Source organism: Comamonas sp. GCA5, assembly GCF_036541385.1.
GTDB classification, from domain to species: Bacteria; Pseudomonadota; Gammaproteobacteria; order Burkholderiales; family Burkholderiaceae_C; genus Comamonas; species Comamonas aquatica.
Map to the genome: position 1 here is coordinate 1 of NZ_JAZHFR010000028.1, position 43,476 is coordinate 43,476.

The 43,476-nt window shown below is 66.2% G+C and carries 35 protein-coding genes, 5 pseudogenes and 1 riboswitch; of the genes and pseudogenes, 11 read left to right on the forward strand and 29 right to left on the reverse strand.

All coding sequences use genetic code 11. The features are described from left to right. The first annotated feature begins 816 nt into the window (after positions 1–816). Positions 817–1,472 (forward strand): annotated as a pseudogene (locus tag SJH88_RS08870) (DUF924 family protein). A 708-nt stretch (positions 1,473–2,180) separates the two neighbouring features. On the opposite strand, the gene SJH88_RS08875 reads toward SJH88_RS08870, so the two are convergent. The 9 genes from SJH88_RS08875 to SJH88_RS08915 all read right to left on the reverse strand — a co-directional run bounded on the left by SJH88_RS08875 (position 2,181) and on the right by SJH88_RS08915 (position 11,543). Continuing rightward, a complete protein-coding gene (locus SJH88_RS08875; protein WP_042415518.1) occupies positions 2,181–2,447 on the reverse strand; it encodes a hypothetical protein in 267 nt (88 codons plus the stop codon). Between the two features lie 393 nt (positions 2,448–2,840). Then, positions 2,841–4,790, reverse strand: a complete 1,950-nt coding sequence (locus SJH88_RS08880) for a TonB-dependent receptor (RefSeq protein ID WP_274754250.1) — start codon at positions 4,788–4,790, stop codon at positions 2,841–2,843. Positions 4,791–4,926: 136 nt separating this feature from the next. Further along, positions 4,927–5,157: riboswitch (cobalamin riboswitch) on the reverse strand. A 203-nt stretch (positions 5,158–5,360) separates the two neighbouring features. After that, a complete protein-coding gene (locus SJH88_RS08885; protein WP_154165012.1) occupies positions 5,361–5,525 on the reverse strand; it encodes a hypothetical protein in 165 nt (54 codons plus the stop codon). A gap of 113 nt (positions 5,526–5,638) precedes the next feature. Continuing rightward, positions 5,639–6,571 (reverse strand): PgaA family protein, encoded by a 933-nt coding sequence (locus tag SJH88_RS08890; RefSeq protein WP_274754251.1) that lies wholly within the window; start codon positions 6,569–6,571, stop codon positions 5,639–5,641. After that, on the reverse strand, positions 6,568–7,818 hold the full coding sequence (locus tag SJH88_RS08895) for a glycosyltransferase family 2 protein (protein ID WP_274754252.1): 1,251 nt from the start codon (positions 7,816–7,818) through the stop codon (positions 6,568–6,570). The genes SJH88_RS08890 and SJH88_RS08895 overlap by 4 nt, the downstream gene beginning before the upstream one ends. Positions 7,819–8,282: 464 nt before the next feature. Beyond that, positions 8,283–9,275: a tRNA (adenosine(37)-N6)-dimethylallyltransferase MiaA gene (gene miaA, locus SJH88_RS08900; protein ID WP_274754253.1), complete on the reverse strand. Its 993-nt coding sequence runs from the start codon at positions 9,273–9,275 to the stop codon at positions 8,283–8,285. Between the two features lie 40 nt (positions 9,276–9,315). Next, a complete protein-coding gene (locus SJH88_RS08905) occupies positions 9,316–9,480 on the reverse strand; it encodes a hypothetical protein (RefSeq protein ID WP_331699564.1) in 165 nt (54 codons plus the stop codon). After that, complete coding sequence (locus tag SJH88_RS08910; protein ID WP_331699566.1) at positions 9,477–10,553, reverse strand: multidrug effflux MFS transporter; 1,077 nt, start codon at positions 10,551–10,553, stop codon at positions 9,477–9,479. The genes SJH88_RS08905 and SJH88_RS08910 overlap by 4 nt, the downstream gene beginning before the upstream one ends. 147 nt (positions 10,554–10,700) lie before the next feature. Then, complete coding sequence (locus tag SJH88_RS08915; protein ID WP_274754254.1) at positions 10,701–11,543, reverse strand: alpha/beta hydrolase; 843 nt, start codon at positions 11,541–11,543, stop codon at positions 10,701–10,703. Between the two features lie 94 nt (positions 11,544–11,637). Here SJH88_RS08915 and SJH88_RS08920 point away from each other — a divergent pair, with 94 nt between their 5' ends. Beyond that, entirely contained in the window at positions 11,638–12,501 is an 864-nt protein-coding gene (locus tag SJH88_RS08920) for a methylglyoxal synthase (protein ID WP_420868902.1), read from the forward strand. A 76-nt stretch (positions 12,502–12,577) separates the two neighbouring features. Here SJH88_RS08920 and SJH88_RS08925 read toward each other — a convergent pair whose 3' ends face one another. From SJH88_RS08925 to SJH88_RS08950, 6 genes are all read right to left on the reverse strand, one after another. Beyond that, complete coding sequence (locus SJH88_RS08925; protein WP_274754255.1) at positions 12,578–13,552, reverse strand: porin; 975 nt, start codon at positions 13,550–13,552, stop codon at positions 12,578–12,580. A 401-nt stretch (positions 13,553–13,953) separates the two neighbouring features. Beyond that, positions 13,954–15,555: an alkaline phosphatase D family protein gene (locus SJH88_RS08930; RefSeq protein WP_274754256.1), complete on the reverse strand. Its 1,602-nt coding sequence runs from the start codon at positions 15,553–15,555 to the stop codon at positions 13,954–13,956. 161 nt (positions 15,556–15,716) lie between these two features. Continuing rightward, entirely contained in the window at positions 15,717–17,063 is a 1,347-nt protein-coding gene (gene gdhA, locus SJH88_RS08935; protein ID WP_045267248.1) for an NADP-specific glutamate dehydrogenase, read from the reverse strand. Positions 17,064–17,523: 460 nt separating this feature from the next. After that, positions 17,524–18,363, reverse strand: coding sequence for a MurR/RpiR family transcriptional regulator (locus SJH88_RS08940; protein WP_042415326.1), 840 nt, complete (start codon positions 18,361–18,363; stop codon positions 17,524–17,526). A gap of 6 nt (positions 18,364–18,369) precedes the next feature. Further along, positions 18,370–20,340 carry a DNA mismatch repair endonuclease MutL gene (mutL, locus tag SJH88_RS08945; RefSeq protein WP_274754257.1) on the reverse strand — a complete coding sequence of 657 codons (1,971 nt, stop codon included), beginning with the start codon at positions 20,338–20,340 and terminating at the stop codon, positions 18,370–18,372. Between the two features lie 73 nt (positions 20,341–20,413). Continuing rightward, positions 20,414–20,662: a glycine zipper domain-containing protein gene (locus SJH88_RS08950; RefSeq protein WP_042415528.1), complete on the reverse strand. Its 249-nt coding sequence runs from the start codon at positions 20,660–20,662 to the stop codon at positions 20,414–20,416. Between the two features lie 275 nt (positions 20,663–20,937). Here SJH88_RS08950 and SJH88_RS08955 point away from each other — a divergent pair, with 275 nt between their 5' ends. Further along, a complete protein-coding gene (locus SJH88_RS08955) occupies positions 20,938–21,585 on the forward strand; it encodes a DedA family protein (protein ID WP_043379668.1) in 648 nt (215 codons plus the stop codon). 78 nt (positions 21,586–21,663) lie between these two features. Here the strand turns inward: SJH88_RS08955 and SJH88_RS08960 are convergent, their stop codons facing one another. From SJH88_RS08960 to tsaE, 4 genes are all read right to left on the reverse strand, one after another. Beyond that, the gene (locus SJH88_RS08960; protein WP_042415334.1) at positions 21,664–21,882 is read right to left on the reverse strand and encodes a glycine zipper domain-containing protein; all 219 of its coding nucleotides are present in this window, start codon (positions 21,880–21,882) and stop codon (positions 21,664–21,666) included. Positions 21,883–22,026: 144 nt separating this feature from the next. After that, complete coding sequence (locus SJH88_RS08965) at positions 22,027–23,451, reverse strand: PepSY-associated TM helix domain-containing protein (protein WP_274754258.1); 1,425 nt, start codon at positions 23,449–23,451, stop codon at positions 22,027–22,029. Positions 23,452–23,653: 202 nt separating this feature from the next. After that, positions 23,654–25,102, reverse strand: coding sequence for an N-acetylmuramoyl-L-alanine amidase (locus SJH88_RS08970; RefSeq protein WP_274754259.1), 1,449 nt, complete (start codon positions 25,100–25,102; stop codon positions 23,654–23,656). Beyond that, complete coding sequence (gene tsaE / locus SJH88_RS08975) at positions 25,099–25,611, reverse strand: tRNA (adenosine(37)-N6)-threonylcarbamoyltransferase complex ATPase subunit type 1 TsaE (protein WP_260675034.1); 513 nt, start codon at positions 25,609–25,611, stop codon at positions 25,099–25,101. The genes SJH88_RS08970 and tsaE overlap by 4 nt, the downstream gene beginning before the upstream one ends. A 12-nt stretch (positions 25,612–25,623) precedes the next feature. Here tsaE and queG point away from each other — a divergent pair, with 12 nt between their 5' ends. Continuing rightward, positions 25,624–26,682, forward strand: coding sequence for a tRNA epoxyqueuosine(34) reductase QueG (queG, locus tag SJH88_RS08980; RefSeq protein WP_274754260.1), 1,059 nt, complete (start codon positions 25,624–25,626; stop codon positions 26,680–26,682). Between the two features lie 92 nt (positions 26,683–26,774). On the opposite strand, the gene SJH88_RS08985 is transcribed toward queG, so the two are convergent. Then, complete coding sequence (locus SJH88_RS08985; RefSeq protein WP_274754261.1) at positions 26,775–27,413, reverse strand: arylesterase; 639 nt, start codon at positions 27,411–27,413, stop codon at positions 26,775–26,777. After that, positions 27,410–28,330 (reverse strand): annotated as a pseudogene (locus SJH88_RS08990) (AEC family transporter). Before SJH88_RS08990 ends, SJH88_RS08985 begins: the two are co-directional and overlap by 4 nt. 212 nt (positions 28,331–28,542) lie before the next feature. Between SJH88_RS08990 and SJH88_RS08995 the strand changes: the two are divergent. The 3 genes from SJH88_RS08995 (at position 28,543) to SJH88_RS09005 (ending at position 31,565) form a co-directional block, all read left to right on the forward strand. Next, positions 28,543–29,505 (forward strand): tripartite tricarboxylate transporter substrate binding protein BugE, encoded by a 963-nt coding sequence (locus tag SJH88_RS08995; protein WP_274754262.1) that lies wholly within the window; start codon positions 28,543–28,545, stop codon positions 29,503–29,505. Between the two features lie 78 nt (positions 29,506–29,583). After that, complete coding sequence (gene xerD / locus SJH88_RS09000) at positions 29,584–30,507, forward strand: site-specific tyrosine recombinase XerD (RefSeq protein ID WP_274754263.1); 924 nt, start codon at positions 29,584–29,586, stop codon at positions 30,505–30,507. Between the two features lie 77 nt (positions 30,508–30,584). After that, positions 30,585–31,565, forward strand: a complete 981-nt coding sequence (locus SJH88_RS09005; RefSeq protein ID WP_409821092.1) for a Bug family tripartite tricarboxylate transporter substrate binding protein — start codon at positions 30,585–30,587, stop codon at positions 31,563–31,565. A gap of 73 nt (positions 31,566–31,638) precedes the next feature. Here the strand turns inward: SJH88_RS09005 and SJH88_RS09010 are convergent. The 3 genes and pseudogenes from SJH88_RS09010 to SJH88_RS09020 all read right to left on the reverse strand — a co-directional run bounded on the left by SJH88_RS09010 (position 31,639) and on the right by SJH88_RS09020 (position 35,172). Then, positions 31,639–32,942 (reverse strand): annotated as a pseudogene (locus SJH88_RS09010) (EAL and HDOD domain-containing protein). Positions 32,943–33,062: 120 nt separating this feature from the next. Further along, complete coding sequence (locus SJH88_RS09015) at positions 33,063–34,322, reverse strand: EAL and HDOD domain-containing protein (protein ID WP_274754264.1); 1,260 nt, start codon at positions 34,320–34,322, stop codon at positions 33,063–33,065. Positions 34,323–34,371: 49 nt separating this feature from the next. Then, positions 34,372–35,172 carry a ferritin-like domain-containing protein gene (locus tag SJH88_RS09020; protein ID WP_274754265.1) on the reverse strand — a complete coding sequence of 267 codons (801 nt, stop codon included), beginning with the start codon at positions 35,170–35,172 and terminating at the stop codon, positions 34,372–34,374. Between the two features lie 47 nt (positions 35,173–35,219). Between SJH88_RS09020 and SJH88_RS09025 the strand changes: the two genes are divergently transcribed. After that, positions 35,220–35,744, forward strand: a complete 525-nt coding sequence (locus tag SJH88_RS09025) for a gamma carbonic anhydrase family protein (protein WP_043379425.1) — start codon at positions 35,220–35,222, stop codon at positions 35,742–35,744. Positions 35,745–35,786: 42 nt separating this feature from the next. Next, on the forward strand, positions 35,787–36,779 hold the full coding sequence (gene hslO, locus SJH88_RS09030; protein ID WP_274754266.1) for an Hsp33 family molecular chaperone HslO: 993 nt from the start codon (positions 35,787–35,789) through the stop codon (positions 36,777–36,779). Positions 36,780–36,929: 150 nt separating this feature from the next. Here hslO and SJH88_RS09035 read toward each other — a convergent pair whose 3' ends face one another. From SJH88_RS09035 to SJH88_RS09055, 5 genes are all read right to left on the reverse strand, one after another. Beyond that, positions 36,930–37,334: a hypothetical protein gene (locus tag SJH88_RS09035; protein ID WP_274754267.1), complete on the reverse strand. Its 405-nt coding sequence runs from the start codon at positions 37,332–37,334 to the stop codon at positions 36,930–36,932. 51 nt (positions 37,335–37,385) lie between these two features. Further along, positions 37,386–37,664, reverse strand: a complete 279-nt coding sequence (locus SJH88_RS09040) for a septum formation initiator family protein (RefSeq protein WP_042415375.1) — start codon at positions 37,662–37,664, stop codon at positions 37,386–37,388. A gap of 63 nt (positions 37,665–37,727) precedes the next feature. Then, a complete protein-coding gene (gene eno, locus SJH88_RS09045; RefSeq protein ID WP_274754268.1) occupies positions 37,728–39,014 on the reverse strand; it encodes a phosphopyruvate hydratase in 1,287 nt (428 codons plus the stop codon). Between the two features lie 178 nt (positions 39,015–39,192). Next, positions 39,193–40,050, reverse strand: coding sequence for a 3-deoxy-8-phosphooctulonate synthase (kdsA, locus tag SJH88_RS09050; RefSeq protein WP_042415380.1), 858 nt, complete (start codon positions 40,048–40,050; stop codon positions 39,193–39,195). A gap of 150 nt (positions 40,051–40,200) precedes the next feature. Continuing rightward, positions 40,201–41,847: a CTP synthase gene (locus SJH88_RS09055; protein ID WP_043379436.1), complete on the reverse strand. Its 1,647-nt coding sequence runs from the start codon at positions 41,845–41,847 to the stop codon at positions 40,201–40,203. A 108-nt stretch (positions 41,848–41,955) separates the two neighbouring features. Here SJH88_RS09055 and coaBC point away from each other — a divergent pair. Both coaBC and SJH88_RS09065 read left to right on the forward strand, forming a co-directional pair. Then, a pseudogene (gene coaBC / locus SJH88_RS09060) lies at positions 41,956–43,181 on the forward strand (bifunctional phosphopantothenoylcysteine decarboxylase/phosphopantothenate--cysteine ligase CoaBC). Between the two features lie 35 nt (positions 43,182–43,216). Continuing rightward, positions 43,217–43,476: pseudogene (locus SJH88_RS09065) on the forward strand (hypothetical protein); the annotation flags it as partial.

The following is a 43,476-nucleotide window of genomic DNA, read 5'->3' on the forward strand; positions in this document are numbered from 1 at the left end:
GTATGACTGGCATCGTGCACCGTAGTGCGATGACGCCACTTGCGCACCGTGTCCAGGCCAATGCCGTATTGCTGGGCCAACTCCCGGTCAGTGCTACTGGCTTGCTGCAATGCACGTCGTGTAGCAGGCGTGGTCGTTGCGTTCTTGTGTAGAGCAATCAACATAGCGGCTCCTTGGAAGACGATTGCCATGTTGCCACAACAGCCTGCAGCACTTGTCTGCTATGGAGCAACGTGCGCTTGGTTGTAAGCAGCCAATCATCCGGGACATGAAATCTAAGGCTTGGAGTCATATCGAACTGAAGAGGCCTGCTATGACAGGGTTGAATCGACCAGCTTTTCCGAAACGGCTTTCGGGCAATGAGCAGCCCGCTGAAGAAGCCTTGGTTCAATGACGGCCCTGGGCATCCGCCGTTAATGTCATTGGTGGGTTGAAGGACCGCAACCCGCCTCGAACCCGACATTGGCACCGATGGCGCTTGCATGCTGCATATGACCCAATTCATTGAGCCGGCCCATCACGTGTGTCTGCGCAATCACAACGGACTGGTTGCAACCGCTGGCGGAGTGTCTCGCAGTGCGATGCATTTTTGGCGTGAAGCACAGATCTGACAGGCGTCATGCGCTATGGTTTTGATGGGTGGGCTGCCTGCCTGCGCGTTGTGAGCGGGCGTCCCCGCTACGCACGGTTGGTCTGGCCTTGCACCGGGAGCGCAAGGCATGCACCATGGGCGCAGGCCGCATGGGCCGCATGGGCCGCATGGCCCGCATGGGCCGCACGGGCCGCATGAAATTACAGATGACAAGGAGTTTGCACATGTCCATCCCTTCCAAACCCTGGGCGCTGCCGATCGCGTCGGCGCTGGACCCTCGCCTGTCGCAGGTGCTGGAGTACTGGCTGGGGGCGGAGCTGCCCACCAACGCCAGTGCGCAGACGCGCCAGGCCCTGTGGTTCACCAAGTCGGAAGAGGTGGACGAGGAAATCCGCCACCTGTTTGGCGCGGTGCTGCAGGAGGCGCTGGCCGGCAAGCTGGACGGCGAGGGGCTGGAGTCCCCGCTGGGCTGGCTGGCGCTGCTGATCGTGCTGGACCAGTTCACGCGCAACGCCTACCGCGGCACGCCCAAGAGCTTTGCCGGTGATGCCAAGGCGCTGGCGCTGGCCTTGCAGGGGATTGACCGGGGCTGGGACCAGGATCCCAGCATCCCGGAGATGGCGCGCATTTTTGTCTATCTGCCGCTGGAGCATGCCGAGAACTTGGCGATGCAGGAGAGCAGCGTGGTGGCCTTCGAAGAGCTGCAGCGCAACGCGCCGCCGCAGTTGCGCGAGTTTTCCAGGTCACGCTGGACTATGCGCACAAGCACCGCGAGGTGATTGCGCAGTACGGACGCTTCCCGCACCGCAACCCCATCCTGGGGCGCGAGAGCACGGCGGCCGAGAAGGCCTATCTGAGCCAGCCGGGCGCGGGGTTCTGAGAGGGGGCGGTAGCACCCGCGGTGTCGGTCAACACTGCGGTGGCACCTGCACCTGCACCTGCACCTGCACCTGCACCTGCACCTGCACCTGCACCTGCACCTGCACCTGCAATCCTGGGACTGTCTGTGCGGCATGCTGGGCAGGCCAAGATTGCCGTGCGCCTGGTTTCGCATGCTTGGGGGATGGCCTGGGCATTCCCCGTCCGATGGCTTTGATGCGGTGGCTGGCCCCTGGCGGGGGCATGCAGCCCGATGCCCAAGGCCGGATGGGGAAAATCCTCTGCGCAAGTAGCCCTGGTTACAGGACCTGCACCGTTGGTGAGGTACTGACGACCATGCAGCCGCAGTCAGTGGCAGCACCCACGGCGGTGACGGTCACACCTGCGGCCAGCCACACGCGCCGATGGCTGAAAAAATCTAACGGGGTGGAATCGGCTGCCGCGCGGTGCCTGCCGCTGTCTTAACAGACATGGCGGCTGAAATGGTGACGCGAGCGCTGTCCCGCGAAAACCCAGGCGTTGCATGCGCAAATCCTGCATTCCACGCCTGCCAGTTCCGGCAGGCACCGCGATGCGGCAAGCCGGAAAGCAATCGAGCTTGGGGGCATGTGCCTGGCTGTGCGATGTGCGACGGGCGCGCCCATTTTTGCCTTTTTGGGCAGTGCAGCTTGTAGATACTGCGCTACCAGCTATCTTTTTTCGAGAAGTCTCAGTCTTTGGTGGGACGGCGGCCGGTCAGGGACCAACCGGCGTGCATGTTGTTCTTGTCGTTCTCGTATTCCCAGTTGGTGCCGCAGCGCTCGCAGACGTAGCGGGTGACGGTGACCATGCCGGTGGCGCGTTCGCGCTTGTAGTTGCTGCCCTGGGCCAGCTCGACGTGGCCGGGGGCTTTGCGCCAGTTGCGCTGGATGCCGGCGCAGGCATCGCACATTTCGATTTTTTTGAGTTCGCTCTGGCGCTGTGGATCTTGGGTCATGGTGTTCTTTTCGGCGGGCACGCAGGGCGTGCAGGGGGCATCACTGTACCTAAATCAGGCGGACGGTGTGCTGGCGGGTGGGATGGCGTGGTGGTAGGGCAGGGTACCGGCCATCGAGTGGGTCCGATTTGGTCTGCGTCTGGCACGCCTTTTGGCTGGAGAGGTCGTGCGGGGCGCAGGCCGTGCACAGTGTCTGCACCGAGGCACCGACGGTGTGGCGCTGGGTGAGGCACGCCACCTGCCGGGCGCTGAAGGCTGGCCCTTGCACCTGCCCCAAGCGGCCAGTGCGGTGCTCTGGCAGACGCTGGCCGCGTGGGACATGCGCGGCATGGGTTGGGGGGCATGTCCCACCGCTGTACCGCCCCCGGGCGTGGGCGCGGCAGGGGCACGGGGTCAGAACTGCATGCGTGCGCCCAGCTTCCAGGTGCGCTCGAACTGCACGGGGTAGATGGCGTCGTCGCGCACCCAGATGCCGTTCTTGCGGTCCAGTAGGTTGCTGACGCCCACGTACATGTCCAGGTGCTTGTCCAGCTGGTGGCGGTAGGTCAGGTCCGTGCTCTGGAAGGCTTTTTGCCGTTGGGCGTTGTTGTTGTCAAAGTCGCCCGCGGCCCAGGTGCTGCTGCGCCAAGTGTGCGACAGGTGCAGGTTGCCACGCTCCGCGACGCGCAGGTTGAGGCCCAGCACCACGCTGTGGCGCGAGACGCCCGGCAGCTCCTTGCCATCGAAAGCGCCGCCGCCGTCGTTCTCGCGGTCGATGATGGCGCGTGTCCAGGCGTAGTTGATGTGGCCGGACAGCCGCGGGGTGATCTGCACGCGGTCCTGCAGCTCCAGGCCGTACTTGTGGGATTGGTCGATGTTGGTGTTGATGCCGGAGAACGGACCGGTCTCGAAGTAGTAGATCTCGTTCCAGAGCTTGGCGTAGAAGGCCGACAGTTTCAGGCGGTGGCGTGCCGTCTGGTGGTTGGCGCCCACAGTCAGTGTGCGCGCCTTGGCGGGTTCGATGAAGCCGTTGAAGGCGGTGACGGGCGAGCCCGAGCTCCAGTCGGTGAAGAAGAAACGATCCACGTCCGGGGTGACGAAGGCATCGCTGTAGTTCGCAAACAGTGCCAGTTGCGGCGACAGGCGGTGGTTGGCCCCCAGCTCCCACGAGGTCAGACGCTGCTCAGATTGCAGGGACTGGCCGCTGAGCGGGCTGTGGCGGTAGGTGACTTCCTCGCGGCGGATGCCGGCGGAGAGGGTGAGGGCCTCCAGCATGTACTGCCCCTGCAGGAACAGGCCGCGGTTGTGCTTGGTGGTGCTGCCGGATTGCGTGCGCTGGCCATCGAAGTTCTGATAACCCGCATTCAGGATCAGCGCGTCGTGCTGGAACTGCGCTGCCACTTCGTTGGACACGTAGCGGTACTGGGCGGGCGTAGAGTTGGGGTACCGCGAGGACTTGTCCTCATCGTTGTGGCGGGCCGACAGCTTCCACTGGCGGTTCACGCGGTACTCGGCGCCTAGGCTCCAGTGGTCGCTTTGCAGCTTCTGCTGGATGTAGGGGTAGGGGTCTCCGGTGTACATGCCGGGGTTGGCGTTGAACTGTGCCTGCGTCAGCGGATTCGGGTAGCGCGTGTCGATGTGCGAGGCGCCAGCCTCCATGTCCAGGCTCAGGCCTTCCACCGGCTTGAGGGCACCGGCCACACGCCAGGTGTTGCCTTCCGACTGGTCCCGGTGGCCCGTGGGGTCGGGGCTGCTGAATCCGTTCACATGGCTGTGGTCCAGGGTGGCCGACAGATCGAAGCGCTCGCGGACCAGGCCTGCCGAGGCGATGGCGCCGCGCTGCCCGTGGTCGCCCGCATAGGTTTCCAGGCTGACGCCGCTGCGCGGCTTGGTGTAGATCTGGATCGTGCCGGCGGTGGCGCCGTCACCGAACATCACGGCACCGCTGCCCTTGGTGATTTCGATGCGCTCGATGTCGCTGAGCGAGATCGAGCCGATGAGCTGTGGGATGGAGTCGATGTTGTTGAGGCGGCGGCCATCGACCGAGATCACCAGGTTCTGGAAGCCGTCATTGCCATAGCCCCGCATGCTGATCTGCGGGGTGTAGCGGTTGCCGTAGCTGGGGCTGATCTGCAGCGAGCTTTGCTGCGCCAGATAGTCGAACAGCGAATGCGCGCCCGAGCGCTCGATGTCGCTGCGGGTGTGCACCTCGGACGCATAGGGCGCATCCTGGTCGTGCATGTCGATGCGTGTGGCCGAGACCACGATGGGCTCGCTGAGGCTGGACTGGGCGCTGCCAGGGGCCGCCAGCAAGGACAGGGCGGTTCCCACAGCCAGGGAACATGGGGAAGGACGGGAGGGCATGGACATCACTCATCAGGCCGCGATCCTGCGTCCCCGCAGGCGGCGGTGTTGCGTACATGGATGCACCGCGTTCGGTGAAGGGGGCTGCTGAAGGCAGCCAACATGCCGCACTCGTCGCTGCCACCCCGCAGCGCATCCGACTCTGTACGTTTCGGCCGGTCTCCGGGCTGGTGCGTTGGTCCGGTTGACCGGACATGTGGAACGCCTTCCCAGGACGTTGTCGTCCCAGTGGCACTGCTTCCACAGACTCGCACTTACCGTTGCGGGGGCAGCACAGGCATTGCATCCATTGGGGAATGGCGCGCACCTGTTTCCCGTTTAACCCAGGGCGTGACCGACCTGGGCACCGATAACGTGGTCACCGCCTCTTGGGAGGCAGTGGACGGCGATGATACCGGGCTTCCCGCCCGCACGGGTTGCGCGGCGCAGGTGCCCGCAGCGCTGGGACGTGCATCCAGGCTGTGGTGTGACAGGGGATATGCTGATAGTTGGTGCTTGCACTGTGTGGGTGCACCTGCGGCATCGCCCACACGCACGGAGCCTGTGGCGTTGGGTGTGTGTCCAGCGCGCTCAGCGCGAATGCACCACGCTGGCGTCGATCTCGCCATACACGGTGATGCCGCTGCCGCTGCGGGCGCTGGTGTCCGAGGGCTGGTAGTACTGCGCGCGCTGGGCGCAGCCACCCAGGGCCAGTGCAAGGCACAAGGCGGTGGCGCAAAGGGTCATGGTTTTCATGGGCAACTCCTGGTCCAAGGCTAAGGCCTGGGCGGCCGGTTCACGTAAGCAGTGGTAAGTGTGGGCCGGGCCGCCGGCTGGGTCCAGGCCATGCGCGGCGTGCAGGGAACCCCTTAGAAGGGGATGCGGACGTTGGCCACGGCGTTGGTGTAGCGGTAGCTGACACTGCTGCCGATGATGGAAGACGCATGGTCCCGGCTGGTGGCAAAACCCAGTTTCCACTGGATGGCGGCACGGTGCGGGGCGGACAGGTACAGGCCGACGTGCCACAGGCGCTGGCCTTCGCCTTCGATGTATTGGCGGCCCAGGTCGGCGTGTGTGCTGAGGACCACCTGGTCGTTGAGGGCTTTTTTCCACATCAGGCCCAGCGCAGCTTCGCGAAAGCGTTCGGGCGAGAAGTAGGCGCGGCGATAGGGCTCGCTGTTGCGGTAATGGCGCGTGGTGGCATAGGCATACAGGCCCTGGTCTTCGCTGAGGGTGAAGGTCCAGCGGCTGCGCAGGGTGTCGCGCCGGTTGTCGTCAGAAAACCAGGTGCTGCCTGCCGCCAGGCCCAGGCTCCAGCGTGGCGAGAGTTGCTGGTCCAGCACGGCCATGGCCGTGGTGGCAGTCAGCCCCTCGGTCAGGCCACGGCGGGAGTTGACCACGTCACGCTCCAGGCTGACGCCGGCAGAGGTCTGGCGGGACAGCTGGTACATGCCATCCCAGACGCCCACCCAGTGTGAGTGACCGGCGCTGCGGTTCAGGCCCAGCCGGCCCTGGCTGGTCCAGGATGGGGTGCGCTGCTGGTGGGTGAGGTAGAGACTGCGCCCCTCGGTGCTCCAGCCGTCGATGGCGTAGTGCTGCCAGCCGGCCCGCAGCCCCCAGCCGTTGGCGCCCTCGTACTGGGTCCAGGGCTTGAATTCGCTGAAACCGTCAGAGTCGTTACTGCCATCCACCCCCGCAGAGACGAAGCGGCTGGGGCGTTCGTCGCTGGAGGCGGCTGCGGGGCTGAGGGTGACGGCGCACAAGAGGGCCGCGCAGGCGGTGTGGTAACAGATCAGGTTCATTTGGTTCCCCAGTGTTTGGTGCGGCTGACGATTTCTTTGAAGTAGCCCCAGACACAGGCTGGCTGCAGCACGATGCTGTAGAACAAGGCATAGAAGACGAAGCCTAATGGGTTGCTGCGCACTTTCAGCCCTTGTTCACGAAACATGGCAGACTGGACGTGGAACATCAGGTAGTTCACCAGCAGGGCCAGCGGCAGCACCAGCAGTGTCATGGGCCCCGCAATCCAGTAGATCCCCAAGCAGGCCAGCAGCAGGCCGGGTATGAAGGCCAGGGTGTATACCAGGTCCATGTACGGGAACAGCAGGTTCCACCATATGAACAGCGTGCTCATGCGGGCCTGGAACAGCAGTTGCCAGTGCGCCTTGAAGGCCTCGATCAAGCCCCGGGACCAGCGCTGGCGTTGGCGGATGAACTGCTTCCAGGTTTCCGGGGCGTTGGTGAACAGACAGGCGTTCTCGGCAAAGCCGACGCGGTAGCCGGCCTTGAGGATGGCCCAGGTCAGCACGATGTCTTCCCCCACAGTGTGGGGCCAGCCGCCCAACTGGCGCAGCACCTGGGTATCGTACAGGGAGAAGGCGCCCTGGGCCACCAGCGTGCCCTGGTAGAGGCTTTGCAGGCGCTTGATGGCGGCAATCCCGTGGAAGTAATCCCACTCCTGGATTTTGGTGACCAGGTTCACGCGCGAGTTGCGCACCAGCACGGCCCCGGCCACGGCGCGGGTGTTGACGGGGTCGCTCAGATAGCGGCGCACCAGGTTGGCCAGGGCGTTTTTGAAAAGGTAAGAGTCCCCGTCCACGGTCAGGGTGAGGGGCGTGTGGACCTGTTCCAGTGCCTGGGTCAAGGCCCGGGCCTTGCCCACGTTGCGGCCGATGTCCAGCACCCGCAGCCAGGGATAGTGCACCGTGCCCAGCAGTTCCAGGGTGTTGTCGGTGGATCCATCGTTGACGACGATCACCGACAAGGGGCCAGGGTAGTCCTGGCGGTCGATGCTCTCCAGCGTGCCCAGGATGCTGGCGGCCTCGTTGTAGGCCGCCACCAAGATGGTGATGGCCGGCAGCGCGCCTGTGGCGGGCTGGGGCTTGAAGCGCGGGCGCCGGTCCAGCAGCAGGCTAACCACCAAGAAGGCATTCATGAAGCCCGGAATCACGGCGATGCCGTAGATGACCAGGTAAGCCAGCACGGGCCCGGTCTGCTGGCTCAGGTCGTGGACCCAGCGCTGGCCAGCCAGGCGGCGCCACAGGCCCACAGGACCGAAGCCGCGATGGCAATCCCGAACTTGGCGCGCACGGGCAGATACCACCGTGGACGCTGCGGATCGGGGGCATCCGGCGGCCGAGAAGCAGGGGAAGGGGAGGGACCGATCAGGGAAGGCGGGTTGGGCATGCAGGGCTAGACATTGCAACCGCATGCAAGCATGCGGTGGTTGTGCGGCCAGTGCAACGGCACTGCAGACGTGGTGCTCAACCGCGGCGTGGAAAGTCGGCAGACCCAGCGGTCTTACCGGTGGCGCAGTATTTTACGCCTGCCGCAGCGGTGGGCACGGTGAACCGGGGTGGTCCCGCGCCGCATCAGGCCGTGGCACTACTGGGCCCGTGGGCCGCACAGGGGCGTGGCACGTGGGCGATGCCATCGGGCAACAGGCACCATTGTCCGGGCAGCGGTGGCCGGCTGCACAAGGCCGGTCCTAAGTCTGAACGGTCTGTGTCGTTATCAGGCCGGCAGGCACTGCAGCGCGGCCTGGACCAGCTGCATGGTGGCCAGCGGGTCGTCGCAGGCGATGGTGTGGCGCTGGGGCATGCTGCGCAGCCAGGTGATCTGGCGCTTGGCCAACTGGCGCGTGGCGGCAATGCCCTTTTCGCGCACCAGGTGCATGTTCAGTTGCGGGGTGTTCTTGCGGACCTGCCAGTCCAGCTCTTCCCAGACCTGGCGGTAGCCCACGCAGCGCATGCTGGGCAGGTCGGGGTGCAGGTCGCCGCGCGCGCGCAGGGCTTGCACTTCGTCGATGAAGCCGGCGTCCAGCATCGCCTGGAAGCGCTGGGCGATGCGGGCGTGCAGCCAGGCACGGTCGCTGGGTTCCAAAGAAAACAGCGTGCAATCAAAGGCGGGCTGTGCGTCTTCAGCTCTCTTTTTTGATTGGTGAAAGCTGGACAGCGGCTGGCCGGAGATGTGCCACACCTCCAGCGCACGCTGGATGCGCTGGCTGTCGCCGGGCGCCAGGCGGGCGGCGGTTTCCGGGTCCACCAGGGCCAGTTCGGCATGCATGGCGGGCCAGCCGATGCTGGCGGCCTGGGCGTCCAGCCGGGCGCGCACCTCGGGGTCGGCGGCGGGCATGTCGTCGATGCCGTCGAGCAGCGCCTTGAAATACAGCATGGTGCCACCCACCAGCAGCGGAATGGCGCCGCGGGCGCGGATCTCAGCGACCAGGCGCTGGGTGTCCTGCACGAACTCGGCCGCGCTGTACGACTGCAGCGGGTCGAGGATGTCGATCAGGTGGTGGGGCACGGCGGCCCGCTCCTGCCGGCTGGGTTTGGCGGTACCGATGTCCATGCCGCGGTAGACCAGGGCCGAGTCCACGCTGATGATTTCACTGGGTTGGCCGCGCTGGGCCAGGACGGCGGCCAGGGCCAGCGCACCGTTGGTTTTACCGGAAGCCGTGGGGCCTGCAATCGCAATGCAGGGCAGAGGGTGGGGGGACGCAGTCAAGGCAGGGGGTAGGAAAGGGTTGAAGCCAGCCCGGCGCGCATCAGGCCGAAGTGGCCGCGCCGGGGGCGCCGTAGCGGCGCACCAGCATCCATGATGCCAAGGCTGCGGCCAGGCACCACAGGCCCAGCCCGAAAACCAAGGGGTACACAGTGCCATTGAAGCTGCGGCCCAGCACCTGCCCGGTGGCAAAGGCGCACACCATCATGATGAAACCGTTGAGCGCCGAGGCCGTGCCCGCCGCCTGCGGAAAGCTGCTGACCGCGCCGCTTTGCCCGCAGGGCTGCTGGATGCCGTGGGCCACCGGGTACAGCATGCACACCGCGGCATAGGCCAGGCCGCTGCGCACGCAGGCCCAGGCCAGCGCCGCCAGCAGCACGCGCACAGCAGGGCCAGGCCGCCGGCCACGGCCACGGTGCGGCGCACGCCCCAGCGCACCAGCAGGCGGCGGCACAGGATGGTGCCGCCGATGTAGACCATGCCGTTGGCCGCCAGCAGCAGGCCGATGTCCTGCGCGCTCCAGCCCAGCACACCCATGAACACGAAGGGCGAGCCGGTCAGGAACACCACCAGCCCGGCGAACGAACAGCTGGTGGTGGCCGTGTAGGCCAGGAAGGTCGGGTGGCTGAGGATGCGGCGCCAGTTCTGCCACAGTAGCCGCGGGCGCAGGGCGTGCGGGTTGAAGTGCTGCACGCTTTCCTGGAAATGCAGCCACACCAGCAGCCAGGCCCCGCTGCCGGCCAGCGCCAGGGTGACCATGGTGGCGCGCCAGCCCAGGTGGGTGGCCAGCAGGCTGCCCAGCAGCGGGCTGCTGCAGGCCAGCACGCCCAGGCCGGTCAGGGCCTTGGACATGACCTGCGCCCCCTCGACGGGCTGGTACAGGTCGCGCACGATGGCGCGCGCCGCCATGACGGCCGCGCCCAGGGCGGCGCCCTGCAGCACCCGCAGCACGATGAGGCTGTGCATGTCGGGCGCCAGCGCGCAGCCCACGGCTGCCAGCACGTACAGGCCGATGCCGGTCAGCAGGATGGGGCGGCGGCCCCAGCGGTCGGACAGCGGGCCCCACAGCAGCTGCGAGCCGCCAAAGGCCAGCAGCAGCGCGGTGAAGGTGGTCTGGGTCTGGGCCACGCTGGCGCCCAACTGTTCGGTCAACAGGGGCAGGGCCGGCAGGTACAGGTCGGTCGTCAGCGGTTGCAGGCCCAGCAGCAGGGCCAGCATGGCGATGACGAACACGGGGGACATGGCCGCGCGTGCGGCGGCGGGAGGGGCAACAGAAGACACGAACAACCAGTGCGAAGTGAAACCAACGGGCGGCAGGCCATGGGGGCCGGCCGCCGCGCAGGTTAGCAGTTGCACCTGGGCGTGGTGTCGCTTGTTTAAGACAGTGGCAAAAAATGCCGCTGGCGCTTGCCTGGCAAGCGCGAACAGCTATGGATTTTTAGGTGCCAGCCACGCAGCCAGGGCGGCACGGTACTGGGCCTGACCCAGGCTGTTGGTGTTGTGGTGGGTGCCGCCTTGCACCAGCACCCACTGCTTGGGCGGCACGGCGGCGTCGTACAGCTGCTGGCCCAGGGCCGGGGGCACCAGCGTATCGGCGCTGCCGTGCACCACCAGCAGCGGCGCGCCGATGTGGGCCACCTTGTCCAGCGAGTCGAATTTCTGCGTGATCAGCGGCCCCAGCGGCAGCCAGCCCCACTGGAAGTTGCGCGCCATGTCGCGGATGTTGGTGAAGGTGCCTTCCACCACCAGGCCCTGTTCGTCGTCGACGCGCGTGGCCAGGTCGATGGCGATGGCCCCGCCCAGCGAGTGGCCGAAGATGAAGCGCGGCGCCTGGGGGTGCTGCTGTGCCAGCCAGTGCCAGGCGGCCAGCGCGTCTTCGCGGGCGCTGACCTCCGAGGGCAGGCTGGCCGGCTGGGTCTGGCCGAAGCCGCGGTAGTCAATGGCCAGCACGGCAAAGCCCAGGGCGTGCATGTGGCGCATGCGCAGCGTGGAGCCGGTGACGTTCCAGCGCGCGCCGTGCAGGTACAGCAGCACGGGTGCGCGGGCATTTTTCTGGGGCAGCCACAGGCCGTGCAGGCGCACGGCCTGCTGGTCGGCCTGGCTGTGGAAGTCGATCCACACGTCCTGCATGCCCGCCATGTCGGCACGCTGCCAGACGCGGTCGCTGGGCTGGAAGATCATGGCGCGCTGCTTGGCATCCAGCGCAGAGCAGCCGGCCACGGACAGTGCGGTGGCGACGGCGGTGGCCCAGATCAGGTGGCGCAGTTTCATGGTGGTGGTGACGCAAAACAGGGTGGTTTGGGACTATGCTTGCCGGCAAGCTTGCGCGCGGCCGTGCAGGCGTTGACCAAGGATGAATGTGACCATGCTGATCGGGCTTGCTGCCAACCGACTCCATCACCAGACCGAGGACGCTGCGCTGTTCGCACTGCTGCGCGCCATCGAACCCGGCATCCGTGAGCTGCAGCTGGGCCTGCATGCCGTGGGCCGCACCTATGATGCCATCGCGGCGGCCGACATGCTGCACCGATACCCCCAGCTGGTGCGCTACCCCTATGGCCGCGAGGGTGGGCTGATGAAGCTGGTGGCCGAGGTGGTGGGCATGGGCGATGGGCGCACGCTGGATGCCGCCATCTACCTGACCGACCCGGTGGACCCGTCCTCCATCTTCCCCGAGGCACTGGCCCTCAAGCGCCAGTGCGTGATCCACGGCAAGGCCTTCCTGTCCACGGTGGCCAGCGCGCGCGACTGGATCGAGATGGAGCGCATCCATGCCGGCCTGTCCCAGGACCGCAATGCCGACCGTTTCCACGACTACGAGAACCAGACCCTGGCGCTGATTGCCCACGATGCGCTCAAGCCGCAGATGCTGGAGTTCGTGGCGCAGAACTTTGCCCTGCTGTCGCGCTTTCGCCGCCGCGTGGGCACGGGCACCACGGGCCAGAAGCTCAACGAACTGGCCTGGAGCAAGGGCTGGCCGCAGGACCTGCCCTGGGTGGACCGCTACAACAGCGGCCCGCTGGGGGGCGATGCGCAGATTGCCGACCTGGTGCTGGAGCGCCGCTGCCAGCGCGTGATCTTCTTCGAAGACCCGCATGTGGCGCGCCAGCACGAGGCCGACATCCAGCTGCTGGAGCGCGCCGTGACCACGGTGACGCACGAAGCGGTCTGCACCACCACGCTGAAGGTGGCGCAGCGCTGGTGCGATGCCGCCTTGCTGCGCGCCTGAGCGCTCGCATCCCAAGCCATCCAAAAAGCAGCCCGCAGGCTGCTTTTTTTGTGGGGACGCCCGCTGTGGGCCGGCCTCAGAAGTGGTGGCGGATGCCCACCGACAGTGACTTGCGGTCTTCGTCCGCGGCCAGGTCCTCGGCGGCGAAGTGCGCGCCGTGGCGGTTTTGCAGCACGGTGTAGAAGGCGTAGAGCTTGGTGCGCGCGCTCAGGTGGTGGTTGTAGCCCACGGTCCACTGGTCGGCCTCGGCCTGGCCGGGGGCGTTGGCGTGGCCGAAGTTGGCATGCAGTTCGCCGGCGCCCATCGCATAGGCCACGGCGGCGCGGCTCACCTGGGTCTTGGCATGCACCCCGGCGACCCGGTCCTGGCTGCGCTGGTGGTAGCCCGAGACGGTCCAGTCGCCCTGGGTCCAGGTGGCGCGCACAGCGTACTGCTGTGCATCGGCCCATGCGCCGTAGCCGGCGCCGAAGGACCAGGGACCGCGTTCGTAGTTGGCGGCCAGGTCATAGGCGTTGTGGCCCTGGTGGGCGGCGTCGCGCTCGTGGAAGCTGACGGTGGACTCCAGCGTCAGGCCGTGCCGTGTGGGCGACTTGTAGCCCAGGCGGTTGGCGGCGTTTTCCACGCCGGCGTACAGCGCATCGGCGCTGATGCCGTAGTCCTCGTTGTGCAGGCTGGTGCGGTCGGCCACGGCGTAGTACGAGGGGTTGAAGAAGCGGCCCATGCGCACGGTGCCGAATGTGCCTTCCAGGAACACTTCGCTGCGGTTGCTGAAGAAGCTGCCGGCCTGGCTGGTGGCGCCGTCATCGGTCTGGATGGCGCTTTCCAGCACGAAGCCGGCCTTCAGGCCCTGGCCCAGGGCTTCCACGCCCTTGAAACCGAAGTAGGCGTCGCTGCTGTTCAGGCCGTGCACGCGGCGGTGGCCGATCTGGGTGGATTCCAGGGCTGTGTCCAGACGGCCGTAGAAGGTGACCGCGCTGGCATCGGCCAGGGCGGTGCTGGAGAAGGCGAACAGGCCGCAGGCGGCCAGGGTCTTGGGGGAAAAAACTGTCACGTCACACTCGGAAAAAGCAAAGCCGGGCCTGGGCCCGGCAAACGATCACGCACACCGCAGCGGGATGGGCCACGGTGTGGGAGGCACGCAGGCAGACCGTGGGGTCTGGCGGGTGTGGGCGGCGTTTATACCTGCAGCGGTCCAACCCAGGGGCGTTCTGCGGAATGAAAACCATAGCTGCCTGCGCCTATTGGATAAGGGCTAGAGGCCTTTTTGGCGGATGCCTGACCCTGGTGTGCGGCCCAGCGCCGTTCGGCACCCGGCGGGGGCAGACCTTCCGCCCCCGGCTGGCGCTGGGCGTGCGGTCGAGGGGGGCGGCGCTGTGCCCGCGTTCGACCTCAGAGCCTGAGCAGGGAGGCCGGTGCCCTTGCGCTGGGGCACCGGCCTTGGGGGGCTGCGGCTCAGCTGCGCTGGGGCTCCAGCGTCTGGGTGTAGAGCGACTGGCCGTTCAGGTCTTTGAGCGTCACGGTCAGCGCCTGGCTGCGGTGGTCGATGTCCAGTTGGCCAAAGAACTGGTAGCCCTCGCTGGGCGCGGCATTCGGGCGGGGCGAGGCCTTGCTGTAGACCACCTCCAGGCCAAAGGTCTTGTCGGCCTCGTTGGGGCCGAAGGTGCCGGCATTCAGCGGGCCGGAGACAAATTCCCAGAACGGATCGAAGTCCTGAAATTGCGCGCGCTCGGGGCTGTAGTGGTGGGCGGCGGTGTAGTGCACGTCGGCCGTCAGCCAGACCACGTTCTTCACGCCCGCATCCTTGATGCCTTTGAGCAGGCGCGCCATCTCCAGTTCGCGCCCCTTGGGCGTGCCGTGCTCGCCGTTGGCCACCGCCTCCCAGCGCGCAACGCCGGCGGCATCCTTGCCGTCGGGCACGAACAGGCCGATGGGCATGTCGCAGGCAATCAGCTTCCAGGTGGCCTGGCTGGCCTTGAGCCCCTGGATCAGCCACTCGATCTGCGGGCGGCCCAGCAGGTCGGTGTCGGCACTTTCCTGGGTCTGCAGATTGGTGGTGTTGGGGCCGCGGTAGCTGCGCATGTCCAGCACAAACACATCGGCCAGCGGGCCTTGCGGCAGCACGCGATAGATGCGCTGGGACTCGGCCGCGCCCAACGGGCGGATGGGCGCGTATTCCATGAAGGCGCGCTGGCCGCGGGCGGTGAGCAGCTCGACGTTCTTCTCGGTGTAGGCGGCGTTGCCCAGCAGGCTCTTGCTGCTGGAGTAGTTGTTGGTGACCTCGTGGTCGTCCCACTGCCAGATCTGCGCCACTTCGCTGCCGAAGGCGCGCACATTGGCATCCATCAGGTTGTAGCGGTAGCGGCCCCGGTATTCATTCAGGGTTTCGGCCACCTTGGCGACTTCGGGCGTGACCAGGTTCTTCCACAGCGTGCCATCGGCCAGGCGCACTTCGGGCAGGATGGGGCCGTCGGCATAGATGGTGTCACCGCTGTGCACGAACACATCGGGGTTGGTCTGGCGCATGGCTTCGTAGATGCGCATGCCGCCAAAGTCCTCGTTGATGCCCCAGCCCTGGCCGGCGGTGTCCCCGCTCCACACCAGGCGCAAGCCCTTGCGTGCCGGCTGGTGCGCGGCCTGCGGGGTGCGGAAATGGCCCTGCTGCACCGGCGAGCGCACGTTGGCGCTGGCAAAGTCCTCCAGCGTGACGCGGTAGAAAATATCCTGGCCGGCCGGCAGGCCCTGCAGGTCGATGCGGCCCGTGCCGTCGCTGCTGGCGAGCAGGTCGGGGCCGCGCACGCGCTGGCTTTGGGCAAAGCTGGCGGTGGTGGACCACTCCAGCCACATGCGGGCATCGCGGCTGGCGCGCGCCCAGACGATGGCGCTGTGGGCCAGCACGTCACCGCTTTGCACCCCCGAGGGCAAGAGGGCGCGGGCGTTGTCGCGGGTGATGGCGGCAGGGGCGGTCTGGGCCTGCAGCACCTGGGGCAGCAGCCCGGTGCTGCCCAGCAGGGCACCAGAAGTCAATCCCCAACCCATGAATCGGCGGCGTTCCATCGTGCAATTCCTTGTTGATCGAAGTCAATAACAAGGCGCAGGGTAGGGGGCGCATATGACATCCCGATGAACGGTGGCGGGGCGCCGGGCCGTCCCCGTTGGCCACAAAAAAAGGAACCCGAGGGTTCCTTTTGTGGGACAGCGCGCGTCGCGGCTGGCGCTCAGATCACGCCCTGGGCCTGCATGGCTTCGGCCACCTTCACAAAGCCGGCGATGTTGGCGCCGTCGATGTAGCTGATGGAGCCGTCTTCGCGCTTGCCGTACTTCACGCAGGCGGCGTGGATGCCTTGCATGATCTGCAGCAGGCGGGCGTCGACTTCCTCGGCGGGCCAGCTCAGGCGGGCGGCGTTTTGCGACATTTCCAGGCCCGAGGTGGCCACGCCACCGGCGTTGGAGGCTTTGCCGGGCGCATACAGCACGCCGGCGGCTTCGAAGGCCTTGGCGGCTTCGATGGTCGAGGGCATGTTGGCGCCTTCGGCCACGCAGATCACGCCGTTGGCAATCAGGGTCTGGGCATCGGCGGCGTCCAGCTCGTTCTGGGTGGCGCAGGGCAGGGCCACGTCGACCTTGATGCCCCAGGGGCGCTGGCCGGCCAGGAATTGCACGCCGGGCACCTGGGCGGCGTAGTCGCTGACGCGGCCGTACTGGTGGTTCTTGATCTCCATGAGGGTGGCCAGCTTCTCGGTGGTGAAGCCGTTGGGGTCGTAGACGGTGCCGGACGAGTCGGACACGGTCACCACCTTGGCGCCCAGCTGCATGGCCTTTTCCACGGCGTACTGGGCCACGTTGCCCGAGCCGGAGACGGACACGGTCTTGCCCTCGAAGGACAGGCCGCGGGTCTTGAGCATTTCGTCGGCGAAGTAGACGGTGCCGTAGCCGGTGGCTTCGGGGCGGATCAGCGAGCCGCCGAAGGTCAGGCCCTTGCCGGTGAACACGCAGGCGGCGCTGTTGGACAGCTTCTTGTACATGCCGGCCATGAAGCCCACTTCGCGGCCACCCACGCCGATGTCGCCCGCAGGCACGTCGGTGTCAGGGCCGACGTGGCGGAACAGCTCGGTCACGAAGGCCTGGCAGAAGCGCATGACTTCCGCGGGGCTCTTGCCCTTGGGGTCGAAGTCCGAACCGCCCTTGCCGCCGCCCATGGGCAGCGTGGTCAGCGCGTTCTTGAAGGTCTGTTCGAAGGCCAGGAACTTCAGCACCGACTGGTTCACCGAGGGGTGGAAGCGGATGCCGCCCTTGAAGGGGCCGATGGCCATGCTGTGCTGGATGCGAAAGCCGCGGTTGACCTGCACCTGGCCCTTGTCGTCCATCCAGCTGACGCGGAACTGGATGATGCGCTCGGGCTCGACCAGGCGCTCCAGCAGGGCGTTGTCGGCGTATTTGGGGTGCTTCTCGATGAAGGGCCACAGCGATTCCATCACTTCCGTGACGGCTTGCAGGAACTCGGGTTGGCCAGGGTTGCGGGTGGCAACGTCTTGCAGGAATTGCTCGAGGGTGGCGTACTTCATGAGGTGGTTCTTTCAGGGCACAAAACAAAAGCGCCGCAGCGCAGCAAAAAATTATGCCAAAAATGTATGCATGTATGCACCAAAACAGGCATGACTTGTAGAAGATTGGTGCATAGATGCCTTTCTGTGGTGCATGCATGCACCAAGTTTGTGTGTTTGCGGCAGACGCGGGCATGCCACCCGGTCAAGGTGGTTGAGCACTCAATGCTTCTGAATTGATAGCTGGTTGGTGCCAGGTGGACCGGGCCTCGTATGCGGCGATGGCAGTCATGGCGTGGCACGAATGGCTGCCTGGCGCGGTGCTGCTATGGATACGGAAGCTGGTGGCGCGCGGCTGTCATGCTGTTGCAATAAAAAAGCGCTTGAAGCCCTGAAGCTTCAAGCGCTGACAGCTATGAAAAATGAGGATAGCGGGCCTGGAGGGGGACGCCGGCCACCGTGCCCGGCCGTGGCCGCGGTCTCAGATCAGCTCGAACGGGATGGCGCCCCACTGGATGGTGTGGGCCGCCAGGCCATAGGCCAGGGCCTGGGCGGCGCTGGTGTCGGTGAGGTGGCGCACCTCGGTCGCGTGCGGCGTGGTGTGGCAGCGCAGCAGCCAGTCGGACGGCGGGGCGTGGCTGGCGGTGTCGGTGATGCAGATCAGCTTGGCGCCCAGCTTGCGCGCGCGCTCGCACAGGTCGGCCATGTCGGCCCGGATGCCGCCCAGGGCAAACAGCACCACCATGTCGCGCGGGGCGATGCGGGCCAGCACGTCCTCGATGGTCTCGCCGGCGGCGGGCGCGCCGTAGACGGGCTTGTCCAGGCCGCTCATGAGGTGGCCGCGCAGCGAGCGCGCCAGCATGTGGTTGTGCTGCAGGCCCACGCAGAAGATGGCCGGCGCTTGGTGCAGGGCCGAGGCCATGGCGTCCATGGTGCTGGCCGGTATCTGCGCCAGCGTGGCGGTCAGGTTGTCCTGCAGCTGCTGCCACAGCAGCGCGCAGTTGGGCGTGCTGGGCGACAGGGCGATGCCAGCGCTGGGCAGTGGCAGGCCGGAGGTGGTGGCCTCCAGCCGCGCGGTGCGGCGCGCCTCTTCGTAGCTGTCGTAGCCCAGGCGGCGGATGAAGCGCGTGACGGTGGCGTTGGACACGCCGGTCAGCTGGGCCAGCTCGCTGGCGCTGTAGCCGGCCAGGTTGATGGGGTAGTCCAGCACCACCTGGGCCAGCTTGCGCTCGGTGGGCGAGAAGCTGTCCAGCGCGGCGCGCACGCGGGCGAAGAAGGGGACGGTGATGGCGTCCTTGGCAGGGGGGAGGGTGGTCGCCATGGTGGTTCAGCGGCCTCGCAGGAACAGGCCGTCCAGCTCTTTCATGCTCAGCTGGCGCCAGGTGGGGCGGCCGTGGTTGCATTGGTCGGAGCGTTCGGTGGTTTCCATCTGTCGCAGCAAGGCGTTCATTTCATCCAGAGTCAGTCGTCGGTTGGCGCGCACGGCGCCGTGGCAGGCCATGGTAGCGAGGATTTCGTTGCGTGCGCGCTGGATCACGCCACTGGCGTCCTGTTGTTCCAGCTCGGCCAGCACGCTGCGCGCCAGTTCCACCGCATCGCCCTGGGCCAGGGTGGCGGGCACGGCCCGCACGGCCAGGGTCTTGGGCGAGAAGGGTACGACCTCCAGGCCCAGCACGCGCAAGGTGTCGGCATGGGCCTCGGCCGTGGCCACTTCCTGCGGCGTGGCGGCGAAGGTGGCGGGGATCAGCAGCGGCTGGCTGGCGATCGGCTGGTCGTTGCCCAGTTGTTCCTTCAGCCGTTCGTAGACGATGCGCTCGTGCGCGGCGTGCATGTCCACCACCACCATGCCCTGGGCGTTTTCGGCCAGGATGTAGACCCCGTGGATCTGCGCCACGGCGCGGCCCAGCGGCCAGGTGGTGTCGGCGCTGGGGCTGTCCGGTGCGGATGGCTGGGTGGTGGTGTTCTCGATTTCTGTAGCTGTCTGCGCAGCTGTGGCGGGCGTTGTCGCCGTATTCCATGCCAATCCGGTCGCCGCTGCGGGGGTGGTGCTGGCGCTGGGGGCGGGCGTGGCCTCGCACAGCGGCGCCCACAGGGCCTGCAGGTCGTTGACCTTGTGGCCCGCCGCCTCCTGCAGGGGCATGGCGTACTGCACCTGCGGCGCCATGGGTGCGCGCACGGGGCTGGTGCTGGGCTGCCAACCCAGACTGGCCGGGGCTGCCGGGGGGCCGGCTTCGGTCAGTGGGGCTTGTGCGGCGTCGGCCAGCAAGGCGGCGCGCGGCGCGGCCAGGGCGTCTTCCACGGCGTGCTTGATGGCCTGGTGCACTTCGCGGCTGTCGCGAAAGCGTACTTCGATCTTGGTGGGGTGGACGTTGACGTCGACGCGGGCCGGGTCCATCTCCACATACAGGGCATAGATGGGCTGCTTGTGCCCGTGCAGCACGTCTTCGTAGGCGCTCTTGGCGGCGTGGGTCAGCACCTTGTCGCGCACGAAGCGGCCGTTGACGTAGCAGTACTGCTGGTCGGGGCGGCTGCGCGCGGCGTCGGGCAGGCCGGCGCGGCCATAGACGGTGATGCCGCTGGAGGCCGAGGTGCGTTGCACGGCGATGGAGTTGGCGATGAAGTCGTCGCCCAGCACATCGCCCAGGCGGCGGGCCAGGGCCTCGTTGCGGTCGGCGCCTTCGGCCAGGGGCACGGCGCGCCACTGCTCGACCAGCTTGCCTTCGTGCCAGATGGCAAAGCCCACGTCCGGGCGTGCCAGGGCGTGGCGGCGCACGGACTCGATGCAGTGCGCCAGCTCGGTGGCATCGCTCTTGAGGAATTTGCGCCGCGCCGGGGTGCTGAAGAACAGCTCCTTGACCTCCAGCGTGGTGCCGCGGTTGCGCGGCGCGGGGCGCAGCTCGCCACTGCGCGCTTCCAGCAGCCAGGCCTTGTCTTCGCCGTCCAGGCGCGAGAGGATGCTGGTCTCCGACACCGAGGCGATGGCGGCCAACGCTTCGCCGCGAAAGCCCATGGTGCCCACGTGTTCCAGCTCCTGCAGGTCGCGGATCTTGCTGGTGGCATGGCGGCGCAGGGCCACGGACAGTTCCTCGCGCGGAATGCCGCAGCCGTCGTCCTCGACGGCGATCAGCCGCACCCCGCCGGCCAGCAGGCGCACGGTGATCTGGGTGGCGCCGGCATCCAGGGCGTTGTCGACAAGTTCTCGCACCACCGAGGCGGGGCGTTCCACCACCTCGCCAGCCGCAATCTGGCTGATGAGTTCATCGGGCAGGTCTTGGATGGCGCGGCGCAGCAGGGGCAAAAGCGGTCATTGACCGCATTGTATGCAGCCCCTTCGGGGCGCTGCGGCAAGAGGTTTTCGGGGCCCGCCGGGATCAGCGGCGACGGCGGCGACCATCGTAGTAGTCGCTGTTCTGTCCCACCTGGTTGCCGATCAGGGCGCCGGCCGCAGCACCGCCCACGGTGCCCAGGGTGGAGCCGAACACGGCATTGCCCAGCAGGCCGCCGGCCACTGCGCCGACGCCTGTGCCGACCTGGGCATTGCTGGGTGGGCGGTGGGCACAGCCCCCCAGTGCGAAAGCGCCCACAACGGCGGCGATCAAAAATGTGCTGCGAGCTTTCATCATGTGCACCTCCTTGCGTGTCGATAGTCAAACTCAGGCGTGACTGTGCCTGGGTCTGCCGGCGGTTTGCATGAACTTCATGCAAAGTTCTGGCCGGTATTGCAAGTATTTGTGGCTTTGGTTTGCAGGTTGTTGCAGCGCTTGTCGGAGTGTGTGCCCGGCAGGGGCATCACTCGCCCCGCCGCGGTCCGCACGGGCTGCGCATGGGACTACATTAACGCCTTGTTTGAATGCTGGTCCGCACACGGTGCAGGCTGGACTTTGAGGATGTTGTGGTGGAAATCGTCTCGTTGTTGATCGACTTCATTGTGCATATCGACAAGCACTTGGAGGCCTTGGTCGTGGCCTATGGCGCGTGGGTCTACGCGCTGCTGTTCCTGATCGTGTTTGTCGAAACCGGCCTGGTGGTGATGCCGTTCCTGCCCGGGGATTCGCTGCTGTTCATTGTGGGCGCCATGGCCGGTGTGGGCATGCTGCATTTCCCGCTGGCCTGCGGCATTTTGCTGGCGGCCGCCATTCTGGGGGACCAGTGCAACTACACGGTGGGGCGCATGGTTGGTCCCCAGGTCTTTCGCTGGGAAAATTCACGCTGGTTCAACCGTGCAGCCTTTGACAAGGCCAATGCTTTTTATGAACGCTATGGTGGCGTGACCATCATCCTGGCGCGCTTCATGCCTTTTATCCGAACCTTTGTGCCCTTCGCGGCGGGCGTGGCCCACATGTCGCGCGGCAAGTTCAGCGTGTTCAATGTGGCTGGCGCCTTGCTGTGGGTGCTGGGGATTGTCTCGGCAGGCTATTTCTTCGGGAATCTGCTGTGGGTGCGTGAGCACCTGGAAACCATCATCTGGGCGTTGATCCTGATCCCGGGTGTGGTGGCGCTGTATGGCGGCTGGAAGACCGGGCGACAGACGCCGCAGGCCTGACCCGCGCACGGGTGCCCAGCCATCAAAAAAGCCGACCCAGGTCGGCTTTTTGTTTGTGCGCTCCCAGGCGGCGCACGGTCATTTCTGGTCTTGGTTCTTGCCGATTTGGTTGCCGATCACGGCACCAGCTGCCGCACCGCCCAGGGTGCCGATGGTGCCGCCAAGCACGGCATCGCCGACGAGACCCCCTGCCACGGCCCCCACGCCGGTGCCCAGTTGCTGGTTGTTGGCGCAGCCACCCAGGGCCAGGGTGGTGGTCAGTGCCAGGGCGGTCAGCCAAGTGTGTGGTTGTTGCATGCTTGAACTCCTGTCATTCACAAGTCCCTGCAGTATCCGGGGCGTGCGCCGTGCCCGGCGTCGGGCGTGCTTGCACAGGCCTGTAGGTCCAGGGAGCCTGTGCCTGCCCCACCTAGGGGCGGCCAGCGTTGGGGTGGTGGATGCCTAGGCGGCCGGCTGCGCGGGGCGGCACAGCCAGCGGTCCAGCAGTGCGATGACCAGGAACGAAGCCCCAACCAGGGGGAACAACACACCGCCCACGGCCAGCAAGGCGGTGACGCCCCACAGGCTGCGGGCATCCTGCGGCTGGGGAGGCACGCCCCAGCCCTTGGCCGGCCGGCGTTTCCACCACATGGTGCCCGCACTGACGCACAGCAGGACGATGGCCAGGCATGCCATCACCAGCACGACCTGGTTCAGCACGCCGAATTCCTGGCCCAGGTGGACATTGATGCCCCATTCCAGCCACCGCCCCAGGGGGCCATAGTCTTGGTAGCGCATGTCGACCAGGGGCAGGCCGCTGTACTGGTCGATGTGGATCACACGCTGCTGGTCCAGGTCGTGCGGGTAGATCGAGGCCGAATAGACGCCGGTCGTGCCCTTGGGGGGCTGTACCGTGTAGCCCTGTGCAATCCCCAGGCGGTCGAAGATGGCGATGGCCGTATCCCAGCCGAGGGTACCGTCGGCCTGTGTGGGCGCGGGGCTGGCGGGCATGGCTGCGGCATGGCCTGCGTGGCCCGCATGGGCGTCCTGGTCGGTGGGCCCGGACTGCGGAATCTGTGCCTGCTGCAGCGACCAGGCAGTGGTCGTGTGGTCGCTCAGCCGGGCCTGGGACATGGGCACCTGCACGCGCACCCCGACCGGATAGCCGAAGTTGTGGCCGTTGGCCAGTTGATTGGCCTTGGCACCCCAGAACACCGACCAGGGCATGCCGGTGATCGCCAGGAACAGCAGCGCAGCCCCGACGAAGAGGCCGGTCACGGCATGCAGGTCGCGCCAGAACACGCGCTGCGTGGACGTGCCGCGCACGGACACGACACCCTGGGTGCGCCCGCGCGGCCACCACAGGTACAGGCCGGTCAGCACCAGCAGGATGGCCCATCCGGCGGCGATCTCGATCGCGCCCCGGGCGATGCTGCCGAAATACTTCAGGCTGTGCAGCTTGCGGATGGTCCAGGCCACGCTGCCGCCTTCAGGCAATGCGCCGCGCACCGTGCCTTCCCTGGGGTCCACATAGACCAGCAGCCGCCCCTGCGCGGTGGCGATGCCGACTTCCGCCGTGCGCCCGGGCGTGGCCGGGCCGGTGTACTTCACGAAGCTGCCAGGGTGCGCGTTCAAGGCGGCGGCGATCAGCTGGCTGCTGGGCTGAATTGGCTGGGTGCTGGCGCTGGCAAAGCGCAGCTCCCGGTGGAAGGCATCGTCGATCGTGTCCTTGAACACAAACAGCCCGCCGGTGACCGCCAGCCAGATGAGGAAGGGCAGGACCAGCAGGCCAGCATAGAAGTGCCAGCGCCAGACGGCGCGGTAGACGTCGGTGTGGATCCGTGGGCGTGCCGCGGGGTTGGCAGGGGCTGGGGAGGGCGGTGTCATGGGCGATGCAAAGAGGGCGGTGGAGGGCGGTGGAGGGAGGCGCAGGCCACAGGGCGTACGCAGCCTGTGCTGGACCCGCGCGCCAGCCCAAAAGGTTCCCCGGTGTCCGTCGACGGCCCAGGTGGCACGGGCGTGGCGCCGTGGTCGGACCTGGAGGAGCGGGGCTGCCGCACCCACGGCGGGCGGCCCGCGCCGGCGCGCCTCAGACCGTCCGGGAACGGGCCAGCGGCGGGTTTTTGATGAAGTACTGGCGGATGCCGTCCATCATGGCGTCGGCCAGCTTGACCTGGTAGGTGGGGCTGCGCAGCTTCTGCTCTTCATCGGGGTTGCTGATGAAGGCGGTTTCGATCAGCACGCTGGGAATGTCCGGCGCCTTGAGCACGGCAAAGCCCGCCTGTTCGACGCGGGGCTTGTGCAGCCGGGCAAAGTCGCCGATCTGCGTCAGCAGGGCGGTGCCCAGCTTCAGGCTGTCGTTGATCTGGGCGGTGGTGCTCATGTCCAGCAGCATTTCCTGCACGCCCTTGTCCTGGCTGCGCACGTTCAGGCCGCCGACCAGGTCGGCCTGGTTTTCCTTGTCCGCCAGCCAGCGGGCCGCCGTGCTGGAGGCCCCCTTGTGGCTGAGCGCGTACACGCTGGCACCGGCGGCCGAAGGGCGGGTGAAGGCATCGGCGTGGATGCTGATGAACAGGTCGGCCTGCACGCGGCGCGCCTTTTGCACGCGCACGCCCAGGGGCACGAAGAAGTCACCGTCGCGCGTCATGTAGGCCCGCATGGGGCTGCCGTTGACCGTGCTCTTGTTGATGCGGTCGCGCAGCAGCTTGGCGATCTTCAGGACCACGTCCTTCTCATAGGTGCCCTTGGGGCCGACGGCGCCGGGGTCCTCGCCGCCATGGCCGGGGTCCAGCGCCACGATGATGATGCGGTCGGTCTTGCGCGCCGGCGCGGGGCTGGCGGTCATGGAGCTGCCCGGTGTTTTGGACGCCGGGGCAGCCGGTGTGGGCGCCGTCGCCGTCGAGGTCGCTGGGGCTGCCGGCGTGGGGGGGGCGGCGTTGGGCTGGCTGTGCTTGGCGATCAGGTCGCCCAGCGGGTCCTGGGCCGGTGCGGAGGGGCTGGGGCTGAGGACCGGTGGCAGGTCGGGGTGGCTGCTGGCATCGCGCAGCCGCTCCTGGATCAGCGCCTCCAGCGGGTCCATGGGCTTGGAGGGGTAGAGGTCGAACACCAGCCGGTGCTGGTAGCTGGCCACGGGCTTGAGCGAGAACACCTGGGGCACGGCATCCTGCTTGAGGTCGATCACCAGGCGCACCACGTTCGGGCTGTTCTGCCCCACGCGGATGGCCGCGATGTTCGGGTCGTCCGGCCGCACCTTGGCCACCAGTTCCTTGAGGGCGCTGTTGAGCTGCAGGCCCTCGATGTCCACGGCCAGCCGGGGTGGTGATTGGATCAGGGTCTGCTTGGCCACCAGGGGCACATCGGACTCCAGGGTGACGCGCGAATAGTCTTCGGCGGGCCACACGCGCACCGCCATGATGGAGGCGCCGAAGGCGATTTGCTGCTTGCCCGCCAGCAGCAGGGCCAGGCTACCGGCTTGCAGCAGGGTGCGGCGGTTGGGACGGTAGGCGGTGAACAGGGGGTGCGCGGCGTCGTCGCTCATTGGGGCCAGTGCTGCAGCATGCGCCGCCCGCGCTCTGTGCTGGTGCGCAGAGTGACGCGGCGCTGGGTTTCGTCAATTGCTTCAATATGAATAGCTAGGTCCGCTGGCGGTGTCAGCGCAGCAGCCTTTTCCGGCCATTCTGCCAGTTTCAGGCCCTCTGCCGCAAAAATGTCACGAAAACCTGCATCTTCCCATTCGCGCGGATCGTCGAAACGGTAGAAGTCAAAGTGCCAGATGTCCAGGCCCGGGGCTTCGTGCGGCTCCACCACGGCGTAGGTAGGGCTTTTGATGCGGCCGGCCACCCCCAGGCTGCGCAGCAGGTGGCGCACCAGCGTGGTCTTGCCGGCGCCCAGGTCGCCGTGCAAGGTGATGTAGGCGTTGCGGGCTTCGGGCAGGGCCGCCAGCGCAGCGGCAAAAGCCGCAGTCGCCGTCTCGTCTTGCCAGGTGAGCACGCGCTCGTCGGCCGGGCCGCTTTCTACAATCGAAGGGTTATGGTGTGCAGCAGTCAATTGGTTCCTTTGATGCAGGACTGGGCCCGCGAGCTGGGATTTTCCCAAATCGGCGTGTCCGGCGTGGATTTGTCGTCTTGTGAGGACGGGCTGCTGCAATGGCTGGCCCAGGGCTTCCACGGCCAGATGCAGTACATGCAGGCCCACGGCCTCAAGCGCGCACGCCCGGCGGAGCTGGTGCCGGGCACGGTCAGCGTGATCACGGCGCGCATGGACTACCTGCCGGACAGCACGCCCCAGGACTGGCAGGCCGTGGAATGGGCGCGGTTGCAGCGCCCGCAGGAGGCCATCGTCTCGGTCTATGCCCGCGGGCGGGACTACCACAAGGTGCTGCGCAACCGGCTGCAGAAGCTGGCCGAGCGCATTGCGCAGGAGGTCGGCCCGCTGGGGCACCGCGCCTTCACGGATTCGGCGCCGGTGATGGAGGCCGAGCTGGCGCGCCGCAGTGGCCAGGGCTGGCGCGGCAAGCACACGCTGGTGCTGAGCCGCGATGCGGGTTCCATGTTCTTCCTGGGGGAAATCTATGTGGACCTGGCGCTGCCTGAGACGGCGCCGGTCACCGCGCACTGCGGCAGTTGCAGCAGCTGCATCGATGCCTGCCCCACGGGCGCCATCGTTGCGCCGCACCGCGTGGACGCGCGGCGCTGCATCTCCTACCTGACCATCGAGCACGACGGGGCGATCCCGCAGGAGTTGCGTCCCCTGATGGCCAACCGCATCTACGGCTGCGACGATTGCCAGCTGGCCTGCCCGTGGAACAAGTTTGCCCAGCGCAGCCCACTGCCGGACTTCGATGTGCGCGGCGGCATGGTCGGCAGCACCCTGGTGCAGCTGTTCGGCTGGGACGAGGCCACGTTCCTGCGCTGCACCGAGGGCAGCCCCATCCGCCGCATCGGCCATGAACGCTGGCTGCGCAACATCGCCGTGGCCCTGGGCAATGCGCTGTGCGCAGAGCCCCAGGCCGATGCCCGGGCGGCGCTGCGCCAGGCGCTGCAGGCGCGGGCCACGCACGACAGCGCCCTGGTGCGCGAGCACGTGCAGTGGGCGTTGGCGCAAGCTGCGGACGAATAAAAAAGAGCGGCCTGCGCATGTGGCGCAAGCGTTTCATTAATAAATAGCTGTCAAACGGCCGCTGTGCAAGCGCAGCACGCTCACTTTTTCCATCAATGTGCCAGCAAGCCCTGGCGGCGCAGGGCCTGCTCCAGCGACTGGGCAAAGGCCGCGTAGCCTTGGGCGTTGGCGTGCACCTGGTCGGCTCGCAGGCCGGCATCGCCCAGGATGGGGCCCCAGAGGTTGGCGATCAGCGGCACCTTCAGTTCCTGGGCCAGATCCTGGTACAGCGGGTGATCGCTGGGCGTGGCGCCCCCGGCGGCCATCAGGCTGGGCTGGGGTATGGCCACCAGCACCGCCTGGGCGTTGGCAGCCTGGATGCTGCGCACGATCTGCGCCAGGGCCTCGCGCGTGGTGCCGGGCGCGGCACGGCGCAGAAAATCGTTGCCGCCCAGTCCCACGATCACCAGGCGCGGGGCATGCTCCTGCAGCAGGGCCGGCAGGCGCGCCAGGCCTTGTGCGCTGGTGTCGCCGGAGACCCCGGCGTTGGTCACCTCCCAGCCCGTACTCTCGGCCAGCAGGCTGGGCCAGTCCTCGCCAGGGCGGGCGCCGACCCCGGCGGTCAGCGAATCCCCCAGGGCCAGCACGCTGGCACCGGCCGGCACGGCGGCTGCCGGGGGCGTCTTGGCACCGCAGGCCAGCAGGACCGATGTCGACAACAGGGCGAGCAGGGCGGTGCGGCGTGGAATCATGGCGTGGGCAGCAAGGACGTCAGGGACAAGGCATAGGGCAGGCTGAGCACACCGAGGATGGTGGACAGCGTGACCAGGCCGGCGACATACGGTCCGTTATAGCCCATGCGTGCCGCCAGCACATAGCAGGTCGAGGCCGTGGGCAGGGCCGAAAACAACAGCAGCACCAGCGCCTGCTCGCCCTGCAGGCCAAACACATGGATGGCGCCCAGCGCGATCAGGGGCTGGAGCAGGTGCCGGATGCCCAGCACGCCGACGCTCAGGCGCTTGGCGTGCGTGAGCAGGCCCAGCTGCATGCCGGCGCCGGCCGACATCAGGCCCAGGGCGATGGAGGCCGCGCCAATGCGCGCCACCGGCGGCTCCAGCCAGGTGGGCATGCGAAAGCCCAGCAGGTTGGCGCACAGGCCGCAGACCGTGGCGACGATCAGCGGGTTGCGGATCAGCTGGCCCCAGAAGCTGTGCTGGCCCTCGCGCGTCATAGGCCACACCGCCGCAATGTTGAACATCGGCACGCAAAAACCGATGAGCACGGAAATGAACAGCAGCCCCTGGGCGCCCGCCAGCCGGTCCGCCAGCGCCAGGCCGATGAAGGAGTTGAAGCGGAACGCCACCTGCGCGGCGCCGGCATGGTCGCGCGTGCTGATGTGGCGGCGCAGCCCGGGCCACTACGGCAGGCTGTAGGCCAGCGCGATGCCCGCCAGCCCCGAGGTGACGCCCGCCGCGATCAGGCTGGAGGTGGTGGCCCAGTCCAGCGGACTTTTGACGATGGAGTGGAACAGCAGCACCGGGAACAGCAGGTAGTACACCAGGGCTTCCGCCCCCTGCCAGATGGGGCGGTTCAGCGGGCTGAAGCGGCACAGCAGATAGCCCAGCAAGATGAGGGCAAAGTCGGGGAAGAGGAGTTGGGCGTAATTCACGGGCGCACAGCTTACTCTGGACGGGCGCCGCCGGCGGGTCTGGAGTGTTGCCGCGCTGGCGCACCGGCGACAGTTCTTAGGTCGCAGGCATGCACAAAGTGTTACCGGGAATCTACTGAGAAAAAAGCCGTTGCCTGCCTGCCCGCTGGGAAAGTGCGTCCTTTAGCATCCAATGCTGTACCCAAACTTACAACGTGAGGAGTCCCAGACCTATGAATCGTCGCACCTGCATTGGCCTTGCATTCGCGCTGGTGGGTTCTGTCGCCATGGCACAAACCTATCCCACGAAACCCATCAAGCTGCTGGTGCCGTTTGCCCCCGGCGGCACGACGGACATCATTGCGCGCGTGATGGCGGAGCCTCTGGGGCGTGAGCTGGGGCAAACCGTGATCGTGGAAAACAAGGGCGGTGGCGGCGGCGTGATCGGCGCGCTGGAGACCTCGCGCGCCGCGCCGGACGGCTATGCGCTGGGGATTGCCACGGTGTCCACCACGGCCACCAACCCCGCCATCAATCCCAAGATCCCCTACAACACCCTCACGGACTTCACCCCCGTGATCAACATCGCGGCCACACCGAATGTGCTGGCCGTGAACCCCAAGTTCGGTCCCACCAACCACAAGGATTTCCTGGCCACGCTGAAGGCTTCCCAGGGCAAGTTCTCGTACGCCTCCTCGGGCACCGGGGGCATCCAGCACATGCTGATGGAGCTGTACAAGAGCCTGACCGGCACCTTCATCACCCACATTCCCTACCGTGGCGCGGGCCCCGCGCTGAACGACACGGTGGCGGGCCAGGTGCCCATGATTCTGGACAACCTGCCTTCGGCGCTGCCGTTCATCAAGGACAAGCGCCTGCTGCCGATCGCTGTGGCCGCGCCCTCGCGCCTGGCGGTGCTGCCCGATGTGCCCACCTTCAAGGAAGTGGGTCTGGAGCCCGTGAACCGCATGGCCTACTACGGTATCGTGGGTCCCAAGGGCATGCCCAAGGACGTGGTCGACAAGCTGAATGCCGCCGTCAAGAAGGTGCTGCACGACCCCGCCGTGATCAAGCGCATCGAAGACACGGGCTCGCTGGTGATCGGCAATTCGCCGGAAGAGTTTGCCCAGCAGATCAAGGCGGAGTACGAGACCTACAAAAAGGTCGTGGTCGAGCAGAAGCTGACGCTGGAATGAGGACCTGATCGGTCCCCGGGTACCAAGGCGCTGCCCTATAGGGGCCGCGCCTTTTTTTATCGCCCACAATCGCTGACCATGAGTGATGCAACCCTGCAGGCCAGCCTATCGGCCATCGATGACTTCATCGAATCCCTGTTTCTGGAGGATGGCCTGTCCGCTAACACCTTGCAGGCCTACCGCCGGGATCTGACGGCCTGCGCGCAATTTCTGGCGCAGACCGATGCAGCCTGTACGCTGGATGCGGCGCAGGAGTCGCACCTGCAGGCCTTTTTGCAGGCGCGCCATGTGCAGGGCGTCAAGGCCGTGTCCAGCAACCGTGGGCTGAGCGTGCTGCGCCGCTATTTCCACTGGGGCTTGCGCGAACGCCGCATCCAGAGCGATCCCACGGTGCGCCTGCTGGCCGCCAAGAAGCCACTGCGCGTGCCCCACACCCTGACCCAGGCCCAGGTGGAAGCCTTGCTGCTGGCGCCGGATGTCACCACGTCCCTGGGGCTGCGGGACCGCGCCATGCTGGAGCTGATGTATGCCAGCGGCCTGCGGGTGAGCGAGCTGGTGGGGTTGCAGATGCACCATCTGGACATTCCGGCCGGCGTGCTGCGCACCGAGGGCAAGGGCCGCAAGGAGCGTCTGGTGCCGTTTGGCGAGGAGGCGCAGGCCTGGCTGCTGCGTTATCTGCAGGAGGCCCGTGCCGCCATCCTGCATGGCCAAAGCACGAGTGACCTGTTCGTCACCCAGCGTGGCAGCGGCATGACGCGGGTGATGTTTTGGGTGCTGGTGAAGAAATATGCCCAGGTGGCGGGCATCACGGCCCCGCTGTCGCCCCACACGCTGCGCCATGCCTTTGCCACGCATTTGCTCAACCATGGCGCGGATTTGCGCGTGGTGCAGATGCTGCTGGGGCATGCCGATATTTCGACGACCACCATCTACACGCATGTGGCGCGCGAGCGCCTGCAGCAACTGCATGCCCAGCACCACCCGCGTGGCGGAGGAGCTTAAGCGGCCTTGATGTGGATTAAGGTAAATTAATCTTCATGCAAAATCAAAGACTGGTTTGTCAATACGGAGTAACGATCATGAACGCCATGCGCCGCGGCCTGTTGGCCGCCGCACTGCTGTCTGCTGCAGCACCCGCCATTTCCTGGGCTGAGACCGCACCCTGGCCCAGCAAACCGATCCGCATCGTGGTGGCCTACCCCGGTGGGGGCGTGAGCGACACGGTGGCGCGTGCCCTGGGGGAGAAGCTCAGCGTGCAACTGGCCACCCCCATCGTGGTGGAGAACAAGGCTGGTGCCGGTGGCACGATTGGCCTGGATGCCGTGGCCAAGGCGGCCCCCGATGGCTACACGATCGGCTTTGCCGCCATCAGCCCCGTGGCCCTGAACCCGCACCTGGGCGCGGTGCCGTTCGATCCGCAAAAGGACCTGGCCCCCGTGGTCAGCGTGATGTATTCGCCAGTGCTGATCCTGGGCACCTCCGCCAACCGTGCGTCCAGCTTCCAGGCCTTGCTGGCAGAGTCCAAGAGCCATCCCGGGGCGGTGCGCTGGGCGACCGCTGGTCTGGCATCCCTGGGGCACATCGTGCTGGAGCAGGTGAAGTACAGCAGCAAGGTGGACATCACGCACATCCCCTACAAGGGCGGTGGCCAGCAGCTCAACGATGCCCTGGGCGGGCAGTTTGAGGTGTTGTCGACGAATGCCGGCCCCACCGTGATGCAGCACATCCAGGCCGGCAAGCTCAAGGCCCTGGCCGTGGGCGCACCGCAGCGCCTGGAATCGCTGCCGCAGGTCCCCACACTGGCAGAGCTGGGCTTTCCTGAAGCCAATTCCACTTCGCTGTTCGGCATCTTTGCCCCGGGCAAGACACCACAGGCCGTGCTGCAGCGTTTGAACAAAGAGTTCAACAAGGCATTGACCGAGCCTGACATCCAGGCCAAGCTCAAGGCTTCGGACAACGTTCCAACCGGAGGCGATGCGCAGACCTTTGCCAAGCAGATTGCGCAAGAGTCGGCCAACAACGCCCGCATCATCAAGGCCGCCAACCTGCGCGCGCAGTGATGCAGCGCCGCGAGGCCGTGAAAAAGCCACCGCAAAGGTGGCTTTTTTATGTGCGGTGGCGTGGTGTGCCGGCTTAGCCGACGTCGTCGGCCAGGTTGTCGGCCCACGCCAGGGCCTGCAGGTGCGCCCAGTTGACCTGGTGGTTGGACAGGTGCAGGGCTTCGGAGGTGCGGGCAAAGACTTCGTCGTCGCCGTTCTCGCAGGCCAGCACCAGCTCCAGGAAGGGGGCGTAGACCCCCGTCTTGTGCAGCAGGGCATCCTGGACCGTCTGGGGCAGGGCGATCGAGCTCAGCGCCTTGTCCATGGGAATGCCCAGCATCACGTCGAGCAGGGAGAACACCCCGACCACGAAGGCATTGTCGACTTCCTCCGTGGACAGCATCTCGGCGGCCAGCAGCTCCATCAGGCGACCGCGTACCACGGCGGTCTGGCCGACGGCAGGGGCCGGTGCCCCCGCGCGGAGGTGGTCATCAGCAGAGCGGCCCAGCGGAACAGCTTTTTGAGCCCCAGGATCATGACCGCATGGCGGAACGAGGTGATTTCGCAGGACAGGCCGAAGCCCGAGGAGTTGATGAAGCGCAGCAGGTTGAAGGACAGCGTGGGGTCCTTCTTGAGCACTTCCTCAATCTCTGCCGTGCTGCTCTGGCTGCGCACCAGGTTGAGCAATTGCAAGATGGTGCCTTGCGAGGGGCGCACGGTCTTGGCGGACACCACATCGGGGCGGGCGAACCAGAAGCCCTGGAACAGGCGCACGCCCAGCGAGTGCATCAGATCGAACTGTTCCTGGGTCTCCACCTTCTCCGCCACGATCTGTGCCGTGGTGTGGGTCTGGGCAAATTTCACCAGCGCTTCGGCACTCTCGACCGGGAAGCTCAGCATGTCGAGCTTGATGAAGCTTGCCATCGGCAGCCAGTGCACGTAGGCGCGGCGCAGCAGGTTCTGGTCGAACGCCAGGCGAAAGCCGCGCTGGCGCAGGCTTTGGAGCACGGGGATCAGGGCGGCAATCTCTTCGGGCGTGGCGTCATCGCCCAGGGTGGGCACTTCCAGCACCACCTTGTCGGGGTGGATCAGCTCCAGGTGGCCGCCCACCAGGCTCTCGTGGGTGCAGTTGACGAACACCAGCTTGCGTCCGACCAGTGCCTCGGTGCCGGCATACGACAGGGCGTTGAACAGCAGGGCCGCGTCACTGGCGGCCGTGTGCGCATCCACGGCGGTTGTGCGATCGAACAGCTCATAGCCAAAAACTTCGCGGCGCTCGTTCAGAATGGCCTGGCGGCCAATCATGGACACGGAGTCATCGGTCACGCCGGCAGGCAGGGCGGGAGCGGTCGGGTAGGCACTGGAATCAGAGGTCATCGGTGGTGTGTACGCGGTCATGGGCCTTTGCGGGCAGCTGATAACCGCCAATGGTAGTGGGTGCAACAGGCTCTGGTGCCCCACTGTACTGGATTGGCAACACCGTGGCGACCGGTATTCCGTACGTGATGTCCCGCAGGTTTATTGCGTGATCTGGTCGCACCAGGCCAGGGCCTGCAGGTGGGCCCAGTTGATCTGCTGGCTGGTGAGCTGGAGCACCGAGGCCGAGTGGTCGAAGGCCAGGTCATCGCTGCTTTCACAGGCTTCGGCCAGCTGCAGCAGCTCGCCAAAGATGCCCTCGTGCTTGAGCAGGGCGTCGCGCACGGCGGTCGGGATGTTGATCAGCTGCAGCGCATCCTGCATGGGGATGCTGAGCATGGCATCCAGCAGCGAGAAGATGCCGACCACAAAGGCCTGCTCCGCCTCTTCCTCGCTCATGAACTCCAGGGCCAGCAGTTCCATCAGGCGGCCACGGATGACGGCGGTGTGGCCGATCGAGGCGCTGGTGTTGCCGTACTTGGATGCGGTGAGCAGCAGGGCCGCCCAGCGGAACAGCTTCTTCAGGCCCATGATCATCACGGCCTGGCGGAACGAGGTGATTTCGCGCGCGGTGCCAAAACCGGCGGAATTGATCAGGCGCATCAGGTTGAAGGCCAGCCCGGCGTCCTTCTTCAGCACTTCCTCGATCTCATCGGTGCTGGCCTGGCGGCGCAGCAGGTTGATGAGCTGGATGATGCTGGCCTGGTTGGGTGCCAGCAGCTTGGTCTCAACCACGGCAGGGCGCGAGAACCAGTAGCCCTGGAACAGGGAGACGCCGATGCTCTTGAGCAGGTCGAACTGCTGCGGGGTCTCGACCTTGGTGGCAATCAGCTGGGCCGTGGAGTGGCGCGCCGCGTAGTTCACCAGCACGGCCAGTTGCTCGGGGCGCAGCACGGTCAGGTCCAGCTTGATGAAGTCCGCCAGCGGCAGCCAGGTGGCGTAGGCCGATTCCAGCACGGTGTGGTTGAAGGACAGCTTGAAGCCGCGTTCCCGCAGGCCACGCAGGATCGGCAGGCGGGCCACTGCCTCGGTGGCGGCGACATGGCCCAGGGGCTCGACCTCGAGCACCACTTTCTCGGGGTTGAGCAACTCCAGGTGCCCACCGGCCAGGCTTTCGTGCGTGCTGTTGACGAACAGCAGCTTGGTGCCCACCAGGTCTTCGCGGCCGGCATGGGACATGGCAGTGAACAGCAGGATGACGTCGGTGGCCGCCGTGTGTTCGGCTGGAGCGCGGGAGCGGTTGAACAGCTCGTAGCCAATCACATCCTTTTCCACATTCACGATGGCCTGGCGTGCAATCGTGAGAGAACCGGCATGAGCAACAGGCGTGGATGAGGGCGGGACGGGGGCAAAAACGGACATGTCTGCGGGTTGGCGTTGCGTAATCTGGGTGGTCGGTGAATCCAGCATGTCAGTGCTGTTCCAGCCAGGCCAGCTCTTCGTCGGTAAACCCTGCGGCCTGTCGGGCCTGGGTATTGAACGGTGGGCGAGGGCGAGGCGCTTCGTATTTCAGAGCCAATGCAGTGTAGTGCGATTGCGGATCCATATCATTGCGCTGGCATAAGAAGCGATACCAATGGTTACCGATGGCCACATGGCCGACCTCCTCGCGCAGGATGACATCCAGGATCTCCACGGCGGCCCAGGCATCGGGGGTGCCGGCCTGGCGCAGCTTGGCCTGGATCTGGGGCGTGGCGTCGAGTCCACGCGCCTCCAGCGTGCGCGGAACCAGGGCCATGCGGGCGGTGATGTCGTGTGCGGTTTTCTCGCACATGGTCCACAGTCCCTGGTGCGCTGGGAAGTCGCCGTAGTCGTGGTTCTGGGCCAAAAGCCAGTCGCGGATCAGTAAAAAATGCTTACCTTCCTCACCAGCCACTTGCAACCAATCTTGGTAGTAGGCCGCAGGCATGGCATCAAAGCGCCAGATGGCGTCCAGGGCCAGGTTGATGGCGTTGAATTCGATGTGCGCGATCGCGTGCATCAGGGTGATGCGGCCCTCCAGGGTGGCTGGGGAGCGGCGGGCCACTTCGGTGTGGTGGCGCAGCACCGGGCGCTGCGGATGCCCGGGCAGGTGGCAGCCGGCCGGCAGGGCGGGCGCGGTCGGGGCGATGGAGAACTGTGCGCTGTGCGCAAACATTTCCATAGCAGCCGTCGCTTTGTGGATGGGGTCGCAGAGGCACAAAACCTCAAGGGCGCGTTGTCGAAGCTCCATACCTACAATTCTAATTTTCCCGCGCAGACAAAAACAGGAGACACAGCATGGCCGTATACGCATTGGAAGAACTGGTGCCCGAGGTGGCAGACAGCGCCTGGATCGCCGACAGCGCCCAGGTGATGGGCAAGGTGCAGATTGGCGCCGACGCCAGCGTCTGGTTTGGCACCGTGGTGCGCGGGGATACGGACAGCATCAGCATCGGCGAAGGCAGCAACGTGCAGGACGCCAGTGTGCTGCACGCCGATTTCGGCATGCCTTTGGCGATTGGCCGACACGTGACCGTGGGCCATCAGGTCATGCTGCACGGGTGCACGATCGGCGACGAGTCCTTGATCGGAATTGGCGCTATCGTGCTCAACGGGGCGAAAATTGGCAAAAACTGCTTGGTGGGTGCAGGTGCGCTGGTGACCGAAGGCAAGGAGTTTCCGGATGGATCGATGATCATCGGCAGTCCGGCCCGCGTGGTCCGGCAGCTCACCCCCGAGCAGATGGAAGGTCTGCGCCGCAGTGCGCAGCACTATATCGAGAATGCGCGCCGCTTCAAGGCGGGGCTGCGCAAGCTGGGCTGAGGCCCGGCACTTACAGCAATCACTGACTGGGATACACACAGCGTGTCTGAACTCCACAAATTCCTATTCGATGGCCTGCCGGTGCGCGGCATGATCGTGCGACTGACCGATGCCTGGAAGGACATCCTCCAGCGTCGCGCCAGCAACACCGACACCGGGGCCTATCCGGCCCCCGTGCGCGAGCTGCTGGGGGAGATGGCGGCGGCCAGCGTGCTGATGCAGTCCAACATCAAGTTCAATGGCGCTCTGGTGTTCCAAATCTTCGGTGACGGCCCGGTCAAGGTGGCCGTGGCCGAGGTGCAGTCCAACCTGGCGCTGCGCGCCACGGCCTCGGTGCATGGCGCCGTGCCTGCGGGCGCGGAGCTGGCGGAGCTGGTCAACCTACAGGGGGGCGGGCGCTGCGCCATCACGCTGGATCCCAAGGACCGCTTGCCGGGCCAGCAGCCTTACCAGGGCGTGGTGCCGCTGCAGGGCATGGACGGCGAGCCGTTCGAGAAGATTTCCGAAGTACTGCAGCACTACATGCGCCAGTCCGAACAGCTGGACACCTGCATCGTGCTGGCCGCCAACGACGAGGTGGCGGCGGGCCTGATGATCCAGCGCATGCCGCTCAAGGGCCAGGACAACCTGGCCGGGGCCACCGAGAGCCGCCAGGACGAGCAGGACGCCATCGGCGCCAGCGAGGACTACAACCGCATCGCCACGCTGGCTGCCAGCCTGACGCGCGACGAGCTGCTGGGGCTGGATGTGGACACCATCCTGCGCCGCCTGTTCTGGGAGGAGAAGCTGTTGCGCTTCGTGCCCCAGGACGGTGACCAGGGCCCGCACTTCGCCTGCACCTGCAGCCGCGAACGCGTGGAAGACATGCTGCGCAACCTGGGCCAGGAGGAAGTGGCGCAGGTGGTGCAGGAGCAGGGACATGTGGAAGTCGGCTGCGACTACTGCGGCGCCCAGTACCGCTTTGACGCGGTGGATGCGGCCCAGCTGTTCACGGCCGCGCAGCACCAGGCACCTGGCTCGTCCTCGGTGCAGTAATTCAGGGGCCGCGGCACCCGCAGGGTGCTGCATGAAAGATAGCTGCCAGCGCGCGGTGTGCTTGGATTTCCGGTTTCAAGAGATCGGAAATCCAGGGCCAACAAGCGCAGGCAGCTATTTTTTTTATGCCTAACGTGGCCGCGCTGGCGCTCAGCGCTGCAGCAGGTGCTGGAACAGCTGGTGTTCGCTGGCGGCGTCCAGGCACTCCTGGCAGTCGTCCTGCAGATGGGGGGCATTGCCCTGGGCGGGCGTGGTGATCCAGGGGCGCAGTTGCTGGGCCTGTTGCGCGGCGTTGCCGTACAGCATGTGGACCGGCCAGGGGCTGTGCGACAGGTGTTCGGCGCGCCAGGCGGCTTCCAGGCGCAGTGCTGCATCGGGCGCGCCGGTAGGCAGCAGGGCCCACAGCAGCAGACTGTCTGCCGGCATGGCCGGCATGGGCCAGTGCGTCAGCGGCTGCAGTCCGTGCAGCGGCACACGGGCCTGGGCGGCGGCGTGCAGCACCTGGGCGCAGTGGGCTGCGCTGGCGCACAACAGGATGCGGGGGGCAGGAGGCAAGGGCTGGCGCAAGCGGGGGGCCCGAAGGCAGGAAGGGCAGACCGGGCGCCCTCAGCGGCGCATGATCTGCACGTAAATCTCGTTGGGGCGGACCATGCCCAGCTCGCTGCGTGCCTTTTCCTGGATGCTGTCCTGGCCGTCGCGCAGGTCGGCGACCTCGGACGACAGGCGCTCGTTTTCCTTGCGGGCCTGCGCGTTGGTGGCGTGCAGTTCGTTGATCTGGGCGCGCAGTTCGGCCACGCGGTCCATGCTGCCCGCACCCAGCCACAACTGGGCATGGGTAATGGCCAGCAGGCTCAGCAAGACGACGGTGACGATGCGAGAAACCATGGGTGGATTCAAAAAACCGGGGCCAGTTGGCCCCGGTTCTGGTGCAGGGGGTGAGCCCGAAGATTAACGCAGGTTATAGAAAGCGTCACGGCCAGGGTACACGGCCACGTCGCCCAGGTCTTCCTCAATGCGCAGCAGCTGGTTGTACTTGGCGATGCGGTCCGAACGGCTCATCGAGCCGGTCTTGATTTGACCCGCATTCAGGCCCACGGCGATGTCGGCGATGGTGCTGTCTTCGGTTTCGCCCGAGCGGTGCGAGATCACGGCGGTGTAGCCGGCGCGCTTGGCCATCTCGATGGCGGCGAAGGTCTCGGTCAGGGTGCCGATCTGGTTGATCTTGATCAGGATGGAGTTGGCGATCTTCTTGTCGATGCCTTCCTTCAGGATCTTGGTGTTGGTCACGAACAGGTCGTCACCCACCAGTTGCACCTTGGCGCCCAGGCGCTCGGTCAGGATCTTCCAGCCGTCCCAGTCGCCTTCGTGCATGCCGTCTTCGATGGAGATGATGGGGTACTTGTCGCACCAGCCGGCCAGCATGTCGGTCCACTGGGCGGCGTTCAGCGTCATGTTGCCTTCGCCTTCCAGCACGTACATGCCGTCCTTGTAGAACTCGGAAGCGGCGCAGTCCAGGCCCAGGGCGATCTGCTCGCCGGGGGTGTAACCGGCCTTTTCGATGGCTTCGATGATCAGCTGGATCGCGGCTTCGTGGTTTTCCACGGAAGGTGCGAAACCGCCTTCGTCGCCCACGGCGGTGGACATGCCCTTGTGGTGGATGATGGCCTTCAGCGCGTGGAACACTTCGGCGCCCCAGCGCACGGCTTCACGGAAGGTGGGGGCACCCACGGGGATGATCATGAACTCTTGCAGGTCCAGCGAGTTGTTCGCGTGGGCGCCGCCGTTGATCACGTTCATCATGGGCACGGGCAGTTGCACGCCGCCCATGCCGCCGAAGTAGCGGTACAGGGGCAGGCCGGCTTCTTCAGCAGCGGCGCGGGCCACGGCCATGGACACGGCCAGCATGGCGTTGGCGCCCAGGCGGCTCTTGTTCTCGGTGCCGTCCAGGTCGATCATGGTCTTGTCCAGGAACGCCTGTTCCGACGCGTCCAGACCGATCACCGCCTGAGCGATCTCGCCGTTGATGTTGTCCACGGCCTTGAGCACGCCCTTGCCCAGGTAACGGCCCTTGTCGCCGTCACGCAGCTCGATCGCTTCGCGCGAGCCGGTGGACGCGCCCGATGGCACGGCCGCACGGCCCATCACGCCAGATTCCAGCAGCACGTCGCATTCGACGGTGGGGTTGCCGCGGCTGTCCAGGACTTCACGTCCTACGATGTCAACGATTGCACTCATGGTGTTTTCCTCGGAAGGTTTTTAAAACGGGGCGGCAGGCGTGGCGGTGGGGTCGGGTGGTGGTTCGCCCCATGCGGCCAGGCATGCTTTGAGCGGATGTGAAAAAGCACGCCCACAGAGCGTGCTTTCTCGCTTCAAGATTCAATCACGTCACGCGCGCTGCGCATCTTACGCAAACTCAGGCGGAAAAGTGGTTTTCCAGGAAACCGTGGCGCTTGGTCACGTCGTCCAGCGCCACCAAAGTCTCCAGCAAGGCCTTCATGTGCTTGAGGGGCACGGCGTTGGGGCCGTCGCTCAGGGCGTTGCAGGGATCGGGGTGGGTTTCCATGAACAGGCCCGCCACGCCCACGGCCACGGCCGCGCGCGACAGCACGGGCACCATCTCGCGCATGCCGCCGCTGCTGGTGCCGTTGCCGCCGGGCAACTGCACGCTGTGCGTGGCGTCGAACACCACGGGGGCGCCGGTCTCGCGCATGATGGCCAGCGAGCGCATGTCGCTGACCAGGTTGTTGTAGCCAAAGCTGGCGCCGCGTTCGCAGGCGGTGAACATGTCGGGGTCCTGGCCCACTTCGATGGCGGCGGCGCGCGCCTTGTCGATGACATTCTTCATGTCATGCGGTGCCAGGAACTGGCCCTTCTTGATGTTGACCGGCTTGCCGCACTGGGCCACGGCGCGGATGAAGTCCGTTTGGCGACACAGGAAGGCGGGGGTCTGCAGCATGTCGACCACCGATGCCACGTGGGGGATTTCCTCCACGGTGTGCACGTCGGTCAGCACGGGCACGCCGATCTCCTTGCGCACCTTGGCCAGGATCTCCAGGCCCTTTTCCATGCCGGGGCCACGGAAGCTGGTGCCCGAGGAACGGTTGGCCTTGTCGAAGCTGCTCTTGAACAGGAAGTTGATGCCCAGCGCGGAGGTGATCTCCTTGAGCTGGCCCGCCACGTCCATCTGCAGTTGCTCGGACTCGACCACGCAGGGGCCGGCAATCAGGAAGAAGCGCTGGTCCAGACCAATGTCGAAGCCGCAGAGTTTCATGGGGTGTTCCTTTATGGCATGCGGTGCATGCTTCAAAAATCAAAGCTGCTTGCGCAGGTGATGCAATGACTTCAGCTTTAAATGATGCTGAAGTCATTGCGTTTCAAGCGCTGGCAGCTCCTTTTTTCAGACTTGTCCCGGATGCCGGGATCAGGCCTTCTTCTGGTCCATGGCCGCCTTGATGAAGGCGTTGAACAGCGGGTGGCCGTTCCAGGGCGTGGACTTGAACTCGGGGTGGAATTGCACGCCGATGTACCAGGGGTGGACGTCCTTGGGCAGTTCCACGATCTCGGTCAGTTGCTCGCGCTGCGTCAGCGCGGAGATCACCAGACCGGCTGCGCGCAACTGGTCCAGGTACTGCACGTTGGCTTCGTAGCGGTGGCGGTGGCGCTCGGTCACCACGTCGCCGTAGATGCTGTGGGCCAGGGTGCCGGGCTGCACGTCGGACGACTGGGCGCCCAGGCGCATGGTGCCGCCCAGGTCGGAGTTGGCGTCACGCGTCTTGATGGTGCCGTCCTCGTCCTTCCACTCGGTGATCAGCGCGATCACGGGGTTGGGCGTGTGGGGATCGAACTCGGTGGAGTTGGCGCCTTCCAGGCCGGCCTTGTGGCGGGCGTATTCGATGGTGGCCACCTGCATGCCCAGGCAGATGCCCAGGTAGGGCACCTTGTTTTCACGGGCGAACTTGGCGGTCGAGATCTTGCCTTCCACACCGCGCGAACCAAAGCCGCCGGGCACCAGGATGGCGTCGTACTTGGACAGCTGTTCCTTGGCGTTGGCGTCGGTGATGGTTTCCGAGTCGATGTGGGTGATCTTCACGCGGGTGTGGTTGCGCAGGCCGGCGTGCTTGAGCGCTTCGTTGACCGACTTGTAGGCGTCGGACAGTTCCACGTACTTGCCGACCATGGCCACCTGCACTTCGCCCTGGGGGTGCTCGGTTTCGTAGACCAGATCGTCCCAGCGCTTGAGGTTGGCCGGCGCGGTGTTCAGGCGCAGCTTGTCGCAGATCAGGCCGTCCAGGCCCTGCTCGTGCAGCATGCGGGGCACCTTGTAGATGGTGTCCACGTCCCACATGGAGATCACGCCCCATTCCTGCACGTTGGTGAACAGCGAAATCTTCTCGCGTTCTTCATCGGGCACGGCGTACTGGGCGCGGCACAGCAGCGCATCGGGCTGGATGCCGATTTCGCGCAGCTTCTGCACGGTGTGCTGGGTGGGCTTGGTCTTGAGTTCACCGGCGGCTGCGATGTAGGGCAGGTAGCTCAGGTGCACGAAGGCCGAATTGTTCTGGCCCAGCTTCAGGGACAGCTGGCGCACGGCTTCCAGGAAGGGCAGGGACTCGATGTCACCCACGGTGCCGCCGATTTCGCAGATGGCCACATCCACGGCGTCGTCGGTGCCGATGCCGGCGCCGCGCTTGACGTATTCCTGGATTTCGTTGGTGATGTGGGGGATGACCTGCACGGTCTTGCCCAGGTAGTCACCGCGACGCTCTTTTTCCAGCACGCTCTGGTAGATGCGACCGGTGGTGAAATTGTTGGACTGGCGCATGCGCGTTTCGATGAAACGCTCGTAGTGGCCCAGATCCAGGTCGGTTTCCGCACCATCGTCCGTCACGAACACTTCGCCGTGCTGGAAGGGGGACATCGTGCCGGGGTCCACGTTGATGTACGGGTCCAGCTTGATGAGGGTGACTTTCAGGCCGCGCGACTCGAGCAGCGCAGCAAGGGAGGCTGAGGCGATTCCCTTGCCCAGGGAAGACACCACACCGCCTGTGACGAAGACGAATTTGGTCATGTCTTGTTCGTTTTTATGGTGGTGGTAAAGACGAATTATAGGTGCCGGCCAGAAACTGCCGCTGAAAGCTGGGGCAATCAGCCCCGTGGCCTCTGCTACATTCGCGCCATGCAAGAACTCGCTGGCAAACACATTGTTCTGGGCCTCTCCGGGGGCGTTGCCTGTTACAAAACAGCACATTTATGCCGCCTGCTGACCAAGGCCGGCGCCGCCGTGCAGGTGGTGATGACCGAAGCGGCCGAGCAGTTCATCACCCCGGTGACCATGCAAGCCCTGTCGGGCCGCACGGTCTACACCTCGCAGTGGGATGCGCGCGAGGGCAACAACATGCCCCACATCAACCTCAGCCGCGAGGCCGATGCCATCGTCATCGCCCCCTGCAGCGCCGATTTCGTCGCCAAGCTGGCCCAGGGCCGTGCCGACGAGCTGCTCAGCCTGATGTGCCTGGCCCGGCCGACCGAGCGGGTGCCGCTGCTGCTGGCCCCGGCCATGAACCGCGAGATGTGGGCTCACCCTGCCACGCAGCGCAATTTTGCCCAGGCCGCCGCCGATGGCGCGCAGGTGCTGGGGGTTGGCGTGGGTGACCAGGCCTGCGGCGAAACCGGTGATGGCCGCATGCTGGAGCCCGAGGAACTGCTGGAGGACATCGCCGCCTGCTTCGCCCCCAAGCTGCTGGCCGGGCACCGGCTGTTGATCACGGCCGGCCCCACCTTCGAAGCCATTGACCCGGTGCGCGGCATCACCAACCTGTCCAGCGGCAAGATGGGCTTTGCCATCGCCGCGGCCGCGCAGGCGGCGGGCGCCGCGGTGACCCTGGTGGCCGGCCCCGTGCACCTGCCCACGCGCGCGGCGTGCAGCGCATCAATGTGCAGTCGGCCCGGCAGATGCTGGCTGCGGTGCAGTCCCAGGCCGACCAGGCCAGTATCTTCATCGCCACGGCCGCCGTGGCCGACTGGCGCCCGGCGAATGCCAGCGACCAGAAGATCAAGAAGGACGGCACGGGCGATGTGCCCGCGCTGGCGTTTGTCGAGAACCCGGACATCCTGGCCAGCGTCGCCCAGTCGCCACGTGCCCAAAGCGGAGCGCTGTACTGTGTCGGCTTTGCCGCCGAAAGCCACGACCTGCTGCAGCACGCTACGGCCAAGCGGGTGCGCAAGGGCGTGCCCTTGCTGGTCGGCAATATCGGCCCGGCCACCTTCGGTCAGGACGACAATGCCTTGCTGCTGGTCGATGCCCAGGGGCACCGCGAGCTGCCGCGGGCCAGCAAGGCCGCGCTGGGCGTGCAACTGGTGCAGGAGCTGGCCCGGCGCCTGCCACTGGCACCCCGCGCCTGAGGCGCACTCCACCGATACCTGCGAGGCTGAAACCCATGTCAACGTCCAATTACGAAGGCCCCCGCGGCGGCGACTATGCGCGCTACGTCGATGAACTGCTGCGCGCCAGCCCGCTGCACCAGAGCCTGGGGCGGGTGCTGCGGGAGGCCAGCCGCAGCGATTTCTCCGGCGAGGTGCTGTCCCCCGGGGCCCAACCGGGCTCCGTGCTGAAGCGGGTGCGCGAGCCGGCCCAGGCGGCCAGCTTGGCCCAGGCCCAGAAGCAGGCACACGAGCCAGCCAGGCCCGAGGCCTGCCA

Bases quoted from the DNA above. Each gene is read 5' to 3' on its own strand.
- SJH88_RS08960 (WP_042415334.1), bottom strand. From the start codon at position 21,882: ATGCAACAACCACACACTTGGCTGACCGCCCTGGCACTGACCACCACC.
- SJH88_RS08920 (WP_420868902.1), top strand. From the start codon at position 11,638: ATGCTGATCGGGCTTGCTGCCAACCGACTCCATCACCAGACCGAGGAC.
- SJH88_RS09055 (WP_043379436.1), bottom strand. From the start codon at position 41,847: ATGACCAAATTCGTCTTCGTCACAGGCGGTGTGGTGTCTTCCCTGGGC.
- SJH88_RS09040 (WP_042415375.1), bottom strand. From the start codon at position 37,664: ATGGTTTCTCGCATCGTCACCGTCGTCTTGCTGAGCCTGCTGGCCATT.
- SJH88_RS08890 (WP_274754251.1), bottom strand. From the start codon at position 6,571: ATGAACCTGATCTGTTACCACACCGCCTGCGCGGCCCTCTTGTGCGCC.
- SJH88_RS09020 (WP_274754265.1), bottom strand. From the start codon at position 35,172: ATGGAGCTTCGACAACGCGCCCTTGAGGTTTTGTGCCTCTGCGACCCC.
- queG (WP_274754260.1), top strand. From the start codon at position 25,624: ATGCAGGACTGGGCCCGCGAGCTGGGATTTTCCCAAATCGGCGTGTCC.
- eno (WP_274754268.1), bottom strand. From the start codon at position 39,014: ATGAGTGCAATCGTTGACATCGTAGGACGTGAAGTCCTGGACAGCCGC.
- SJH88_RS08915 (WP_274754254.1), bottom strand. From the start codon at position 11,543: ATGAAACTGCGCCACCTGATCTGGGCCACCGCCGTCGCCACCGCACTG.
- kdsA (WP_042415380.1), bottom strand. From the start codon at position 40,050: ATGAAACTCTGCGGCTTCGACATTGGTCTGGACCAGCGCTTCTTCCTG.
- SJH88_RS08885 (WP_154165012.1), bottom strand. From the start codon at position 5,525: ATGAAAACCATGACCCTTTGCGCCACCGCCTTGTGCCTTGCACTGGCC.
- SJH88_RS08880 (WP_274754250.1), bottom strand. From the start codon at position 4,790: ATGCCCTCCCGTCCTTCCCCATGTTCCCTGGCTGTGGGAACCGCCCTG.
- SJH88_RS08905 (WP_331699564.1), bottom strand. From the start codon at position 9,480: ATGATGGTGTGCGCCTTTGCCACCGGGCAGGTGCTGGGCCGCAGCTTC.
- SJH88_RS08965 (WP_274754258.1), bottom strand. From the start codon at position 23,451: ATGACACCGCCCTCCCCAGCCCCTGCCAACCCCGCGGCACGCCCACGG.
- gdhA (WP_045267248.1), bottom strand. From the start codon at position 17,063: ATGAAGTACGCCACCCTCGAGCAATTCCTGCAAGACGTTGCCACCCGC.
- xerD (WP_274754263.1), top strand. From the start codon at position 29,584: ATGAGTGATGCAACCCTGCAGGCCAGCCTATCGGCCATCGATGACTTC.
- SJH88_RS08875 (WP_042415518.1), bottom strand. From the start codon at position 2,447: ATGACCCAAGATCCACAGCGCCAGAGCGAACTCAAAAAAATCGAAATG.
- SJH88_RS09025 (WP_043379425.1), top strand. From the start codon at position 35,220: ATGGCCGTATACGCATTGGAAGAACTGGTGCCCGAGGTGGCAGACAGC.
- SJH88_RS09015 (WP_274754264.1), bottom strand. From the start codon at position 34,322: ATGTCCGTTTTTGCCCCCGTCCCGCCCTCATCCACGCCTGTTGCTCAT.
- SJH88_RS08950 (WP_042415528.1), bottom strand. From the start codon at position 20,662: ATGAAAGCTCGCAGCACATTTTTGATCGCCGCCGTTGTGGGCGCTTTC.
- SJH88_RS08985 (WP_274754261.1), bottom strand. From the start codon at position 27,413: ATGATTCCACGCCGCACCGCCCTGCTCGCCCTGTTGTCGACATCGGTC.
- SJH88_RS09005 (WP_409821092.1), top strand. From the start codon at position 30,585: ATGAACGCCATGCGCCGCGGCCTGTTGGCCGCCGCACTGCTGTCTGCT.
- SJH88_RS08930 (WP_274754256.1), bottom strand. From the start codon at position 15,555: ATGGAACGCCGCCGATTCATGGGTTGGGGATTGACTTCTGGTGCCCTG.
- SJH88_RS08995 (WP_274754262.1), top strand. From the start codon at position 28,543: ATGAATCGTCGCACCTGCATTGGCCTTGCATTCGCGCTGGTGGGTTCT.
- SJH88_RS08940 (WP_042415326.1), bottom strand. From the start codon at position 18,363: ATGGCGACCACCCTCCCCCCTGCCAAGGACGCCATCACCGTCCCCTTC.
- SJH88_RS08970 (WP_274754259.1), bottom strand. From the start codon at position 25,102: ATGAGCGACGACGCCGCGCACCCCCTGTTCACCGCCTACCGTCCCAAC.